At 43.0% G+C, this 41330-nt stretch carries 40 protein-coding genes and 1 pseudogene; 13 read left to right on the forward strand and 28 right to left on the reverse strand.

The window, feature by feature from the left end; genetic code table 11:
- Positions 1–288: 288 nt before the first annotated feature.
- The 6 genes from FTT83_RS09280 to FTT83_RS09305 all read right to left on the reverse strand — a co-directional run bounded on the left by FTT83_RS09280 (position 289) and on the right by FTT83_RS09305 (position 7467).
- Positions 289–1137, reverse strand: coding sequence for a class II glutamine amidotransferase (locus FTT83_RS09280; RefSeq protein ID WP_086196422.1), 849 nt, complete (start codon positions 1135–1137; stop codon positions 289–291).
- 194 nt (positions 1138–1331) lie between these two features.
- Positions 1332–2231 (reverse strand): acetylglutamate kinase, encoded by a 900-nt coding sequence (gene argB, locus FTT83_RS09285; RefSeq protein WP_180174607.1) that lies wholly within the window; start codon positions 2229–2231, stop codon positions 1332–1334.
- 10 nt (positions 2232–2241) lie between these two features.
- Positions 2242–3666, reverse strand: a complete 1425-nt coding sequence (locus FTT83_RS09290) for a phosphomannomutase/phosphoglucomutase (protein WP_180043027.1) — start codon at positions 3664–3666, stop codon at positions 2242–2244.
- 466 nt (positions 3667–4132) lie between these two features.
- Positions 4133–4585: a dUTP diphosphatase gene (gene dut, locus FTT83_RS09295; RefSeq protein WP_166171142.1), complete on the reverse strand. Its 453-nt coding sequence runs from the start codon at positions 4583–4585 to the stop codon at positions 4133–4135.
- Positions 4586–4636: 51 nt separating this feature from the next.
- A complete protein-coding gene (locus FTT83_RS09300) occupies positions 4637–6676 on the reverse strand; it encodes a UvrD-helicase domain-containing protein (RefSeq protein WP_180043003.1) in 2040 nt (679 codons plus the stop codon).
- A gap of 137 nt (positions 6677–6813) precedes the next feature.
- Positions 6814–7467, reverse strand: a complete 654-nt coding sequence (locus tag FTT83_RS09305; RefSeq protein WP_086196426.1) for an OmpA family protein — start codon at positions 7465–7467, stop codon at positions 6814–6816.
- Between the two features lie 248 nt (positions 7468–7715).
- On the opposite strand from FTT83_RS09305, the gene FTT83_RS09310 reads away from it, so the two are divergent.
- The 6 genes from FTT83_RS09310 (at position 7716) to FTT83_RS09335 (ending at position 12248) form a co-directional block, all read left to right on the forward strand.
- Positions 7716–8639 (forward strand): acyltransferase, encoded by a 924-nt coding sequence (locus tag FTT83_RS09310; protein ID WP_180043004.1) that lies wholly within the window; start codon positions 7716–7718, stop codon positions 8637–8639.
- Positions 8640–8657: 18 nt separating this feature from the next.
- Positions 8658–9710, forward strand: a complete 1053-nt coding sequence (locus FTT83_RS09315) for a hypothetical protein (RefSeq protein WP_086196428.1) — start codon at positions 8658–8660, stop codon at positions 9708–9710.
- A 122-nt stretch (positions 9711–9832) separates the two neighbouring features.
- Positions 9833–10564, forward strand: a complete 732-nt coding sequence (gene minC / locus FTT83_RS09320) for a septum site-determining protein MinC (RefSeq protein WP_086196429.1) — start codon at positions 9833–9835, stop codon at positions 10562–10564.
- 66 nt (positions 10565–10630) lie between these two features.
- Positions 10631–11443: a septum site-determining protein MinD gene (gene minD, locus FTT83_RS09325; protein WP_086196430.1), complete on the forward strand. Its 813-nt coding sequence runs from the start codon at positions 10631–10633 to the stop codon at positions 11441–11443.
- Between the two features lie 3 nt (positions 11444–11446).
- On the forward strand, positions 11447–11719 hold the full coding sequence (gene minE / locus FTT83_RS09330; protein ID WP_086196431.1) for a cell division topological specificity factor MinE: 273 nt from the start codon (positions 11447–11449) through the stop codon (positions 11717–11719).
- A 241-nt stretch (positions 11720–11960) separates the two neighbouring features.
- Entirely contained in the window at positions 11961–12248 is a 288-nt protein-coding gene (locus FTT83_RS09335) for a PA4642 family protein (RefSeq protein ID WP_086196432.1), read from the forward strand.
- An 80-nt stretch (positions 12249–12328) separates the two neighbouring features.
- Here the strand turns inward: FTT83_RS09335 and FTT83_RS09340 are convergent, their stop codons facing one another.
- Together FTT83_RS09340 and FTT83_RS09345 are read right to left on the reverse strand one after the other, a co-directional pair.
- Entirely contained in the window at positions 12329–13231 is a 903-nt protein-coding gene (locus FTT83_RS09340) for an AEC family transporter (RefSeq protein ID WP_086196433.1), read from the reverse strand.
- 153 nt (positions 13232–13384) lie between these two features.
- Positions 13385–16462, reverse strand: a complete 3078-nt coding sequence (locus FTT83_RS09345) for a DNA translocase FtsK (protein WP_180043005.1) — start codon at positions 16460–16462, stop codon at positions 13385–13387.
- A 285-nt stretch (positions 16463–16747) separates the two neighbouring features.
- Between FTT83_RS09345 and trxB the strand changes: the two genes are divergently transcribed.
- The 3 genes from trxB (at position 16748) to FTT83_RS09360 (ending at position 19385) form a co-directional block, all read left to right on the forward strand.
- On the forward strand, positions 16748–17704 hold the full coding sequence (gene trxB / locus FTT83_RS09350) for a thioredoxin-disulfide reductase (RefSeq protein ID WP_180043006.1): 957 nt from the start codon (positions 16748–16750) through the stop codon (positions 17702–17704).
- 114 nt (positions 17705–17818) lie between these two features.
- Positions 17819–18550: a leucyl/phenylalanyl-tRNA--protein transferase gene (gene aat / locus FTT83_RS09355; protein WP_180043007.1), complete on the forward strand. Its 732-nt coding sequence runs from the start codon at positions 17819–17821 to the stop codon at positions 18548–18550.
- Positions 18551–18569: 19 nt separating this feature from the next.
- Positions 18570–19385 (forward strand): arginyltransferase, encoded by an 816-nt coding sequence (locus FTT83_RS09360; RefSeq protein WP_180043008.1) that lies wholly within the window; start codon positions 18570–18572, stop codon positions 19383–19385.
- Positions 19386–19396: 11 nt separating this feature from the next.
- Here FTT83_RS09360 and rimI read toward each other — a convergent pair whose 3' ends face one another.
- The 7 genes from rimI to FTT83_RS09395 all read right to left on the reverse strand — a co-directional run bounded on the left by rimI (position 19397) and on the right by FTT83_RS09395 (position 27409).
- On the reverse strand, positions 19397–19855 hold the full coding sequence (rimI, locus tag FTT83_RS09365) for a ribosomal protein S18-alanine N-acetyltransferase (protein ID WP_180043009.1): 459 nt from the start codon (positions 19853–19855) through the stop codon (positions 19397–19399).
- Positions 19856–19957: 102 nt separating this feature from the next.
- Positions 19958–20839 carry a metal-dependent hydrolase gene (locus FTT83_RS09370; protein ID WP_180043010.1) on the reverse strand — a complete coding sequence of 294 codons (882 nt, stop codon included), beginning with the start codon at positions 20837–20839 and terminating at the stop codon, positions 19958–19960.
- A gap of 382 nt (positions 20840–21221) precedes the next feature.
- On the reverse strand, positions 21222–22412 hold the full coding sequence (tuf, locus tag FTT83_RS09375) for an elongation factor Tu (protein ID WP_180043011.1): 1191 nt from the start codon (positions 22410–22412) through the stop codon (positions 21222–21224).
- A gap of 96 nt (positions 22413–22508) precedes the next feature.
- Positions 22509–24647 (reverse strand): elongation factor G, encoded by a 2139-nt coding sequence (gene fusA, locus FTT83_RS09380; RefSeq protein WP_180043012.1) that lies wholly within the window; start codon positions 24645–24647, stop codon positions 22509–22511.
- A 132-nt stretch (positions 24648–24779) separates the two neighbouring features.
- On the reverse strand, positions 24780–25250 hold the full coding sequence (rpsG, locus tag FTT83_RS09385) for a 30S ribosomal protein S7 (RefSeq protein ID WP_004648014.1): 471 nt from the start codon (positions 25248–25250) through the stop codon (positions 24780–24782).
- A gap of 178 nt (positions 25251–25428) precedes the next feature.
- Positions 25429–25803, reverse strand: a complete 375-nt coding sequence (rpsL, locus tag FTT83_RS09390) for a 30S ribosomal protein S12 (RefSeq protein ID WP_004648013.1) — start codon at positions 25801–25803, stop codon at positions 25429–25431.
- Positions 25804–25981: 178 nt separating this feature from the next.
- On the reverse strand, positions 25982–27409 hold the full coding sequence (locus tag FTT83_RS09395; protein ID WP_180174608.1) for an EcsC family protein: 1428 nt from the start codon (positions 27407–27409) through the stop codon (positions 25982–25984).
- A gap of 282 nt (positions 27410–27691) precedes the next feature.
- Here FTT83_RS09395 and FTT83_RS09400 point away from each other — a divergent pair, with 282 nt between their 5' ends.
- Both FTT83_RS09400 and hemJ read left to right on the forward strand, forming a co-directional pair.
- Entirely contained in the window at positions 27692–28921 is a 1230-nt protein-coding gene (locus tag FTT83_RS09400) for a beta-ketoacyl synthase N-terminal-like domain-containing protein (RefSeq protein WP_166170798.1), read from the forward strand.
- Positions 28922–28992: 71 nt separating this feature from the next.
- Positions 28993–29445 (forward strand): protoporphyrinogen oxidase HemJ, encoded by a 453-nt coding sequence (hemJ, locus tag FTT83_RS09405; RefSeq protein WP_180043014.1) that lies wholly within the window; start codon positions 28993–28995, stop codon positions 29443–29445.
- Between the two features lie 64 nt (positions 29446–29509).
- Here hemJ and FTT83_RS09410 read toward each other — a convergent pair whose 3' ends face one another.
- The 4 genes from FTT83_RS09410 to FTT83_RS09425 form a co-directional block, all read right to left on the reverse strand.
- On the reverse strand, positions 29510–30970 hold the full coding sequence (locus tag FTT83_RS09410) for an amino acid permease (protein ID WP_180043015.1): 1461 nt from the start codon (positions 30968–30970) through the stop codon (positions 29510–29512).
- Positions 30971–31109: 139 nt separating this feature from the next.
- Complete coding sequence (locus FTT83_RS09415) at positions 31110–31469, reverse strand: RidA family protein (protein WP_180043016.1); 360 nt, start codon at positions 31467–31469, stop codon at positions 31110–31112.
- Between the two features lie 52 nt (positions 31470–31521).
- Entirely contained in the window at positions 31522–32619 is a 1098-nt protein-coding gene (gene alr, locus FTT83_RS09420) for an alanine racemase (RefSeq protein WP_180043017.1), read from the reverse strand.
- 36 nt (positions 32620–32655) lie between these two features.
- A complete protein-coding gene (locus FTT83_RS09425; RefSeq protein ID WP_086197650.1) occupies positions 32656–33915 on the reverse strand; it encodes a D-amino acid dehydrogenase in 1260 nt (419 codons plus the stop codon).
- 137 nt (positions 33916–34052) lie between these two features.
- Between FTT83_RS09425 and FTT83_RS09430 the strand changes: the two genes are divergently transcribed.
- On the forward strand, positions 34053–34517 hold the full coding sequence (locus tag FTT83_RS09430; protein ID WP_180043018.1) for an Lrp/AsnC ligand binding domain-containing protein: 465 nt from the start codon (positions 34053–34055) through the stop codon (positions 34515–34517).
- A gap of 60 nt (positions 34518–34577) precedes the next feature.
- Here FTT83_RS09430 and FTT83_RS09435 read toward each other — a convergent pair whose 3' ends face one another.
- Positions 34578–35222 carry an HAD-IA family hydrolase gene (locus tag FTT83_RS09435; protein WP_180043019.1) on the reverse strand — a complete coding sequence of 215 codons (645 nt, stop codon included), beginning with the start codon at positions 35220–35222 and terminating at the stop codon, positions 34578–34580.
- Positions 35223–35322: 100 nt separating this feature from the next.
- Here FTT83_RS09435 and FTT83_RS09440 point away from each other — a divergent pair, with 100 nt between their 5' ends.
- Positions 35323–36090: a hydroxymethylpyrimidine/phosphomethylpyrimidine kinase gene (locus FTT83_RS09440; RefSeq protein WP_180043020.1), complete on the forward strand. Its 768-nt coding sequence runs from the start codon at positions 35323–35325 to the stop codon at positions 36088–36090.
- A gap of 142 nt (positions 36091–36232) precedes the next feature.
- On the opposite strand, the gene FTT83_RS09445 is transcribed toward FTT83_RS09440, so the two are convergent.
- From FTT83_RS09445 to FTT83_RS09480, 8 genes and pseudogenes are all read right to left on the reverse strand, one after another.
- On the reverse strand, positions 36233–36568 hold the full coding sequence (locus tag FTT83_RS09445) for a YegP family protein (protein ID WP_180043021.1): 336 nt from the start codon (positions 36566–36568) through the stop codon (positions 36233–36235).
- A 155-nt stretch (positions 36569–36723) separates the two neighbouring features.
- On the reverse strand, positions 36724–37191 hold the full coding sequence (locus tag FTT83_RS09450) for a 5-carboxymethyl-2-hydroxymuconate isomerase (protein WP_180043022.1): 468 nt from the start codon (positions 37189–37191) through the stop codon (positions 36724–36726).
- 191 nt (positions 37192–37382) lie between these two features.
- Positions 37383–37724, reverse strand: a complete 342-nt coding sequence (locus tag FTT83_RS09455) for a zinc ribbon domain-containing protein YjdM (RefSeq protein WP_166170817.1) — start codon at positions 37722–37724, stop codon at positions 37383–37385.
- A gap of 97 nt (positions 37725–37821) precedes the next feature.
- Positions 37822–38169, reverse strand: a pseudogene (locus FTT83_RS09460) (DUF488 domain-containing protein).
- 9 nt (positions 38170–38178) lie between these two features.
- Complete coding sequence (locus tag FTT83_RS09465; protein WP_180043023.1) at positions 38179–38631, reverse strand: SRPBCC family protein; 453 nt, start codon at positions 38629–38631, stop codon at positions 38179–38181.
- 215 nt (positions 38632–38846) lie between these two features.
- Positions 38847–39947 carry a catalase family protein gene (locus FTT83_RS09470; RefSeq protein ID WP_180176547.1) on the reverse strand — a complete coding sequence of 367 codons (1101 nt, stop codon included), beginning with the start codon at positions 39945–39947 and terminating at the stop codon, positions 38847–38849.
- Between the two features lie 419 nt (positions 39948–40366).
- Positions 40367–40747 carry a ribonuclease E inhibitor RraB gene (locus FTT83_RS09475; RefSeq protein WP_086197659.1) on the reverse strand — a complete coding sequence of 127 codons (381 nt, stop codon included), beginning with the start codon at positions 40745–40747 and terminating at the stop codon, positions 40367–40369.
- A gap of 156 nt (positions 40748–40903) precedes the next feature.
- A complete protein-coding gene (locus tag FTT83_RS09480; protein WP_180043025.1) occupies positions 40904–41155 on the reverse strand; it encodes a DUF4041 domain-containing protein in 252 nt (83 codons plus the stop codon).
- Positions 41156–41330 lie beyond the last annotated feature (175 nt).

Here is a 41330-nt window from a genome sequence, read left to right on the forward strand (position 1 = left end):
TGTTCAAATGGCTATTCTACGTTTGATTGGTTTTGGAAAAAAAGAAGAATTTAAGAAAGTGCTAGCAATTTTAAGAAAGAAAAAGCCTGATAGGACAAGGATCCTATGAAATTTGTCGTGTACAGAGTTATATTAGATAAATATAGTACGATTATATAAAAATATCCCGAAGCCAGTAAGATTAAAATCTGGCAATAAAATTTTAAAATATTTCAACCGATTATAAATAATAAAGTCAGATATTTATCTAATAAATATCTGACACTAAAGTTTTATCTGAAATTGCAATCAATATTGATCGGCTTTAGTGATTCGTTTCAATGCCGGATTCAAGCGTTCACGTTCTAAACGCTCAACATGAGTCTGCTGTTTCCGAACCGGTCGGCCATCCTGAAATAAAATCATCTCTCCTGGTACAAAAGCGTTCCAGGTTTCATTTTGGGTTAAAGGTTCTGTGGTAATGACGGCGACACGATCTTCTGGAGTCGTAACCTGACTGAAATCAACTTCAACGTCCAGATCAATCAATTGTGCAGGTTTAAAAGGATATTCACGTACCAGCCAGTGCAATTTGGTAATCGCATACGTAAAGAGTGCCTGACCGTTCGACAGGCAGAAATTAAAGGTGCCATGTTCGGCTATTTTTGGAGAAACTTCAGCCAATAAATCGAACACCTGATCGAGTTTGGGTTCATGGTAACCAAACTTAAGTACCAGTTGATCTAACAAATAACAGAATGCACGCTCACTGTCGGTATTGCCAACCGGAGTAAAACGCCCCGATAAAGTTGGATTAAAGTCATGTAAATCACCATTATGGGCAAAAATCCACTGCCGTCCCCAAAGCTCACGGCTAAAGGGATGTGAATTTTCCAGATTGATTTTACCCTGGGTGGCTTTACGGATATGTGCAATCACATTGCGCGACTTAATGGGATAATTACGGATCAGTTCAGCAATCGGCGATTCAACTGCGGATTGATTATCGACAAAAAGTCGGCAGGCTTTATCTTCAAAAAAAGCAATGCCAAAACCATCACAATGGTCTGATGTAATGCCAGCACGCTGAGAAAAACCACGAAATGAGAAAGTCACATCCGTTGGCGTAGCACAATTCATTCCGAGTAACTGGCACATAATCTTGATCAAACAGCAAATACATGATTTTTCTATTTTGCATGACTGGGCAGAGGGTTGCAAATCTCAATTCACGATAGTCATCACGATTTTATGTATTAAGACAAAATTGAGATTTCAATCATCAGTCTATTGAGCGGGTCAAAATAGACGCCATAAAAAAGCCTCACAAGGAGGCTTTTTAAAATCACGGTTTAATGCTTGGCACGGTTGGTAATTAAAGTTCCTACCCCATGATCGGTAAAAATTTCCAATAAAGTGGCATGTGGAACACGGCCATCAACAATATGTGCGCTGACCACACCACCTTTGACTGCATCTAGTGCACAGCCCACTTTTGGAATCATGCCGCCATAAATCACACCGGTTTCTATTAAACGGTCCACTTCCTGGGTCGTTAAACCCGTCAGCAAGTTCTTATTTTCGTCCAGCACACCGGTGATATTGGTCAACAGAATAAGTTTTTCTGCGCCTAAAGCTTCAGCGACTTTACCTGCCACCAAATCGGCATTGATGTTATAGGTATTGCCTTCTTCATCGACACCCAGAGGTGCAATCACAGGAATGAAATCCCCTTGGGTAAACATTTCCAGAACGTCGGTTTTCACACCAACGACTTCACCCACCAGACCAAGATCAATATGCTTGACCGTGCCATCTTCAGCGGTTTTTTCCATCAATAACTTCTGGGCACGTAACAGGTTGCCATCTTTACCAGTCAAACCAATGGCACGACCACCATGCTGGTTAATCAGATTCACGATGGATTTGTTCACGCTACCGCCTAAAACCATTTCCACCACTTCCATGGTTGCAGGGTCAGTGACACGCATGCCATCAATACGGTCAGATTCGCGGCCTAACTGTTTCAAAAATGAATCGACTTGCGGACCACCACCATGCACCACAATCGGATTCAGACCGACCGTTTTCAACAATACAATGTCACGCGCGAACGAGCTTTCCAGCTCTGGGTCGGTCATTGCATTGCCACCATATTTCACAACCAGCGTTTTACCTGCAAAACGTTGAATGTACGGCAAAGCTTCAGTCAAAACTTGTGCTTTGTCGAGGCCGGTATGTTGATATGGCATTCACCTCTCCTTATTGAGCATCTAAAATGTCTTGTGCGATTTGAGGATATCGGTCACTTAACATGGAAACAAATGTATGTCGAATATCGTTTAATCTTACAGGATTATCCGCATCAAAGCGCACGGTAAAATATTCCCCGGTATTCGATGCCCGAATAATGCCAAATCCATCTTTAAAATCAAGTCGTACCCCATCAATTTTACTTAACTGGGCACCAAAATCCTGACTTTGCATTTCGACATCATGCAATACTGCTTTGGGCTCTATGTTATGCGTACTGATATAAGTATCTTCAGTGCAATAACGTTCCGGATAAGCCTTTAAGGCCTGGGATAGAGTTAAATCCGCCTGCTGACCAAGATATTCCAGTACCCGTAATGCCGCATACAAGCCATCATCATAGCCAAAACCACGCCCGTCATTAAACACATAATGACCTGCATATTCTCCACCAAATACAGCTCTGCCTTTGGACTGCGACATGTAAGTCCGTAAAAAAGAGCTTCCGGTACGAATCATTTTGGCCTGTCCGCCTAGATGACGCACAGTATTCGCCACCATGGTGGAACATTTGACATCAAAAACCACTTCATGACCAGGATGGGTTTTCAGACACATTTCTGAAAATAGCGACAACAACCGGTCTGCGGAGATCGTGGTGCCATGTTCATCAATCAACACGACCCGGTCGCCATCGCCATCCAGAGCAATACCAATATCAGCCTGCTGTTCAAGCACGGTCTGCTTTAACTCTGCCAGATTTTTCTCTTGTGACGGATCGGGTGCATGGTCAGGAAAATGGCCATTGGCTTCACAACGGATAGCGGTCAGCTCACAGCCCAGTTTTTTTAACACCAGGGCTGCACAGCGTCCAGCTGAACCATTCAGGCCATCCAGCACCACCTTAAATGGTCGCTTTAACTGGATATCGTTTAGGAGTGCCTGTTGATATTCAAGACAGTATTTCACCACAATTTCATGCTGAACCGGTTGAATTACCAGATTATGTAATAGATCAAAAGCTGCGCTCGCGCTCTGACCGACCTGTTGAATCATGTCTGGACAGGGTGGTTCGCTCTGAATAATCCATTTAATTCCATTGTCAGTTTTTGGATTATGGCTGGCTGTAATCATAATGCCATTACCGCCAAACTGACGGGCAATAAAATATAAAAGGGGTGTCGAACAACAGCCAATGATTGTGGCATGCAGTCCTTTTTCTTCACATACCCGTCTGATAATTTCTGCATATTGAGGACTGGTTAAACGTGCGTCATAGCCGATAGCCAGCTGTGTTTGCCCAGCCTTGTGATATTGCTCAACCAATCCATAGGCAGTCGCTTGTACAATTTCAGGCGTCAAAAGTGATATTTTTCCACGAATATCATAGGCACGAAAAATTTGTAGAGGAAATTTTTTATTTTTAAAATTCATGATGACATCTTCTACTTTAGAATAACCCATGAAATGAGAATTTCATGGCATGCTGGATTAGCTCAGTATTCACAACCAGTGCATCATCTGATGAAATAAGAAGATTAATATTTAAAAGCATTTCGTGTTATTAAGCAACGGTAAAAGTTTCTTACAATTTTGTTTTAAAAATACTTTATTTGATTGAAAAATAAATCATTTGTGAAATTAGAAAACAAAAGTATTCAAATAACTTTAATTTAAAACAATTATTTACAAAAACAATAAAAATATTTTTAACTGATCCATACATTAAAAATTATTTTGCATTTTAATAATATAATTCATTGTTTATTTGTACTTTTTTTATAAAAAAGCTAATTATTTTAAATAAAATCCTGTTCAAATTAAAGAAAGAAAAAAACCTGATGCCAAACAAATAATATTGTTTGGCATCAGGTTTTGTCATATTTATGCTAAATCAAACTTAGCCTTTACCCGTATGGCCAAAACCGCCTGCACCGCGTTCAGTCGCTTCAAATTCATTCACAATATCAAACTGCGCCTGGACAACAGGAACAAGTACATATTGTGCTAAACGTTCACCCGGTTGCAAGGTAAATGCTGTTTGGCTACGATTCCAAACCGATACCATCAACTCGCCTTGATAATCCGAATCAATCAGGCCGACCAGATTGCCTAAAACAATCCCATGTTTATGACCCAGACCTGAACGGGGCAAAATTAAGCCAGCAAAATTTGTATCTTCAATATAAATAGCCAAACCGGTTTTCACCAATACTGTTTGACCCGGTTCAATGACAGTCGCTTCATCGACACAAGCTCGCAAGTCCAAACCTGCTGAACCCGAAGTCGCATAGGTCGGCATAGGCCACTCATTGCCTAAACGTGTATCGAGTACTTTCACTTGAACTTTCATTTGTTTTTTCCTAATTGCATAGTTTAAATGTTGCATGGTTTAAATCGTGAATTAACGTTTGATTAGCGCGCGTAAATTTTCCAGATAATGCTGGGCTTGCAATTTTGGATCAATATTACCTGCCAGTTTTTTCTTGCGACCTAGCCATTCCAGTTCATCTTGCGGCAATTCATCCAGGAATCGGCTTGGGGTCATCTGTTTCATCTGCCCGCCCGCTTTACGCTGCTCGGCCAAAGTAATCGTCAAACCTTGACGAGCACGGGTAATACCCACATACATCAAACGGCGTTCTTCTTCCACTGTTTCGGCTGCGATCGAGTTTTTATGCGGCAGAATTTCTTCTTCCAGCCCAATCAAATACACATAAGGAAACTCAAGACCTTTGGATGCATGCAAAGTCAATAAATTCACTTTATCGGTATCTTCTTCTTCCTGCTGCTGCTCCAGCATATCCAGCAGTACCATTTTACGAATCACACTTTCAATATTCTTGTCATCAACATCTTCAGCGCGGTTAATCAGGCTCTGAATGCTGCTATACAGCACTTCAATATTATCCAGCTTGGTTTTTTCCTGCGCTGGCGTTGCTGCGGATTCCTTGATGTAATCGATATAGCCTGCTTCCTGCATCATCTGGCGAATAATTGGCACAGGCTCGTCATCATCCAGCAGGTTACGGGTAAAATTACCAATAAAATCATAAAATTCAGCCAGTTGTGTAGTCGCTTTTTTCGGCATTACCATAGTCAGGCGCTGATCACCTGCCGCTGCCAGCAATGACAAATGATTCTCCTGTGCAAATAGACCTAACTTTTCTAAGGTTACAGGTCCAATGGCACGTTTCGGCGTGTTAATAATCCGTAAAAATGCACTGTCATCTTCAGGGTTAATAATCAGACGCAAATAACTCATGATGTCTTTAATTTCTGCACGAGCAAAGAAAGACTGGCCGCCAGAAAGCTTGTATGGAATCTGCATTTGACGCAGCTGTGTTTCTAAAATACGGGCCTGAAAATTACCGCGATACAAAATCGCATAATCCTTCCAGTTTTTTCCATTCATCAGCTTATGGGTGATCAGATCCTTCACTACGCGTTCAGATTCATCATCATCATTACGGCAGGTAATGACCCGAATCGCCTCACCATGGCCTTTATCCGACCAGAGTTTTTTATCAAAAATATGCGGATTATTGCCAATCACCGTATTCGCCGCTTTCAAAATACGGCTGGTGGAACGGTAATTTTGTTCTAATTTAATGACTTTTAAATTCGGAAAATCTTCCTTCAACAAAGCCATATTTTCAGGCTTTGCCCCACGCCAGGCATAAATGGACTGGTCATCATCACCTACCGCAGTAAATTGTCCCATCACACCGACCAGCAGTTTCACCAGAATATACTGTGCGGTATTGGTATCCTGATATTCATCCACCAGCAGATAACGCACCCGATTTTGCCATTTATCCCGGACTTCAGCATTTTCCTGCAACAAACGGGTCGGCATCACGATCAGGTCATCAAAATCCACCGCATTATAGGCACGCAGGTTGCGTTCATAAAGCTGATATAAATGCGCAAACTGGACATCTTCAGTGGTTTCACAGGTGGTATGTGCTTGTTCCGGTGGAATCAGGTCATTTTTCCAGTCCGAAATCATCTTCATTGCCTTGGCAATGAGTTCTTTACTTTCCGCGCCGGATAAATTATCACGGTGCATTAAATCCATCAGGATACGCTTACAATCATCGGCATCCAGAATAGAAAAATTATTTTTTAATGGGGTATGTTTGAGTTCCAATCGGAGCAAATTCAGACCAAAGGTATGGAAAGTTGAAACAGACAGACCTTTGGCTTCTTCACGAGACAATAATTTACCGACACGCTCCTTCATTTCGCGTGCTGCTTTGTTGGTAAAGGTCATGGCCGTGATCCGATGTGCCGGTATACCGCAATTCTTGACTAGATGTGCGACTTTTCGCGTAATTACCGAGGTTTTACCCGAACCTGCCCCTGCAAGTACTAACAAGGGCCCTTGAGTGTATTTCATAGCTTCAAGTTGCTTGTCATTCAGTTGACTTGCCGATGACATAGGATTTCCTCGTGTTAATTGGAGCTCGATTATAGTCATCTCCACCCAACTTGCATAACCTAAAATACAGATTTGACATTCATAAAAAAACCACCCGAAGGTGGTCTTTTCAATTCATCATGAACTTAAATGAAGAATTATTGAACCGCGTAAATGCTGATTTCTACACGACGGTTTTGTTCACGGCCTTCAGCAGTCGCATTTGATGCGATTGGGTTCGCTGAACCTTGACCTTGTGCATTAATACGTGTACGTGCCACGCCCTGACCGGCAAGATAGTTAGCTACTGATTGAGCACGCGCTTGAGATAATGGAATGTTAATCGAGTCATTACCCGTGCTGTCTGTATAACCTGTTACAAGAATACCGCTCTTGTTGTCTTCAGTCAGTGTTTGTGCAACTTTGTTCAAAGTTGCGTAGAAGTTCGGTTTGATATTCGATTTGTTGGTATCAAAAGTAATATTACCCGGCATAATCAGGCCAACAGAACCATCCGGATTACGTGTAACATCTACACCAGTACCCGCCATTTGTTGACGTAATTTTTTCTCTTTATTGTCCAGATATACACCTGTTGCACCGCCTAATACAGCACCGATTGCTGCAGCACGGTTATTTTGAGCGCTTGTATTTGCGTTACTTTTAGAAAGACCATAACCCGCAGCTGCACCCACTATTGCGCCAATTGCTGTTTTATCGTATTCCATACCGCCAATGTTGTTGCCAGTTGTTTGACAGCCTGATAGTGCCAATGCCCCTGCTACTGCTGCTGAAATGACTAGTGCACGCATCGCATGCCTCCTTCTTGTGTTTTATCGTATAGTGGAATAATGAATTAAAAAAAATCGGCATACCATTGATTTTTTGTAAATAACCCATTTATTAGTTACATTTTGTAATATTTCAGCTGAGTGTCAAGAATAACTTCAGCACAATTTCTCCATACTTGTATGAATAGACTTTTTTATTTTAAATTCTACAATTATATTGAATACTAAATAAAAACCTTCGATGATTTTCTTTTAAGGCCTTTTTTTATATGTCATCTCAAAATACCAAGCAACCGATATTAAAAAAAATATCTCGCGGGCTTACTGTCGGATCGGTCATTACTGGAAGTACTTTTTTTCATGGACCACCTGTACTCGCTTTGGGATTAACCAAACTCATTAAAAAATCACGTAAAATAGACGAAACCAACATTCAAATTACCAACAGCTGGCTCAGTGTCAATAATTGGCTGATCGACCATGTATTGCCCAACTTAAAGTGGGATATCACGATTGAGAAAGGTTTAGAGCTCAGTATGCAAGGCCGTTACCTGATGACCTGTAACCATCAAAGCTGGGTGGATACTACGGTAAATCAATATTTTGGTTTAACCCGCATGCCACTTACCCGTTTCTTTACCAAGTGGGAGCTGATCTTTATTCCTTTCGTGGGGCAAGCCTTTAAAATTTTGGGCTTCCCGATGATGAAGCGCCATAGCAAGGAACAGATTGCAAAAAATCCGGAACTTAAAACCCGTGATATGGAAGAATCGCGTAAAGCCTGCGAGCAGCTATTAAGTCAACCTTTTACCTTATTGAACTATTTGGAAGGTACGCGCTTTACGCCAGAGAAGCATACGCAGCAGCAATCACCTTATAAACATTTACTCAAACCTAAAGCGGGTGGCTTAGCCTTGGCCCTCAACATTTTAGGTGACAAAATTGATGCGCTGGTCGACATGACTATTGTTTATCCAGATGGTGTCCCAGGTTATGGCGATTTCTGGCTAGGAGAGGTCAATCGCATTGCGGTGAATTTGCGTAAAATCGATATTCCAGACTGGGTATTAGGTGGTAATTATGAAGATGATGCTGAATATCGTGAACGTTTTCAGCAATGGGTTCATGCGCTATGGACTGAGAAAGACCAACTGATTGAACGCATGCAGCAAGAATTGGCTGCGAAAGCTTAAGTACACGCAAGGAAAAAAATGAAGCAAGACGACCAGATCACATCCCCCACCTTTTCTTTTGTAAAAAAAGGTACTTGGGGATGGAAAGTCGCACTGGGCTATGACATTTTTATGATGATTCTGATCATCATCAACCTGTTCTGCCTGAGTGCCAATGCCATTCTGATGAGTGATTTTGGCGGCTGGCTGTTTGACTTTATTCATCTTCCTGAACTGTTACATTTTTACCGTAACTCATTGCGTCCCTGGGTCATCATTACCGAAAGCTGGTTTACCAGTTTTCTGGTCATTGAACTGCTGGCCCGCTGGGTAATTGCGGTCATTGGGCAACATCATAAGCGCTGGTTTTTCTTTCCCTTTATTCACTGGTACGAAATTCTCTCCATTATTCCGCAGCTGCGTTTCTTACGTTTATTACGTGCCGGGGCCATCGGCTACAACCTGCACCAGCATGGTTATAAAGTCATTCCGGACGCTTGGTATCGGCGGGCTAAATTCTATTACCACATGGTGCTTGAAGAACTCACCAGCCGTATTGTACTTACGGTCTTAGATGGCATAAAACGTGAACTCTCGACCAGTACCACACATAAAAAACTGATTGAAGATCTGGTTGCCCATCACCGTGACATGTTTGCTGCTGCCCTGGCGGATATTTTGCAAGAGTCTTTAGGCAAAGAGCTGCAGGCACAAAAAATCATGATTGCCGAAAATGTCGGCGACATTGTCAATCGTGCCATTGAAGACACCCCTGAACTGACCCAATTATTGCGCCTGATTCCGATTGTGGGGGGACGCATCGAGCAACAAATCCAGAGCATTGGACAACGTTTGGGAGAAAATATTACGCTGGGGCTGATTGAACCTTTTGCATACGGTCATAAAAATGAAAAAAATCTGGCATATTTAGAAATTTCGAATAAAATCAGTCAAATACAATTTGAAAATAATACCTATGTGGAAAACCTGGTGGAATCGGCTGTTTTTGAGAGTTTAGAAGCCATTCGCAAACAGGTAAAAGTAAAACAATGGCAACAAATCCTGGAACAGCATGATCAAGTTAAAGAATGATCATGAAATTAAAAATATTGAAAACGTGGCTAGAGAAAAGCTGCAATTTGTTCTAGCATTTGCTCTATTTACAACATCACTTCGACATAAAATTAATGAGTCAGAAGTCTTAAGGAATAATTATGGCTGATATACGGATTACAGGCAGAATGGTTAATTTTACCCGATTAACTTTTGACACCAATGATCACAATGCAATCCGCCAGCAATTGACTCAAATGCTCCAAGAAACTGCTTCTCATGGCACGCTGGTCATTATTGACAGCACGGTAGAACAGGAACTGATTGCACTGATTCAGCTATTGATCAGTCTGGACTTACAGCCGATGGGCGTGATTGACGGTATTCTTTCCGATGAAGCCCGGGCCATTCAGTTTCCTATTCTGCCCGCAGACAACAAACCTTTACAGCGTATTAAAGCGACCAAAGAACAAGTGGTTGAGGCCAAACCTGAAGTTGACTCTGCCCCAACCCACAGTGCTGAAGAAGAGCCAGTCAAACCAGCTCGTGTCATCAGCCATGTGACCTCTTATCACGATGAAATTTTGCGCACCGGTCAATGCCTGGTTCAGGATCATGGCGATATTATTCTTAACGCAGGAATCAATAGCGGCTCTGAAGTCATTGCTTCAGGAAATATACATATTTATGGTAGCGCACGTGGTAGAGTCATCGCCGGCGCAGGCGGGAATGGTGCAGCGCGTATTTTCTGTCATTCACTGGAAGCAGAACTGGTATCGATTGCAGGGACATATTGTGTGGCAGATGACATTCCACAACATGTCCTGAAAAAATCTGTCCATATTTACTTGAATGATCATCAAGAACTTGTCTTTGAAGTTCTCGAGTTTTAATGTATAAATAAACACCAAAAGCCCCATATTTAAAAAGGGGTTTGAACCATAACAGGAGTGGATTCGGTGGCGAAAATTGTTGTCGTAACATCAGGCAAAGGTGGTGTAGGTAAAACTACTACAAGTGCATCTTTTGCAACAGGTTTAGCCCTTCGTGGTCACAAAACTGTTGTGATCGATTTTGACGTGGGTTTACGTAACCTTGATTTAATTATGGGTTGTGAACGTCGCGTTGTTTATGATTTTGTGAATGTATTGAATAACGAAGCGCGTCTTCAACAAGCACTTATTCGTGACAAAGATATTGAAAATTTATATATTTTGCCTGCATCACAGACCCGTGACAAAGATGCCTTGACCGATGAAGGTGTTGCACGCGTTATGGATGAACTTTCTCAAGAGTTTGATTATATTATTTGTGATTCGCCTGCAGGGATTGAACGTGGTGCCATCATGGCCATGTATCATGCAGATGAAGCGATCATTGTGACCAACCCGGAAATTTCCTCTGTACGTGACTCTGACCGTATTATTGGTATGCTGGACAGCAAAACCAAAAAGGTAGAGCAGAACGAAGGTCGCATCCGTAAGCATCTTTGTATTACACGTTTCAACCCTGAACGTGCTGATAAACAAGAAATGTTAACCATTGACGATATTTCTAAAGATATCTTACGTGTCCCTACACTAGGTGTGATTCCTGAATGTAAGAGCGTACTGCAAGCATCTAACGAAGGTAAACCGGTTATTCTGTTTACTGAAGAAGCTGCAGGTCAGGCTTATGATGACCTTGTAGCGCGCTTTTTGGGTGAAGAACGTCCTTACCGTCATATTGAAGTCAAACCTAAAGGCTGGTTAGCAAGACTATTTGGAGCGTAAGAAATGGCAGGATTCTGGAGTAAACTTTTTAGTAGTGAGGATAAACCATCAAGTGCACAGACTGCTAAAGATCGCTTAAAAGTCATTGTCGCCTCTGAACAGGGTCTAGGCAAACGCTTAAGTCAGGAAAAGATTGACCTCATGAAGAAAGAAATCATGCAGGTGGTCAACCGCTATGTCCGTGGTGTAGATGAACAACACATTCAAATGTCGGTTCGTTCTGAAGCCAATATTGAAATGTTAGAAATGAATATCAATTTGCCTGAAGAGCGATAATCTGATTTTTGATTAGTCAAGCAAATTGAATCAAGGCAAAATATGAGCCTGAACAAAGCACTGCTTTGTTCAGGCGCAAGACGAGAAGCTGTGCTTCGAAGTGCCTGAACAATTTAGGTACTGCTTTAGTCAGCCGCAAGACGAGAAGCTGTGCTTCAAGTTGGCAGGGTCGAGCAAAACCGCTTTGTCTAGCCTCATATTTTGCCTTTTTTATTTTAATCAGTATACCAAGGAGATTGCGATGGCATTATCTCAGCCAGCAACGTTCAATGAAGAATGGTCAGATGAGCGTGTATTTGCCTACTTAACCCAGCTACCTCCTGCAGGCGTTAATGCTGATTTTCATGTGCTTTATCATGCATTCAAGCACATGCGTCCAAATGATTATGAGCGTTTACTGACTCAATTCGTTGCCGATGGCCGTGATGTCAACGCCACCAATCCTGAAGGTCAACGCATTCATGATGTGATTGCACAGTACCCGCGTCAAAGCGAAGGCTTTCTGGAAGTGCTTGCTAAGTTTGCTTAAGTAAAATATAAAAAAGCCTGGCTGTTTGCATAGAACAGCCAGGCTTTTTTATCAAAATAATTTTCTTTTAAACTTTTATTTTAAGGCAGCAATAACATCAATGCGGGAAAAGTCACCGCAAAACAGATTGTCTGCAAACTAATTACAGCCGCCATTAATCGATGGTCACCCTGATATACCCGGGTCAGAATATAAGAAGCTGAAGCTGTCGGCAAACTAAAAAATACCACTAAAATCATGCGTTCTAAATGACTTAAATCAAAAGCCTGGCATACTGCAAATGCCAAAATGGGCATGATGAGCAAACGCCCAAACACATTCATCAATAAACGATAGATATTGATTTTAAACTGGTCAAATTGCAATGCTGCCCCCACTGACAGCAAACCCAAAGGCAAGCTCATTGCAGCAAGTAATTTCACAAGTTGCCCTATGCCATCAATTAAGGGCAGATTCAGCAGATTGAAACCCACGCCAACAATACAGCCGAGAATTAATGGATTTCTTGTAATCGAAATAACTGTTTTTCCAAGTGTGTTCCAGCTCAAACTGGATAATGCCAGTACCGACAGAATATTCACCAAAGGGATCGCGACAGCGATCAGCATGGCAAACATTTGCATGCCTTTCGGTCCAAATAAAGATGCCATGAGCGACAGGCCGATATAGGTATTAAAGCGCACCTGGCTTTGCATATACACGCCAAAACGCTGTACTGGAATGTTATAGATTTTTTTGGCCACAAAAAGAGCCATAGCTGCCAGCAAAATTATCAGGATCAAGATTCCCAGCATGCTCGACACAGTAAGCATCTCTAGCTCGACATGAGATAAATTCAAAAAGAGTAAGCTAGGAAACAAGATAAAATAATTGAGCTTTTCAGAGTTTCCCCAAAATTCATCTGTGACAAAACGTGTCTGTTTAAGTAGATATCCCATTGCAATCAAAATGATCAATGGAAATAGCGCCATGACAATATTCATGCTCTATCTGTATCCTTAATGAAATATTTCAGTCTTTCCCGAGCTGCATGATACTTTTGTTTTTCATGAATATTCACTTAATTTACCTGATATCGTCCAATTGTGCTCAAGAAAAAGGCCTGCATTTGCAGGCCTTTTTCTTGATATCTACACTTAAATTAAAATATCACGTTTACCGTTGGCACCCATACCGCTAACAATGCCATTTTCTTCCATCTGGTCAATGATACGTGCAGCACGGTTATAACCCAGGCTAAACTTGCGCTGTAGCGAAGATGTGGATGCCTTACGGGTTTCCAGCACAAAAGATACACATTGATCATAAAGCGCATCACGGTCCGAACCACCTTCTCCGCCATCTTCAAAACCACGGCTACTTGGCTCTTCATCAAATGGCGTTAAGATTTCATCGACATAGTTTGGTGCGCCACGTTCACGCCATGCATCACAGATACGGTTCACTTCGTCATCGGCAATAAAGGCACCGTGCACACGTTCCGGTTCAATCTTGCCTGGGCCAAGGAACAACATATCACCATGACCTAACAAGTCTTCTGCACCACCAGCATCCAGGATGGTACGCGAGTCAATTTTCGAGTTCACACGCAATGCTACACGGGTTGGAATATTGGCTTTAATCAAACCGGTGATCACATCCACTGATGGACGCTGTGTCGCAAGTAACAGGTGAATTCCTGCCGCACGCGATTTCTGCGCCAAACGGGTAATCATTTCTTCCGCTTTTTTACCCACCTGCATGATCATATCGGCGAATTCATCCGCCACAATGACAATAGATGGCAATGGAGTCAGACGCGGTGCACGTTCGCCCACAACCGATTCGCTGGCTTTCCAGGTCGGGTCAAACAGTTCTTCACCATTGGCAATCGCTTCTTCAACCTTACGGTTATAGTCGCTCAGCTTACGAATTTTCAGGAAAGACATCAGCTTATAGCGACGTTCCATTTCATTGACACACCAGTTCAAGGCGCTGACCGCATCTTTCATGTCGGTCACGACTGGCGTGAGCAAATGCGGAATATCATTATAGTTGGCCAGTTCCAGCTGTTTTGGGTCAATCAGGATCAGACGTAGTTGATCAGGCGTGTACTTCAGCAACATCGATAGAATCATCGAGTTCACCGCAACCGATTTACCAGAACCGGTTGTACCGGCAACCAGCATATGCGGAGCTTTACCCAGTTCGGTAATCACAGGATTACCCGAAATATCTTTACCCATAGCCATGGAAAGAATGCCATCAGAATCATTGAATTTGGGAATCTGTACCAGCTCAATCAAGCGAACCATTTCACGGCTACTGTTCGGTACTTCAATCCCGATATAAGGTTTACCCGGAATGACCTCGACTACACGTACCGATGCCATTGACATTGAACGCGCCAAGTCACGTGAAATATTGGTCACTTTAGAGGCTTTTACCCCCGGTGCCAAATCCAGCTCAAAACGTGTCACTACAGGGCCAGGCTGTGCTTCTATCACTTTGGCTTTCACATTAAACTCTTGCAGTTTAATTTCAAGTAACTCGGATAATCGTGCCAATTGCTCGGCAGTGAAATTCACCTTCTTGTTAGGGTCAACCTTATCCAGCAGCTCCAGACCTGGCAATGGCGGCAAATCACGACGTTTTTGCGCCACCTGCATGGAACGAGACATCGGACGACCCATGGCATCGGTTAAAGGGGCATCCGGATCAAAATCATCTTCATCCAATTCAAGCTCGTCGACAGGTTTTCCAGCCGTTTCCTGCCAAACTTCACGGAAGGCATCTTTATTGGCAGCAATCAACGCCTTTTCATCTTCAGAAATGGTGGATTGCGGCTGCAATTGAGTATTGATTTCTGCACGCACAAAGGCTGAAGATTGGGCATAACTACTCGTAGTACGTGCTGCTACAGGCGCTGCTGGCTCCAAGTGATCCACCGGTAAATTATCTACCAGCAGATCATCCAGTTCATCAAACTCGTCATCCAGTGCGCTATTTTTAGGCGTACTATGATTCAGTGATGGCGATACCGTGATACTTGCAGATGCTGTCAGCATTTTTTCTTCAGGGATGACTACTGCTGGTTCTGGATTCACAGAATTAAATGGCGTATGTACATCTGTTGCAGTTTTTCCACCCGGCACAGCTGCAAGCAATTCATCAAAAATTTCGTCATCATCCCAATCCAGATTTTGCTTCGAGGTCTGCGGAGTCGTTGCTGCAGGTTGCTCATCAACAAATGCCTGAAAATGGTCATGTGGTGTATGGGGTCCAGATTCTTCAGCCGCTTTTAACAGTGCATCAATATCTTGGTTATGATTTTGATTTTCATCTGCATGTAATGCACGCCACACTTCACCTGTAGCCACAACACGATGTGTATTCTGTTCCAGACGATGGGCTTTTTCTAAAATTTGTTCAAATTCCGCCTCATCTTCCTCATCCACCAGTTGTTGCTGCGCAGACTGCTCTTTTTCAACCATGTCATCGAACAGGCGCTCTGCAGCCGGATCACGAACGACTGGTGACAATTCTACTTCCTTATGTTCGGCTACTACTGCTACTTTTTCTGTGGCTGTTTTTTGTTTGTTATTTACCAATGATTTTTTGACTTCAGGATTTGTCCGGTCAAATGCAGATTCGGCTTCAGGCACATTTTTATAAAATAAGTCTTGTAAATAAGCAGGTGTCGCCTTGAGCGTAACCCAGGTTTTGTTCCACTTCACCCCAAATGCAAAGGTGAATAAAACCAGCCAAAACAGCAGCAGAAAAGTCGTTGCACCATAAATGGTTAAAATCTGGGTAAGACTTTGCCCCAACTCATACCCAATGATCCCGCCCGACGAATTATCCAGCGTATCAGCCGGCACTTGCCAATACAGATACAACAGACTTGCTGTCGCCAGTAAAATAAAGAACTGTGCAGCATAGCGAAAAGGTTTATTCAAAAAGCTATACGGCCACCAGACCTGAATTGCCTCAACGAAGAGAAAAATTGGAATGAGCAAACTCGCCCAGCCTAAGAAACCGAACAGTAAATCTGCAATCCACGCCCCGGCAACTCCGCTGGCATTCGATACATGCTGGGTATCACTGGAAATGTGCATCCAGCCCGGATCAAAAGGCGTATAGGTCACTGTTGCAAGGAATAAATAAATTCCAAATGAAACTAAAAATAATGTCTTTATTAAGCGCTGTGCATAAACACTCGACACCGCAGTCATATACTGTCCTGTAACCAATTTTTCATTCATGTTTTTTGTAAGAAACTAAGACAAAATAGTTTCACAATAAACGCGTATTATGCACCTGTTCCACAAAAAAAGATGCAATATTATGTAGTGGCTGCTGCTTAGAAATATACCAGATTGAGTATCTAACACAGCACTGTTGTTCTATATAGCTCAAATCGATTTGCATGATCAATAATATCGACTTTAATCGCACACCACTGTTATACAGTTTCACGTATAATTCCACAAATTTCTAAATAAAAAAGGATGCAGCGGATGAGCGCACGTCACTCAAGACTGATTATTTTAGGTTCGGGTCCTGCTGGCTATAGCGCAGCGGTCTATGCAGCGCGTGCAAACTTGAAGCCTACCCTGATTGCAGGCTTGCAACTGGGTGGACAACTCACTACAACCACTGAAGTAGATAACTGGCCGGGTGATCCTGAAGGTCTGACCGGTCCTGCGCTAATGGAACGCATGCAGGCACATGCAGAACGTTTTGGCACCGACATTGTCTATGACCATATCAATGAAGTTGATTTAAGCGTTCGCCCATTTGTGCTGAAAGGTGATATGGAAGAATTTACCTGTGATGCTCTCATCATTGCCACTGGTGCGACAGCGCAGTATTTAGGTCTTGAGTCTGAAGCTGCATTTATGGGTCAAGGGGTAAGTGCATGTGCAACCTGTGATGGTTTCTTCTATAAAAACCAGAAAGTGATGGTGGTCGGTGGTGGTAACACTGCTGTAGAAGAAGCACTTTATCTTTCTAATATTGCCTCGCATGTGACCCTGGTTCACCGTCGTGATTTCTTGCGTTCTGAAAAAATCCTTCAAGATCATATTTTTGCTAAAGAAAAAGAAGGCAAAATCAGTATTATCTGGAATCATCAGGTCGAAGAAGTTCTGGGCGATGCAAAATCTGGCGTAACTTCTGTTCGTTTAAAATCAACCCAAGATGATTCAACACAAGACGTTGAAGTGACCGGGATGTTCGTCGCCATTGGTCACAAACCAAACAGCGCAATGTTCGAAGGTCAGTTGAACTTGCGTGACGGTTATATCCAGGTCCAAAGTGGTACGGCAGGTAATGCAACTGCGACTTCTGTTGCGGGTGTCTTCGCTGCTGGTGACATTGCTGACAGTATTTACCGCCAGGCGATTACTTCAGCAGGTTCAGGCTGTATGGCTGCGTTAGATGCCGAGAAATATCTAGATGCTTTGGCTGACTGATTTAAATAAATCAATTCAACTCAAAAAAACCGTCCTCTTTGGGCGGTTTTTTTTTGTATGATAAAAATCATAAATGTTTATTGCCAGTTACTCTTCTCGTTCAGGCTGAATCCCATGCATCCATTATCTCCCTCAGACTTCATTTTCCCCGACCCCATCGAGGCTGATCCCGATGGCAAGGGTCTAATCTGCATCGGTGCTGACCTCTCCCCTTCTACACTTTTTGAAGCCTACACCCATGGCTTATTCCCCTGGTTTTCTGAAGGTGAACCGATCTGCTGGTGGAGTCCGGAACCACGATGCATTATCCGTCCGCAGGATTATCATCCGAGTAAGTCATTAATTCGCAACATGAAAAAGTTTGATTATCAAATCACGGTCAATCAGGCCTTTGAACGGGTCATACGCTCTTGTGCCCTGCCGCGCAGCTATGCTGATGACACCTGGATTTCGGAAGACATTATTGAGGGATATTGTCAGCTGTTTGAAGCTGGTTATGGCTATAGTATTGAGGTATGGGATGAAGGCAAAGTCGTTGGTGGATTGTATGGCGTCACCATTGGACACGGCTGTTTTGGTGAGTCGATGTTCAGTACGCAAACCGATGTCTCAAAAATGGCGTTTTATACTTTAATGCTGATTGGACAGGAAAATAATTTGCCCTGGATTGACTGTCAATTGGTCAATGATCATCTACTCAGCTTGGGAGCCTGTACACTTTCTCGGCAAGCATATCTTAATTCGTTACAAGATGTTGTAAAACAGTCCGCTATCGATTGGAAAAAATATCAAGAGGGTGTATTTTCAAGTAAAACAATAGCGCAAAAAGCGCGTTTAATGGAATGAAAATAAAAGAGGGATTGCCATGAATTCGTATCACCCAAAGTCCCTGCTCAATGATTTACAGTATTACATTACGCCACCGCATAACTGTAGTTATCTGGAACAAAAATCGGCACGGATGGTCTTTTTAGATCCTGCCCATCGCATTGATGTGGTCAGCCTGTCTGAACTTTCACGTCTGGGGTTTCGTCGTAGTGGCGATTTTGTCTATCGTCCTGAATGCCATCTCTGCCGTCAATGTTTATCTTGCCGCGTACCTGTTTCCGAATTTGAAATGAACAATGCACAAAAGAAGGCATGGAAACGCAATCAGGATCTGACGGTCAAAATTACCCGCACAGCCGATGCTTCCAACATTCATTATCAGCTCTATGAACGCTACATCAATGAACGTCATGCTGATGGTGATATGTTCCCACCAAGTCTGGACCAATTCGAAAAATTTTTAGTACATAGCTGTACGGACAGTTTCTTTATCGAATTCTGGAAAGATGACAAACTGCTGGCTGTTTCTAGCTGCGATCCGCTAGATGATGGAATTTCTGCGGTCTATACCTTCTTTGATCCTGATGAAAGTCGCCGTTCTCTAGGGGTTTTTGCCGTACTCAAACAGATTGAACATGTCAGAGCTTTAAGTTTGCCTTATGTCTATCTAGGCTATTGGGTTCCGCATTCCGATAAAATGAACTATAAATCGCAATATGTACCTTTGGAACTGTTGATTGATGGGCAATGGCGACGCTTAAACCGCTTGCTGAACCCTGAAGAAATTCAGCAATTGGGCAACTCCCTTATGACGACATTACCTTCGGGCTGGAACAACCCCATCATCAAGTAATGTCACCATTCCTATTTAAACAAACTTGCAAAATCATCTGTGCATGCTTTCACCATAATGATGGCATGCTCTTTTGATCCATCCGGATTTGGATAATAATTTTTACGTAAATCGATTTGATGAAAATCTGCTTTTTCATACAGTTTGATGGCTGCAATATTGGATTCGCGAACCTCAAGAAAAATTTGTACGGGATTATTTTTCAGCATAGCAAGCGATGCATCCAGTAGCTTAAAACCTAGACCTTTGCCCTGCTGAGATGGATCAATCGCCATCAACAGCAAATTCGCTTCATCCAGCACAGGTTGTAAAATACAAAATCCAACCACCCGACCATTTTGTTCAATCACTGTGCTCTGATAACTACTGACAGCTTCTTCAAACTGTTTAACGCTCCAGGGATGGCTTTGGACCAATCTTTCAATCTTTGCTACAGTCGACACATCCGCAGCTTGCATCAAACGAATCATCTTCGTTCATCTTATATAAAATTAACCCTCGCATTATAAAAACTTTGTGATAAAAATCGAGTAAAAAAAAGAGCGATCATTATCGCTCTCTCATTTTTCAGCTTAAAAGGCTAATTTAGCCTTCCATTTTTCCAGTAAACTATGGGTATCGACATCATTCGGATGGAAACCTGGCTTGAAATACAACAACATTTCCTTGCCCATACCGGTAATCACGCCTTTAGATGGACTATAGGCATAGCTATAAATCTCCTGCAGTGAATCAAGGTTAAACTGTTGATCCTGTTTTAAAAGACGTGCAAGGAAATAACTTTGTACGATAAATAAAGTGGCCATTGCAATCACCAATGAAGAAGTGCGCAGAGCATATGACTTCACCCCCCTACCAAAGACTTCTTCGAATACATCATATGCCACTGCTTTATGTTCATTTTCTTCAATTGCATGCCACATCCACATCGTTTTCATGGTTTCATCGGTCATGAGTTCCTGGATATAGGCATTGCTTAAAAGCTGCGATGCTATGGTCGCAGTAAAATGCTCAAGTGCAGTGGTTGCAGTCAAATCCACCATTTCCTGAGTAATACCCACAGGTTTAGCTATTTTCGCCATCAATTTACGTGTGGTCTGAATCACTTTATCAGTATAGCGATCTAAGGTCTCCACATCATGCCCATATCTTTGTGCTGATACATTAAAAGCCACATGTTCCTGAGTATGCATAGCTTCCTGGCCAATAAAGGCAGAGATTTCCTTTTGTAACTCTACATTATCTTTTAAGGCAGGATGATGACGTACGGCACGAACACTGTCGATAAAAAATTTTTCGCCTGCAGGAAACAACGCTGATAGCGCTGTCATAAAGTGTGTCAACCCGGCTGAACCATTCATCCAGTATTCCGGTACGTGTTCAAAATCAAAGTTCATACGGCGTACAGGAAAACTCGCACCGGCACGATTGCTCATATTAACCTTTGCATTCATGATGCTTTACTCCTATCTAGCAACGATATAACTAGATTCACTTTTGTTTTTCTTGATTGTTATATTACGTGTTTAAAAACTTGCTATAAGTGCAGATAGGGTCAGGAAAATATCAGTTTAGGACATGAGGAGGAAAAATAATGATGAGTGAAATTATTTTTTCGACGCAAGGGATACAGCACTGCTTTGTTCCGACGCAAGAGAAAAACTGATGATAAGTAAAATTATTTTTTCGACGCAGGAAAAAACAATGCGTCAAATCACTTCTTCGATACAAGAAATAAGCTAAGGTTATACAAGATAAATTTTAAAAAACGAATTAATAAAATAAAAACCATAAAAAAAGCGTCCCAGAGGGACGCTTTTTTTACACAATCAATACTTATGCAGTTACTTTAGCAACAACACCAGCACCAACTGTACGACCACCTTCACGGATCGCAAAACGTAGACCTGGGTCCATTGCGATTGGGTGAATCAATTCTACTGACATTTCTACGTTGTCACCAGGCATAACCATTTCAACGCCTTCTTTCAAAGAAATCGCGCCAGTTACGTCAGTTGTACGGAAATAGAACTGTGGACGGTAACCGTTAAGGAATGGAGTGTGACGACCACCTTCTTCTTTAGAAAGTACGTATACTTCTGCATCGAATTTAGTGTGCGGCTTGATTGTACCTGGTTTAGCAAGTACTTGACCACGTTGAACGTCTTCACGTTTAGTACCACGCAGAAGAACACCACAGTTCTCGCCTGCACGACCTTCGTCAAGCAATTTACGGAACATTTCAACGCCAGTTACAGTTGTTTTAACTGTGTCTTTAATACCTACGATTTCAACTTCTTCGCCTACTTTCACGATACCTGATTCAACACGGCCAGTTACTACCGTACCACGACCAGAAATTGAGAATACGTCTTCGATTGGCATCAAGAATGCTTTGTCGATTGCACGTTCTGGTTCTGGAATGTAAGAGTCAAGCGCTTCAACAAGAGCAAGAACTGAAGACTCGCCGTATTGACCAGCGTCACCGTTAAGTGCAGCCAAAGCTGAACCACGGATAACAGGAGTGTCATCACCAGGGAAGTCATAAGTAGAAAGAAGTTCACGAACTTCCATTTCAACCAGTTCAAGCAACTCTTCGTCGTCTACAAGGTCACATTTGTTCAGGAACACAAGGATGTAAGGTACACCTACTTGGCGAGACAAAAGGATGTGTTCACGAGTTTGTGGCATAGGACCGTCAGTCGCAGCACATACAAGGATCGCACCGTCCATCTGAGCAGCACCAGTGATCATGTTTTTAACATAATCGGCGTGTCCTGGGCAGTCTACGTGAGCGTAGTGACGAGTTGGAGAATCGTATTCTACGTGTGAAGTATTAATGGTAATACCACGTGCTTTTTCTTCTGGTGCAGAGTCAATTGCTGCGTAATCTTTCGCTTCACCGCCGTAAGTTTTTGCACAGATAGTTGCAATTGCAGCAGTTAAAGTAGTTTTACCATGGTCGACGTGACCAATTGTGCCCACGTTTACGTGTGGTTTGTTACGTTCGAACTTAGCCTTAGCCATGAGATCTTCCTTATTAAAATACTTATGGAGGGTTAGCTCCATAAGTGATTTTGGTTTTTAACTATGAATTAGTTTGGGCTTATAGTAATCGAAAGATTACTCGTCGTCACCTTTTTTACCGCCAGACTGGAACTTAGAAATGATGCCTTCAGCCACGTTACGTGGAGTCTCAGCATATTTAGCAAATTCCATAGAGTAAGTCGCACGACCTTGAGACATAGAACGCATTTGAGTCGCGTAACCAAACATCTCAGCCAATGGAACTTCAGCACGGATTGCTTTAGTACCACCAGGTAAATCGTCCATACCCTGAACCATACCACGACGACGGTTTAAGTCACCCATGATATCGCCCATGTAGTCTTCTGGAGTTTCTACTTCAACTTTCATGATTGGTTCAAGAAGAACAGGATCTGCTTTCATGAAACCGTCACGGAAGGCATAAGAACCCGCCATTTTGAACGATAATTCGTCAGAGTCGACATCGTGGTAAGAACCGTCGAACAATGTCGCTTTAATGCCCACAACTGGGTAACCAGCCAAGACACCATTCTTCATACGTTCTTGAATACCTTTATCAACCGCACCGAAGAATTCTTTAGGTACTACACCACCTACAACTTCTTCAGCGAATTCGTATTCTTTACCAGTTTCGTCAACATCAATTGGTTCTAAACGAACATATACGTGACCGAATTTACCTTTACCACCAGTTTGACGTACGAATTTACCTTCTTGCTCAACAGTCTTTTTGATTGTTTCGCGGTAAGCAACCATTGGTTTACCAATGTTCGCTTCAACGTTAAATTCACGTTTCATACGGTCAACAAGGATGTCAAGGTGAAGTTCACCCATACCTGCGATGATTGTTTGACCTGATTCTTCGTCAGTGCGAACACGGAACGATGGATCTTCTTTAGCCAAACGACCAAGTGCGATAGACATTTTCTCTTGGTCAGCTTTAGTCTTAGGCTCTACAGCTAAAGAAATTACTGGCTCAGGGAATTCCATACGCTCTAGAGTAATGATGTTTTTCTCATCACAAAGTGTATCACCAGTAGTAACGTCTTTAAGACCTACACATGCAGCGATATCACCCGCGCGGATTTCTTCAACGTCTTGACGTTCGTTCGCATGCATTTGCACGATACGGCCGATACGTTCACGTTTAGATTTCACTGGGTTATATACTGGGTCGCCTTGTTTAAGCACACCAGAATAAACACGTACGAAAGTTAAGTTACCTACGAATTTGTCGTTCATGATTTTGAACGCAAGCGCAGAGAACGGAGCTTCGTCAGATGCTTCACGAACAGCTTTAGTTTCAGCTTTGTCGTCAAGAATACCTTCGATTGCTTTAACTTCAGTCGGTGATGGCAAGAATTCAATCACAGCATCCAACATACGTTGAACACCTTTGTTTTTGAATGCAGAACCACAAAGCATTGGTTGAATTTCACAAGCCAGAGTTTGAGCACGAAGACCAGCAACGATTTGTTCTTTCGACAAGTCGCCATTGTTCAAATATTCGTCCATCAACTCTTCAGAAGCTTCAGCCGCAGCTTCAACCATGTTAGTACGCCATTCTTCAGCAGTTGCTTGTAGATCAGCAGGAATATCACCATATTCGAATTGCATACCTTGAGATGCTTCATCCCAAATGATTGCTTTCATTTCGATTAGGTCGATTACGCCTTGGAAGTTATCTTCAGCACCAACTGGGATAACAACAGGTACAGGGTGAGCACCTAGACGAGTTTTCATTTGCTCAACAACACGGAAGAAGTTGGCACCGGTACGGTCCATCTTGTTCACGAATGCTAAACGAGGAACTTGGTATTTGTTCGCTTGACGCCATACAGTTTCAGACTGAGGTTGTACACCACCTACAGCACAGTAAACCATACATGCACCGTCAAGAACACGCATAGAACGCTCAACTTCAATTGTGAAGTCAACGTGTCCCGGGGTATCAATTACGTTGATACGGTGTTGGTCGAACTGATTGCCCATACCAGACCAGAAACAAGTAGTAGCAGCAGAAGTAATGGTAATACCACGTTCCTGCTCTTGCTCCATCCAGTCCATAGTTGCTGCACCGTCGTGTACTTCACCTAGTTTGTGAGATACACCTGTGTAGAACAAGATACGTTCTGAAGTCGTGGTTTTACCCGCATCGATGTGCGCAGAAATACCAATATTACGATAACGAGAAATTGGGGTTTGACGAGCCATGATTTCTTGCATTCCTAAATTTTGTTGTTTAAAACAGGACGCTTTAAGCTGCCAAGCAGCTTAAAGCGATTCGATGACAACATGGTGAAAACCAAAATTGCCACCCTCCTGAATAGGGGCTGTTTTATCCGCTTAGAAACGGTAGTGAGAGAAGGCTTTGTTGGCTTCAGCCATACGGTGCACATCTTCACGTTTTTTAATCGCTGAACCCTTACCTTCAGCTGCATCAAGCAACTCGCCAGCAAGACGTAAAGCCATTGTTTTTTCAGAACGCTTAGCAGCAGCGTCTACTAACCAGCGCATAGCTAGGGCAGTACGACGGGATGGGCGTACTTCCATAGGCACTTGATAAGTAGCACCACCAACACGGCGTGCTTTTACTTCGACCATAGGGCGAACTTTTTCAAGAGTAGTCTCGAAAAATTCAACTGGGTCTACTTTAGATTTTTCTTGAACGCGATCTAAAGCACCGTAAACGATACTTTCAGCAATAGATTTTTTACCATCTTGCATTACGTGGTTCATGAATTTAGCGATTGTTTGGCTGCCGAACTTAGGATCCGGAAGGATTTCACGGGCAGCGACTACGCGACGTCTTGGCATTTTAATACACCTATAAATATGACACTTCAGGTTTATCCAGCATGAGTACAAAGTGTCATGTACATTCGCTGGCCTTACTACACGTCGCTTGAATTTCACAAAATTAAATGCAGAAATCAGACAAGCGAGACGATAAAGGATTGCGGTTCTACGTTCTTAAAAAGCTAATCTAAACAGATTATTTCTTAGGACGTTTAGTACCGTATTTAGAACGAGACTGGTTACGATCTTTAACACCAGCGCAGTCTAAAGAACCACGAACGGTATGGTAACGTACACCTGGTAAGTCTTTAACACGACCACCACGGATAAGCACAACACTGTGCTCTTGTAGGTTATGGCCTTCACCACCGATATAGCTTGATACTTCAAAACCAGAAGTTAAGCGAACACGGCAAACTTTACGCATTGCTGAGTTAGGTTTTTTAGGTGTAGTTGTGTAAACACGTGTACAAACACCACGACGTTGTGGACAAGCCTTCAACGCAGGAACTTTTGATTTTTCAATCAAAGTCGTACGACCCTTACGGATCAACTGATTTGTTGTTGCCATTTGGCAATTCTCCCGTTAATAAAAAGCCTCAAAAAAATACCACTTTTTGAGGGCACACAATTGTAAGCGAAGATAGAAAAATGGTCAATATTCGAGACCATGTCAAATATTGACCACTTACCTGTATATTGGTCAGTAGACGCTTTTTTAAAGACGCAATTCCAGACTTTTATGCACTCTATTTTGTAACTTTTTTCTTGGCGAGCTTAGGGGCTTCATTTTGTTCAGATTGCGAAGCAGCAAGTTGCTCAGTGCCTGCATCAGCTCCTTCAACATCTGCCTGCATATATTCATCTATTTCCGGTTCATCTACCGTGATAGCCGGTTTTTGCGGTTCAACCTGAGCATGCGGTTCAACCATGTGTTCAGCCAAATACTCTAATCCTTGTTCTACCCGCTCACTTTTACGTTCATCATCAACAATGGCATCATCTGCTTTCTTCTTAATAGTTACTTTGGCAATCGTGCCATGCCCTTGCACCGGAATGTCCTGATCAAGTTTAAGCTCGCCGGAATTTGGCTCGTCTTTAGTAAAGGGATTTAACAATCTTGGCGCTGCCTGCGCCAACAACTCCAGGGATTTTTCATAAGCCGCAATAGGAGACAACTCCACTCCCTGATGCTGCTGCAAATAGCTTCTGGCATGGGAAAATATTTGCTGGGCTTTCTGGTTGACATCTTCCACCAGTTTCCAGCTATAGGCTGCACCTATACCTGCTCCGGCAACAGGCGTTAATTTACTGATCAATGAAAGGTTTGGGAGATGATTTAACCAGTTCCATTTTATGTCGCCATTTTCATTGACCAGCCATTTTTTCAGTGGCTCACTGTCATTGCTGGAACCCAGCATGTTTTGCAATTGTGCAGTGTCATTGGTTTGCAGCATATTAGAAACGATTTTCAGTGCCATCAATACACTCTGCTTTTCAGCAATCTGGCTCAAGTCGATTTGTTTAAACACAAACTGGACAATATCCTGTTCGGTATCTTTGTTCAATTCAAAGCCATAGGCACGCCCGACCTGATAAATCATGCGCAAGGACATGAGCAGTGATAAAGGCACGTCAATCGCTGAACCAACTACGCCTGTGGCACCGGTAACAGCCCCCTGTATAGAAGCCAGCCATTTGTTTTGTTCAGCCAAAGCCTGGCTCAACCGTTTGGAACGGTCGACATCCTGAGTCAGTTCCTGTAAATCTTTTGCTCCAGCCTGATCCAGTACAGTATCTACAGAACTGAGATTTGAAGTGAACTGATTTAAATGGTCAAAAAAATAGTCCGAAACCTTGTCTGAAAAGTCCGGCACAACAAAACTGGCCACACGATTCACTTTGCTGTACTGGCGACCCAGTAATTGTCTGGAGACATTGGGTAAATACTCACGCATCATTTGTTGAGGATTATCATATTTTCTGGGTTCAAATACGCTTTGAGAACGGGCACTTCCCTCAATGACATGACCGTTGGCCAAGGCCCCGGAAGCCTTGCCAGCACGCTCGGCAGCCGCGTAATTCAGTGCACTCATTCCTGTTGCACTGATCTTTTTAGCCACTCCCAAAGCATTGGAGAGGAATCCACCTGAATGTTTATTATTGGTATCTGCCATTCTTTTACCCTCATCTTCTATTCTTACAATTATTGATAAATACTAGGTGTAGTCTAAGTTTATCTCAACACGAATGTGTATCTTTTAGTTAATTATGCCGCCTAAACATTACAGATACATACTGTCGAAATAGGCATAATATTTGCCATAAGAATTCAAAACCCTTTCTGCTATCATGAATGCGACCGAAAGACATGAGTAATGCGCTGGATTGAGGTTTTTACTTTTCTGCCTGAATCAGCTGCGTTTACTCAAAAATATCACCATATAAGGGATCTTTAGATGAAGCGTGTTGTAATCACTGGTATGGGTATCAACTCATGCATTGGTAATTCTTTAGAAGATGTCACTCATTCTTTACAAAACGGGATTTCTGGAACACGTTTTAACCCGACTTATGCAGAATTAAACTTTAAGAGCCATGTCAGTGCAGCCGCTGAACAAGATTTTGACCATATTGACCGTAAATTGAAACGCTTTATGGGTGTTTGTGCCATGTATGCCTACAACTCGGCAGTTGCTGCGGTAGAACATGCAGGTTTAAGCGTTGAAGATTTGGCGGGCAACCCACGTTATGGGATTACCGGTGGTTCAGGTGGTGGTTCAACTGCATCTGTCATTGAAATGAACGAATTACTGCAAACCAAGGGTGCGCGTAAAGTAGGTCCTTTCTTTGTTCCTCGCAACATGACCAACACCATTACCGCAAACGTAGGTGTGGCATTCAAATTACAAGGTGTGGCACATACCATTACCAGCGCATGTGCTACTTCTGCAGATGCCATTGGTTATGCCTATAACCTGATTCAACTCGGCAAACAGGATTTAATGCTTGCTGGTGGTGGTGAAGAAGATCACTGGTCTCAAAGCTTGCTGTTTGATGCGATGGGTGCACTTTGCTCTAAATACAATGACACGCCTGAAACAGCGTCTCGCCCATATTCGGCTGACCGTGACGGTTTCGTGATTGCCGGTGGTGGTGGTTTTGTGGTGCTTGAATCACTGGAACATGCGCAAGCACGTGGTGCAAATATCCTGGCTGAAGTAGTTGGCTATGCTGCAAACAGTGATGGTGCAGACATGGTTGCTCCAAGCGGTGAAGGCGCAACACGCTGCATTCTGATGGCCCTTGAAGAAGCGAAACAGCATGGCGTTGACAAGATTGACTATGTGAATACCCATGGTACTTCAACTCCAGCTGGTGACGTGACTGAACTGAAAGCCATGGAACGTGCATTTGGTGAAGGTCAAGTACCGCCTATCAGCTCAACCAAGTCTATGACCGGTCACAGCCTGGGTGCTGCGGGCGTGCATGAAGCCATTTACTCTGTTTTGATGATGCAAAATGACTTTATTGCGCCAAACATCAACGTGACTGAACTGGATGAAGGTGCAAAACCGTTTGATATCGTACTTGAAAAACGTGACGCAAAATTGAATACTGTGATGAGTAACAGTTTCGGTTTTGGCGGTGTAAATGCTTGTCTCGTTTTCAAAAAATGGGAAGGCTAAGCTAAGAAGTGTTGATCATTCAGCCATGGATGATCAACTTCTGCCACACTGCCCTTTAAAAGGGTGAATGGATGGATGCTCCTTCTGATGCTTTCTTGTGGGTAAAAGCATTACATATTATTGCTGTGGTTTGCTGGTTTGCTGCATTGTTCTACCTGCCACGTCTATACGTTTACCATGCCATGAGTGATGATGCAGTGAGTCATCAGCGTTTTGAAGTCATGGAACGTAAGCTATACCGTGGCATCATGTGGCCCTCAATGGTTGCAACACTCATCACCGCGCACTTTCTGGTCGATTGGGGTGATGCAACGCGTCATTACCACGACGCACTGTGGTTTTACCTGAAAGTCGGATTGGTCGGATTATTGGTAATTTATCATTTTGTTTGTGGTTATTACCGTAAAAAACTGATTGGCAATGCACATTACAAATCACACAAGTTCTGGCGCTTCTTTAATGAAATGCCAACGCTGATTTTATTTGCCGTGGTAATTCTAGTGGTAGTGAAACCCATTTTCTAAGCATCAAAAAAGCCCTCAATCGAGGGCTTTTTTACATCTGACAAAAACCATATCTGAAAGAAACTTAGTTCAACATTTCCTGATTGCGTTTCACCAGCATGTCCTGATGACGTTTACGGATCCGCGGTTTATACAGGAGATGATAAGTCACGGCTAAAATAAGCAGCCAAATCGGACTGATCATCAGGGCACGCAAAGTATCGGCTTCCAGACTTAAAATAATCAAAGTAAAGAATAAGAACACCAGTACCACATAGGACATCCATATCCCGCCCGGCATTTTAAAGGTTGACTGGGCATGCAGTTCTGGGCGCAGTTTACGGTAACGGATATAGCACACCATGATGATGCTCCAGATACTGATAAACAAAATCACGCACAGCGAACTTGCTAAAGTAAAGGCTTCAACCGTGTTTGGTACAAAGTATTGTAATGCTGCACCCGCCATAATAAAGGCACAAGAGAACAATAAACCTTTGGCAGGCACAGCACGCTTAGACAATTGCGCCAGGTTTTGAGGAGCCTGCCCTTCCCGCGCCAAGCCAAACAGCATGCGTGATGTTGAAAACACACCACTGTTCATGGAGGACATGACCGATGACAGCACCACCAGGTTCATGATAATCGCTGCTGCACCAATACCCGCATGCATGAACAGCGACACAAAGGGACTTTGATCCGCAGGAATCTGGTTCCACGGGGTCACCGACATCACAATGAATAACGACAACACATAGAATAAAATAATCCGGGTCGGAATGGCATTCACCGCTTTGGGCAAATTCTTTTCAGGGTCTTGGGTTTCTGCTGCCATAGTTCCGATCAGTTCCACACCGACAAAAGCGAATAAGGCAATCTGGAAACCAGCCAGAAAACCGCTGCCACCTTGCGGAAACATGCCGCCATGCGACCAGACATTACTAAAACTGGCAAACGAACCACCCGGCGCATGAAAATGGTTAAACACCATAAATCCGCCAATACCAATCAGTCCCAAAATGGCTAAAATTTTGATGAGAGCAAACCAGAATTCAATTTCACCAAACAGACGTACGGCGAGCATATTAATACCGAGCACCAGTAACACGCAGGCCACGCTGATCATGGCCTGTCCTGATGGGGTAAAGGCCATACCTTCAGGCAGCCAAAAGCTGAGATAGTTGATAATAGCAGCCAAGTCTGCGATGCCAACCAGCACCCAGCCCAGCCAGTAGGACCAGCCAATATAGTAGCCTGCACCCGGACCAATCAGGTCATGCGCCATATCGATAAAGGATTTGTAATGCAGGTTGGAGAGTAAAATTTCGCCCAATGCACGCATCAGGAAAAAGAACATGGTACCAATGATGGTATAGATCAATAAAATTGAAGGGCCAGCCAGGGAGATGGTTTTGCCTGAGCCCATAAACAGGCCTGTCCCAATCGCGCCACCAATGGCAATAAGTTGCAGGTGACGGTTGGACAGTTTTCGTTGTAGTTCATGCGATGATGCCTGGGCATCGTCTGCTCGTGGTGTAGTGGTCATAACTGAACATCCTTTTAACATACGATTGCGTGTAAACCATGTGCTTTACATTGCCAGTCATCCCAACCAGCGACATTTACACGCCAGGCAGCACATCGGTCTCAACCGCTTTGCTGCCATACGGGGGAGATTTTTGACATTAAGGCTGTGCCGCCGTTACCGCAATTTCAATCAACCAGTCCGGATTGACTAGATCTGCCTGAATGGTGGCACGTGAAGGAGGAGTACAACCTTTCATCCAGTCAATCCAGATGGCATTGACGGTTGAAAAGTCAGCGAGATTTTTAATATAAAGCTGTGCAGACAGCAGTCGGGATTTATCGGTTCCGGCCAAAGCCAGCAGTTCATCAATGGTGGCTAAAATTTCATGGGTCTGACCTGCGACACCATTACCGGTGTTCTTAGGTACTTGTCCTGACAGATAAACTACCTGATTGAACACCGTCACGGCGCTCATGACGGCGTTGCTATTGAACTTTTCTATATCGCTATGAGACATCTACATTTCCTTGTATCAATAAATTGAATGAATGATCTGATTTTTTAAAAATTTAATCTTGGATAAAATTGACGCGTGCAGTGACAGCACACATCAGCTCATAGCCAATGGTGCCTGAACCTGCCGCCACTTCATCAATACTAAGCACAGTGCCATGTTTCGATGTACCCCACAGCACCACTTCACTACCGACTTGGGCACTTGGGAGATGAGATAAATCGACCGCGAGCATATCCATGCCGACACGTCCGACCAAACTGCTGCGTTGACCATCGACTAAAATGGGCGTACCTGTTGCGGTAATGCGCTGATAACCATCGGCATAACCGCAAGCCACCACACCAATACGCATATCAGTTTCAGCAATGAACTTTGAGCCGTAACCTACACTATCCCCCGCTTTAAGCTGTTGAACGGCAATGATCTCACTACGCAGACTCATTGCAGGCTGCAGGTTCCAGTCATCAATGCTATGTGCGGGGAAATCGGGAGAACTGCCGTAAAGCATAATACCGCTACGAATCACATCCGATTGCAACTGCTGATGGCGTAAGATGGCTGCACTGTTAGATACGGAACGCGCGCCCGGCAGATCCTGAATGACGGCATCGAAAATTTGACACTGATGTTCGATGCCAGAACGGCCCAAACGATCTCCGTCAGCATCGGAGAAATGCATCATGTGAGTGATGCTTTGAACATTATTCATTTGAGATAATTGTTGCCAGATGTCGCGGTAATGAACAGCCGTAAAACCCAGACGGTTCATACCACTGTTCATTTTTAAATAAACATCAAACCGGGCTGGTCTGGGGAATCGGGCTAACCATTCAATCTGATATTGGCTATGAAGGGTGAAACTCAAATTCAGCTCATCACAGTCAAACAGATCTTGCTCGGAAAAGATGCCTTCAAGCAATAAGACAGGACCTTTCCAGCCCAGAGCACGAATGCGTTTCGCCTCTGCCAAATCGAGCAGCGCAAAACCATCGGCAGATTTGAAAGCTTGATAGACACGCTCAATACCATGACCATAGGCATTCGCTTTCACCACCGCATAGACTTGGCTATTCGGCATTTTGGTACGGGCAACATTTAAATTGTGCTGCAGTGACTGACGATGAATCACTGCAGTAATGGGACGTGGCATGTTGTTCTTCCTTGAATCAATATGACCTAAAACAGATTAGGCTGCTGAAGGGTAACGTTGGATCGATAGACCTTCGGTACTGATGTCCGGTTGATGATTCATGACCAGGTCGCTGATCAACTTGCCTGAACCGCAGGCCATGGTCCATCCCAGCGTGCCGTGACCAGTGTTGAGGAACAGGTTTTTGAAACGCGTTGCGCCAATAATCGGGGTAGAATCTGGCGTCATTGGACGTAAACCGGTCCAGAATGTCGCTTCTGCAAGGTTTCCACCTGGGAATAAATCTTTGGTGACCATTTCCAGAGTCGCACGACGATCCTGGTTCAAGCCATGGTTAAAACCACTCAGCTCAGCCATACCCCCCACCCGGATACGCTGATCAAAACGGGTAATCGCAATCTTGTAAGTCTCATCCAGCACGGTAGACTGCGGTGCAAATGCAGGATCTACAATAGGAATGGTCAGTGAATAGCCTTTCACCGGATAAACCGGCAGGTTCAGGTGCAATGGTTTTAAAAAGTCACGTGAATAACTGCCAAACGCCAAGACATAACGGTCTGCAGTGAGGACTTGTCCATTTACCACCACGCCCTTGATATCATCGCCTTCAACCACCAGTTTTTCAACATTTTGGTTGAACTTAAACTCTACACCCAGCTCTTTGGCCAAGTTTGCCAGTGCATTGGTAAAGAGGTAGCAATCGCCGGTTTCATCATTTGGCAGATGCAGGCCACCGACCAGTTTATCTTTGGCAAATTCCAAAGCCGGCTCCACTTTGGCCAGATCATCTTTGAGCAAAAGTTCATGCTCCACACCGCATTCTTTTAACACCTGAATGTCACGTTGAACCATGTCTAGTTGCGCTTCATTACGAAAAACTTGCAAAGTGCCTTTAGAACGGTTTTCATAATGAATGCCGGTCTCTTTACGCAGCTCTCTGAGGCAGTCACGGCTATACTCTGCCACCCGGGTCATGCGCTCTTTATTAATCGCATAACTATGTGGATTACAGTTCTTGAGCATCTGCGCCATCCACTGTAATTGCCACATGCTGCCATCCATATTGATGGCGAGCGGTGCATGATGCTGGAACATCCACTTGACTGCTTTGAATGGAATACCGGGTGCTGCCCATGGCGTCGAATAACCCGGCGAAACCTGACCTGCATTGGCAAAACTGGTTTCTTCAGCAGGACCAGACTGACGGTCCAAGACAGTAACGGTTGCTCCCTGTTGTGCGAGGTAATACGCACTTGCAACACCAATGACACCACTACCTAAGACAATTACACGCATTGCTTATCCCTAACGCATACTAGTTTATTTCACTAGTATATTTTTTGATTGATAGTTTTTTTCACTGTTTTAAGCACTATAATCCAGGTAATTTAATAGTTTCGTCGCGAAAAAATTCTAAAAAAAGGAAAATCATAATGCGTAAATTGGATCGTATAGATCAGCAGATTCTGGATATTTTGCAGTGCGATGGACGGATTGCCATCAGCGAATTGGCATTTCGGGTCAACCTGTCTACCACCCCCTGTTCGGAACGGGTCAAACGTCTGGAACGCGATGGCATCATCATGGGCTATTACGCGCGGCTGAATCCGCAACTGGTCGATCGCAACTTGCTGGTATTTTTAGAAATAAAACTATCCGCCAAATCAGGCGATGTGTTCGATCAGGTTGCACGCGATTTGGTGGAAATTCCTGAAGTTCTGGAATGTCACCTGATTTCAGGCGAATTTGACTATCTGGTGAAAGCACGCTTAAAAGAAATGAGCGCCTATCGACGTCTACTTGGCGACTTACTCAAAAAACTTCCCTCCTCCGCTTCCTCACACAGTTACATTGTCATGGAGGAAGTGAAGGAAAGTTTTTATCTGGATCTACGTTAACGGTCCCAAAAGCTTGATTCAGGGGAGGTACTCAGGGAACTACTTGCTTGTATTGAGTGATCAAAAAAATTGAAGCAGATCGGAAAATTTGGCTATCCGTGCTTTAGGTTTTGCCTGAGTAAGCTCCGCATCAGAACCATAACCATAGTCCACTGCGATGGTGTCTATACCATTGCTGCGAGCACCAAAAATATCATGCTCACGGTCACCCACCATCACACATTCAGCCGGATCTAACTTTTCCTTTTCAAGGATATAGGCAATCAAATCGCCCTTGTTGGTACGCTCACCATTCAGCTCACTGCCATAAGCATAAGTAAAATATTGCAGCAGATCAAAATGTTCTAAAATCTGCTTGGCATAGATTTGAGGTTTTGCCGTAGCCAAATACAAACGGAAACCTTTTTGCTGCAAGGTTTGCAAAGTTGCAGCCACATCTTCAAAAACATGATTTTCATACAAGCCGGTCACAGCAAAACGTTCCCGATAGCCCATCAAGGCCTGTTCAGCCAAAACATCATCCACCGGCACATTTAAAATTTTCGCCAAAGATGCCTGCAAAGGTGGACCAATAATCCAGTCTATGTTGACGTCATCGGCAATCGGATGACCTACTTTGGCCAGACCATAACGCGCTGAAGTGGTAATCCCTACTTTGGGATCAGTTAATGTTCCATCCAAATCAATCAAAATATTCTTAATCACCCACCGACCCTTCAACCTAAATTTTACTTCACAAATACTATCGAGACTTGGCTCAAAGTTGCCTATACTAACGCAAATTTTGTGATTTAAGGACATCATTGTGCGCCCTACTGTACTTTGCTTTTCTGGTTTAGATCCATCCGGTGGCGCTGGCTTACAGGCAGATATTGAAGCGATTGGCCAAAGTGGTGCACATGCAGCAATTGCCTGTACTGCGCTGACCATTCAAAACTCGCAACAAGTGTTTGGCTTTGAAGCCACTGCGAAAGAATTACTGTTAGCTCAGGCGCATGCCGTGGTGGGTGACTTACCAATTAAATGTGTTAAATCAGGCATGTTAGGCACCACAAACAATATTGCAGCTTTGGCTGAATTTTTACGTGAACATCCTGAATATCTGTATGTGCTCGATCCGGTACTGGTAGCCAATAGTGGCGGTTCACTGGGTGATCAAGCCACACTGGTGAAAGCCTTTGTCGAACTGATTCCGCTAGCGACTGTACTGACCCCGAATACGGTAGAGCTTCGTGCCTTAACCGGTCTTGAAGATATTGACCAGGCAACGGCAAAACTTTTTGCCATGGGCGCCAAAGCAGTTTTAGTCAAAGGCGGACACGAGGATACCCCAGATTATATCCGCAATGCCTTATATATTGATGGCAAGCTGGTGTCTGAAACCCGATGTCCTCGCCTTGAAGGTGAATATCACGGTTCAGGTTGCTCATTGGCCAGTTTCATTGCCGGTCGTTTGGCGCAAGGTGACGATTTAAAACAAGCGGTGAATCATGCAGAAACCTGGCTGTTTGGTGTGCTGAAAAAGGCAGAATCTCCAGTACCAAATGGGCAGCGCATTCCTAAGCGTTTTTAAATCCCTCTACCACATAGAAAGCTGCATAAAAACCTGATGATCAGCCCGCTATTCGGGTTTGATCTCAGACTCTAGCTGGTTTTTCTCTACTCAAAAATAAAGCATGTATTGATACATGCTTTAATCTGAGCATTGATTTGATTTATGCAATCAGGTCCTTAATGGTGGTGCTGGAACCGTTATTTTTTACCGACTCAATTCCTTTCTCGCGTGCCTGCTCACTTGCATACAGTTGGCTGGTGCCAATAATTTGATGATTGGCTGCCTTTAAATTGAAATAAGGCTTACCGTTTTTCGCTTCCAGACGTTCATAGCGGCTATCCTCAGGGCTATTTTTTTGTACGGACTCAATGCCATTCTGTGCCGAAGCTTTGCTCTTGTATAATTCGCTGCTCAGAATCACTTCCCCATTGCCAGCTTTCAAAACAAAGCGATATTGTCCATCGCTGGCCTGACTGACTTCATACCATCCTGCCATATAAAATACTCCCCTTGTTATTGTAAAAGTTATAAAAGAATCGAATTTATATGATTAAAAATACGCTATTTATATGAAATAAAAATGACTTTTTATTTCAAAAAAAGTACATTTTATAATCATTGTTTAGATTTATATTTGAATGATTTATCGTCTTAAATACACGCTTGGCTATTTCTAGCCAAGCACAGTAAACATACATGCAAGAGAAAAATTGCCAACCTATTCTCTCTATACCCGCGGACTAAATCAGGAAGCAAAGCCTTAAACAATTTTTTAGCGTAAGTGGCTTTCTGCATTTCCAATATTTCCACACAAATCTGTACACTGACTTGGCTTTGAGCTGGTATGTGCTGTTCAAGTGTGTGTAGAATCACTTGAGCAATTTGCTGTTGTAACTCCAAACTACATCCAGCCAATAAAGAAACTTTCGCATGGACATAGGCTTGTGAAACATCTCCCAAACCAATGACATAGTCGTGCTGGCAAATGGCACGGCTTTTTAGCTCATTTGCGGCAGTCACATAAGCTCCATCAACCAGCGCCTGATTTAAAGCAAGCAAGAGGGATTTTGCTTGAAAATTTTCTACATTGTCTGAATATTCAAGATGGATATGCGGCATAACAACAATTCTTTAAGATGAAGGACGGTAGTTATAGCATGAAGGGAGTAATCATCAGATAGATATCTCAATGTTGAATCAAGCATAGCCATTATAAAAAACCAATTCCAAAATCATGCGCAAATGGGCACCAGCTCATAAAAAAGCTCCAGCATGTCGCCAGAGCTTTTTTGGTTTTTTAATGTAGTGAATTAAGCTTTTTTCACAAATTCAGATTTTAATTTCATGGCACCAAAACCATCCACTTTACAGTCCAGATCATGACCATCACTTGAGTCAGGTAATAAACGAATATTCTTCGCCTTGGTTCCGACTTTAATCACCGATGAAGAACCTTTAATTTTCAGATCTTTAATCAGGGTAACTGTATCGCCATCAGCAAGCACATTGCCATTTGCATCTTTAATAATTGTAGCCTGTTCAGTACTGCTTTCACCCTCTTTCCACTCATGAGCGCATTCTGGGCAAATCAGCAAATCGCCATCTTGATAAGCATATTCTGAATTACATTTGGGGCAATTTGGCAAAGACATAAAAAAAACCTCAAAAACGCTACTATAGCATTTTATCCGCCAAACACCTGCTAAAACCTTATTTAAATTATGGAATAAATCTACTCAGCAGATGCTTTCACCTTTCCTCTAAAACCTGTTTGAGTACAATCACATGGTTATATCTTTCACTTTTTACTGCGGTGATAAGACTAATTTTTTCCTGTTTAGCGATTTCTCTAATTTGCTGCAACAACTCTGCTTGTGAACGCAGTTCAGCCCTGTAACGTTGCTGAAATTCGTCCCAATGTTCGGGGTCATGCGCATACCATTTTCGCAGCTCAGTCGATGGCGTGATTTCTTTAACCCACAAATCAATTTTGGCATCTTCCTTTTTAATGCCTCTGGGCCACAGTCAGTCAACCAGAATACGTTTGCCATCTGAAGGTAAAACTTCGGCATAGGCACGTTTAATTTGAATTTGCATTGTAAAGCACTATTGATCTGGAATTTCAGGAGTGACCAGTAAAGTGAGCAGTTGCAAAGATTCCTGCCATCCCAAATAACAGGCTTCCACTGGAATAACATCAGGAATACCCGATTGGGTAATATGCACTTCAGTTCCCACCGACACTGCTTTGAATTGAATGACCACTTCAATGTTTCCGGGAAAATTGGGATCATTGAACTGGTCAGTATAGCGTAACAATTGATTGGGAATGATTTCATGATAGGTGCCAGCAAAGGAATGGCTGGAACCAGTAGAAAAATTGCTAAACGACATTTTATAGCTTCCACCCACTTTTGCATCCAGATGATGAACCTTCGCGGTAAAACCATGCGGTGCCATCCATTTAACCAGAGCATCCAGATCAATAAAGGCTTTAAACACCCGTTCTGGGGGTGCGCTCAATACCCGATGCAATTTAACCGTATTACTTTTGCTCATTTTACAACCTCATCTTATTGTTGTTTTTAAATGCTGATCTAAGATGAAAACTATTGCTGTTACTCTATGACTATGTAGGACTTTAATACAATATTAAGCAGGTTTTTCACTTCCTTGTTAATCAGCAATTAAAATATCCCTAAACAGTATAGGTCTAAAACAGCTGCATTCAGGCAGGTATTTTTAGTCTGAGTGTAAAATCCGGCTGTGAATATTTAATCTGGCATATCATCAATATCATTGGGTTCTGTGCGGGGCTGGATGTTCATACAGTGCCGAAAACAGGATGAACGTTCATAAGCCTGCATACGTACACGCATGATGGAACCCAGAGGCTGATGTTGTTTTACCCCATGCCATGGGGTAAAAGACAGCACGTCATCCGAATAAACCCGACGTGCCGGACTGAAGGTATTTTGCCGCGGAAAATGTAAAGTTCCAATGGCCTGATGCGGTGACTCATCCTCATCCCATAAGACCGACGCATCTTCGACAGGCATACGGCCCAGATGAGTACAGAGCTGGGCGCGAGTCACATATTCAGCCGTATTATGCTTGAAAAAGTCCTGTACCAGATCACGTATGCCAGAATCATCCTGAATATGCATCTGTAGACCGGTCAACTGCTTCACCGATTCAGATTCAGGTGCCACACTCATTTTGGCAATATAGTTGCCATAACGAAGAGCAGCCATACTGTGATAGGTTTCTCCTAGCACATGATGTTGACTGCGTGCCAGACCTTTTATCATCGTAGATGCTGGCAAGCCAGCGCGATTGAGCAGATGATCCATTCCACGAATGACATTGCGCAGGCTATGCATGACCAGTTCAGGCGTTCTTTCTCCTTCAATGATGAAAGGCAGCATTTGCATATATTTACGTACCGTCCCAAAAGCCAGCACCGGAATATTGACCATCAGGAAATCCTGATTTTTTCCATCGCTTGAATCTTCTGGCAATAAGCGCTCGCCCGGTACATTTAAAATTTTAAGGGCAAAACCATGAGGTGCGGGTGTTTTATCACTACGCAAATCTCCAGAAGCGGCAGACAGACGCACAATGACATCATAATAACCCGGATGGGCAAAAATTCCCTGTGCCAAGTGATTGGGCAGGTTTTCCGGAATGATCAAAATGCCTTTTAAAAAACCATGAGATTTTGCATGTGCATCTCGTACCGCATGACGATGCTTGTCAAAAACCTGAGTATGGGTTTGCGCCATATACTCTACGATGTGCTGAATGTCTGCTTCTTCATTTTCCTGTTTTTGCTCTACTTCTGGACCATAGGCCACATAGTGATTGACTGCCATGCTATGCTCCTTTTTTTCTGGGAATAGAGATAAACTTTTTTGCAATTTATGTATTAATCTAGCAAAGAGTTTTCTTTACAAAGGAAGTGCTTGGTAAATACATTGCAGGTATTTGGTAAACAACGCAGAGAGATGACATTCAAATAGCTGAGTTAAAAATCGCAACACAACCTTATTAAAATCAAATATTTAAATTAAAAATTCAGAAGAATTAAAACAGATAGAAACTTAAAAATAATGAGAAACCCACTTTTAGTCATGCAGCGCTGAGTTTCAGCTCATTTCTGATGCTTTTAATAAAATTTTGCCATTAAAAAAGCCCTAAGCATCTAAATGCTTAAGGCGTGTTTTAACAGGTTCAATCCGATTGGCTTAACTTGGATCATCCCCAACCTGTTAATTTTTTTTAGGAATATGGATTAACTTTTGACTTCATTTTCCCATTCTTCATCTTCATAGACATAGGCCATGCAGCCCCAGCCATCATATTCGCCATCATATTGCGTCGCAATTTTAGTGAACCATTCTTCCAGATCGACGATGTCTGAATATTCAGGTTCCATATACACATAAATGGTAATAATCCACTCGACCGTATCGGCTTCTTCATCTTCAAACAGGCTAATTTTTTGCTCTTCTTTAAGCAGATAAAGTGCACATTTTTGTGCCTGTTCTTCAGACTGAAAAGCAATGGAAAATTCAATTTCATGCGCTTCGGTCAGGTCATCGCCATCTTCGGCCATTTGCCAAAGTACATTACCATTTTCATCATCGGGGAATTGTTCAAAATCGCGTGTCATGGAGCGTTTCCTTATTGTAATTAGGTACCAGCTATATCATGCCATATAGATTAGCTCAAGTTTGTTTCAGTTTATCTATTTAACTATATTAGCTTAACTACAGCACTTGTGCTGATGAACAATATCTCTTTCTACCATTTTTACAGATCGCTGGTATTAGCCTTCCACCCTCTGCTGTTGCAATTCACTTGGCCCAGTCTGTTGCTGTGCCTTGAAGGCTAAAACCAGGGCTGTAAGTTTAAATTCTTCCAGACGTAACTTTAAAAATGATTCATGAATTCGGGTATGACCGAATGCTTCTCCATAATGATTGATCAGGATAAAGTCATCTTGCAGCGCCTGAATAAACAGGTCCACAGTGTCATGGTCTAATTGGGATAAATACAGATCAGCTTTACTGTTAAACACATGAGTAACCAGAGCGATGGCAGAAAGTTGGCGATTTTCTTCGACATAGGGACTGTTCTAAATTTTGTGTAAGTACTTAATTTTCATTTATCCTTCAGAGGATAATTACAAAAGGTACTTCACATGGATGAAGCAACAATCAAAAGTATGGCTGCCGAATTGGCTAAAGGTCTAA

The organism is Acinetobacter sp. YH01018 (assembly GCF_013420295.1).
Taxonomy (GTDB): Bacteria; Pseudomonadota; Gammaproteobacteria; order Pseudomonadales; family Moraxellaceae; genus Acinetobacter.

Bases quoted from the DNA above. Each gene is read 5' to 3' on its own strand.
- FTT83_RS09280 (WP_086196422.1), bottom strand. From the start codon at position 1,137: ATGTGCCAGTTACTCGGAATGAATTGTGCTACGCCAACGGATGTGACT.
- argB (WP_180174607.1), bottom strand. From the start codon at position 2,231: ATGCCATATCAACATACCGGCCTCGACAAAGCACAAGTTTTGACTGAA.
- FTT83_RS09290 (WP_180043027.1), bottom strand. From the start codon at position 3,666: ATGAATTTTAAAAATAAAAAATTTCCTCTACAAATTTTTCGTGCCTAT.
- dut (WP_166171142.1), bottom strand. From the start codon at position 4,585: ATGAAAGTTCAAGTGAAAGTACTCGATACACGTTTAGGCAATGAGTGG.
- FTT83_RS09300 (WP_180043003.1), bottom strand. From the start codon at position 6,676: ATGTCATCGGCAAGTCAACTGAATGACAAGCAACTTGAAGCTATGAAA.
- FTT83_RS09305 (WP_086196426.1), bottom strand. From the start codon at position 7,467: ATGCGTGCACTAGTCATTTCAGCAGCAGTAGCAGGGGCATTGGCACTA.
- FTT83_RS09310 (WP_180043004.1), top strand. From the start codon at position 7,716: ATGTCATCTCAAAATACCAAGCAACCGATATTAAAAAAAATATCTCGC.
- FTT83_RS09315 (WP_086196428.1), top strand. From the start codon at position 8,658: ATGAAGCAAGACGACCAGATCACATCCCCCACCTTTTCTTTTGTAAAA.
- minC (WP_086196429.1), top strand. From the start codon at position 9,833: ATGGCTGATATACGGATTACAGGCAGAATGGTTAATTTTACCCGATTA.
- minE (WP_086196431.1), top strand. From the start codon at position 11,447: ATGGCAGGATTCTGGAGTAAACTTTTTAGTAGTGAGGATAAACCATCA.
- FTT83_RS09335 (WP_086196432.1), top strand. From the start codon at position 11,961: ATGGCATTATCTCAGCCAGCAACGTTCAATGAAGAATGGTCAGATGAG.
- FTT83_RS09340 (WP_086196433.1), bottom strand. From the start codon at position 13,231: ATGAATATTGTCATGGCGCTATTTCCATTGATCATTTTGATTGCAATG.
- FTT83_RS09345 (WP_180043005.1), bottom strand. From the start codon at position 16,462: ATGACTGCGGTGTCGAGTGTTTATGCACAGCGCTTAATAAAGACATTA.
- trxB (WP_180043006.1), top strand. From the start codon at position 16,748: ATGAGCGCACGTCACTCAAGACTGATTATTTTAGGTTCGGGTCCTGCT.
- aat (WP_180043007.1), top strand. From the start codon at position 17,819: ATGCATCCATTATCTCCCTCAGACTTCATTTTCCCCGACCCCATCGAG.
- FTT83_RS09360 (WP_180043008.1), top strand. From the start codon at position 18,570: ATGAATTCGTATCACCCAAAGTCCCTGCTCAATGATTTACAGTATTAC.
- rimI (WP_180043009.1), bottom strand. From the start codon at position 19,855: ATGATTCGTTTGATGCAAGCTGCGGATGTGTCGACTGTAGCAAAGATT.
- FTT83_RS09370 (WP_180043010.1), bottom strand. From the start codon at position 20,839: ATGAATGCAAAGGTTAATATGAGCAATCGTGCCGGTGCGAGTTTTCCT.
- tuf (WP_180043011.1), bottom strand. From the start codon at position 22,412: ATGGCTAAGGCTAAGTTCGAACGTAACAAACCACACGTAAACGTGGGC.
- fusA (WP_180043012.1), bottom strand. From the start codon at position 24,647: ATGGCTCGTCAAACCCCAATTTCTCGTTATCGTAATATTGGTATTTCT.
- rpsG (WP_004648014.1), bottom strand. From the start codon at position 25,250: ATGCCAAGACGTCGCGTAGTCGCTGCCCGTGAAATCCTTCCGGATCCT.
- rpsL (WP_004648013.1), bottom strand. From the start codon at position 25,803: ATGGCAACAACAAATCAGTTGATCCGTAAGGGTCGTACGACTTTGATT.
- FTT83_RS09395 (WP_180174608.1), bottom strand. From the start codon at position 27,409: ATGGCAGATACCAATAATAAACATTCAGGTGGATTCCTCTCCAATGCT.
- FTT83_RS09400 (WP_166170798.1), top strand. From the start codon at position 27,692: ATGAAGCGTGTTGTAATCACTGGTATGGGTATCAACTCATGCATTGGT.
- hemJ (WP_180043014.1), top strand. From the start codon at position 28,993: ATGGATGCTCCTTCTGATGCTTTCTTGTGGGTAAAAGCATTACATATT.
- FTT83_RS09410 (WP_180043015.1), bottom strand. From the start codon at position 30,970: ATGACCACTACACCACGAGCAGACGATGCCCAGGCATCATCGCATGAA.
- FTT83_RS09415 (WP_180043016.1), bottom strand. From the start codon at position 31,469: ATGTCTCATAGCGATATAGAAAAGTTCAATAGCAACGCCGTCATGAGC.
- alr (WP_180043017.1), bottom strand. From the start codon at position 32,619: ATGCCACGTCCCATTACTGCAGTGATTCATCGTCAGTCACTGCAGCAC.
- FTT83_RS09425 (WP_086197650.1), bottom strand. From the start codon at position 33,915: ATGCGTGTAATTGTCTTAGGTAGTGGTGTCATTGGTGTTGCAAGTGCG.
- FTT83_RS09430 (WP_180043018.1), top strand. From the start codon at position 34,053: ATGCGTAAATTGGATCGTATAGATCAGCAGATTCTGGATATTTTGCAG.
- FTT83_RS09445 (WP_180043021.1), bottom strand. From the start codon at position 36,568: ATGGCAGGATGGTATGAAGTCAGTCAGGCCAGCGATGGACAATATCGC.
- FTT83_RS09450 (WP_180043022.1), bottom strand. From the start codon at position 37,191: ATGCCGCATATCCATCTTGAATATTCAGACAATGTAGAAAATTTTCAA.
- FTT83_RS09455 (WP_166170817.1), bottom strand. From the start codon at position 37,724: ATGTCTTTGCCAAATTGCCCCAAATGTAATTCAGAATATGCTTATCAA.
- FTT83_RS09465 (WP_180043023.1), bottom strand. From the start codon at position 38,631: ATGAGCAAAAGTAATACGGTTAAATTGCATCGGGTATTGAGCGCACCC.
- FTT83_RS09470 (WP_180176547.1), bottom strand. From the start codon at position 39,947: ATGGCAGTCAATCACTATGTGGCCTATGGTCCAGAAGTAGAGCAAAAA.
- FTT83_RS09475 (WP_086197659.1), bottom strand. From the start codon at position 40,747: ATGACACGCGATTTTGAACAATTCCCCGATGATGAAAATGGTAATGTA.